Origin of the sequence: Actinopolyspora mortivallis DSM 44261, assembly GCF_000384035.1 — a bacterium.
Lineage (GTDB): Bacteria > Actinomycetota > Actinomycetes > Mycobacteriales > Pseudonocardiaceae > Actinopolyspora > Actinopolyspora mortivallis.
The window spans coordinates 3659242-3715397 of the sequence record NZ_KB913024.1 but is presented as its reverse complement, the minus strand read 5'-3'; the positions used below and the strand labels follow the sequence as shown (position 1 = coordinate 3715397).

At 69.2% G+C, this 56156-nt stretch carries 51 protein-coding genes, 4 tRNA genes and 1 other RNA gene (2 of these 56 only partly in view); 32 read left to right on the top strand and 24 right to left on the bottom strand.

The window, feature by feature from the left end:
• On the bottom strand, positions 1–837 hold the 5' portion of the coding sequence (gene hisC, locus ACTMO_RS0117390; protein ID WP_019855959.1) for a histidinol-phosphate transaminase. The gene continues 216 nt to the left of window position 1, outside the view; only the first 837 of its 1053 coding nucleotides appear in the window; the start codon lies at positions 835–837; its stop codon lies beyond the left edge, outside the window.
• A gap of 212 nt (positions 838–1049) precedes the next feature.
• On the opposite strand from hisC, the gene ACTMO_RS0117385 reads away from it, so the two are divergent.
• The 4 genes from ACTMO_RS0117385 to ACTMO_RS0117370 all read left to right on the top strand — a co-directional run bounded on the left by ACTMO_RS0117385 (position 1050) and on the right by ACTMO_RS0117370 (position 4189).
• A complete protein-coding gene (locus ACTMO_RS0117385) occupies positions 1050–1748 on the top strand; it encodes a dienelactone hydrolase family protein (protein ID WP_019855958.1) in 699 nt (232 codons plus the stop codon).
• 133 nt (positions 1749–1881) lie between these two features.
• Positions 1882–3876, top strand: a complete 1995-nt coding sequence (locus ACTMO_RS0117380) for an acetoacetate--CoA ligase (protein WP_019855957.1) — start codon at positions 1882–1884, stop codon at positions 3874–3876.
• Between the two features lie 113 nt (positions 3877–3989).
• Positions 3990–4077, top strand: a tRNA-Ser gene (locus ACTMO_RS0117375).
• 39 nt (positions 4078–4116) lie between these two features.
• A tRNA-Arg gene (locus ACTMO_RS0117370) sits at positions 4117–4189 on the top strand.
• 110 nt (positions 4190–4299) lie between these two features.
• Here the strand turns inward: ACTMO_RS0117370 and ACTMO_RS0117365 are convergent.
• Positions 4300–4488 carry a tyrosine-type recombinase/integrase gene (locus ACTMO_RS0117365; RefSeq protein ID WP_019855956.1) on the bottom strand — a complete coding sequence of 63 codons (189 nt, stop codon included), beginning with the start codon at positions 4486–4488 and terminating at the stop codon, positions 4300–4302.
• A 127-nt stretch (positions 4489–4615) separates the two neighbouring features.
• Between ACTMO_RS0117365 and ACTMO_RS0117360 the strand changes: the two genes are divergently transcribed.
• Positions 4616–4885: a barstar family protein gene (locus ACTMO_RS0117360; protein WP_211212986.1), complete on the top strand. Its 270-nt coding sequence runs from the start codon at positions 4616–4618 to the stop codon at positions 4883–4885.
• Between the two features lie 589 nt (positions 4886–5474).
• Here ACTMO_RS0117360 and ACTMO_RS0117355 read toward each other — a convergent pair.
• The 3 genes from ACTMO_RS0117355 to ACTMO_RS0117345 form a co-directional block, all read right to left on the bottom strand.
• On the bottom strand, positions 5475–5696 hold the full coding sequence (locus tag ACTMO_RS0117355) for a hypothetical protein (protein ID WP_019855954.1): 222 nt from the start codon (positions 5694–5696) through the stop codon (positions 5475–5477).
• Between the two features lie 311 nt (positions 5697–6007).
• Entirely contained in the window at positions 6008–7201 is a 1194-nt protein-coding gene (locus ACTMO_RS0117350; protein ID WP_019855953.1) for a thiolase family protein, read from the bottom strand.
• A 75-nt stretch (positions 7202–7276) separates the two neighbouring features.
• On the bottom strand, positions 7277–8254 hold the full coding sequence (locus ACTMO_RS0117345; RefSeq protein ID WP_019855952.1) for a prephenate dehydrogenase: 978 nt from the start codon (positions 8252–8254) through the stop codon (positions 7277–7279).
• Positions 8255–8391: 137 nt separating this feature from the next.
• On the opposite strand from ACTMO_RS0117345, the gene ACTMO_RS0117340 reads away from it, so the two are divergent.
• The 4 genes from ACTMO_RS0117340 (at position 8392) to ACTMO_RS0117325 (ending at position 9963) form a co-directional block, all read left to right on the top strand.
• Positions 8392–8874 (top strand): tRNA adenosine deaminase-associated protein, encoded by a 483-nt coding sequence (locus ACTMO_RS0117340; RefSeq protein ID WP_019855951.1) that lies wholly within the window; start codon positions 8392–8394, stop codon positions 8872–8874.
• Between the two features lie 89 nt (positions 8875–8963).
• A complete protein-coding gene (locus ACTMO_RS0117335) occupies positions 8964–9407 on the top strand; it encodes a deaminase (protein ID WP_033402046.1) in 444 nt (147 codons plus the stop codon).
• A gap of 66 nt (positions 9408–9473) precedes the next feature.
• Entirely contained in the window at positions 9474–9722 is a 249-nt protein-coding gene (locus ACTMO_RS0117330) for a CsbD family protein (RefSeq protein WP_019855949.1), read from the top strand.
• A gap of 156 nt (positions 9723–9878) precedes the next feature.
• Positions 9879–9963: transfer RNA gene (locus ACTMO_RS0117325), tRNA-Ser, on the top strand.
• A 211-nt stretch (positions 9964–10174) separates the two neighbouring features.
• Here the strand turns inward: ACTMO_RS0117325 and ACTMO_RS0117320 are convergent.
• Positions 10175–10260 (bottom strand) — tRNA-Ser (locus tag ACTMO_RS0117320).
• 113 nt (positions 10261–10373) lie between these two features.
• On the opposite strand from ACTMO_RS0117320, the gene ffs reads away from it, so the two are divergent.
• The 10 genes from ffs (at position 10374) to ACTMO_RS0117275 (ending at position 20542) form a co-directional block, all read left to right on the top strand.
• Positions 10374–10470, top strand: an RNA gene (gene ffs, locus ACTMO_RS22560) — signal recognition particle sRNA small type.
• Between the two features lie 98 nt (positions 10471–10568).
• Entirely contained in the window at positions 10569–12683 is a 2115-nt protein-coding gene (locus ACTMO_RS0117315) for a DNA polymerase III subunit gamma and tau (RefSeq protein WP_033402045.1), read from the top strand.
• 154 nt (positions 12684–12837) lie between these two features.
• The gene (locus tag ACTMO_RS0117310) at positions 12838–13197 is read left to right on the top strand and encodes a YbaB/EbfC family nucleoid-associated protein (RefSeq protein ID WP_019855947.1); all 360 of its coding nucleotides are present in this window, start codon (positions 12838–12840) and stop codon (positions 13195–13197) included.
• Between the two features lie 10 nt (positions 13198–13207).
• A complete protein-coding gene (gene recR / locus ACTMO_RS0117305; protein WP_019855946.1) occupies positions 13208–13804 on the top strand; it encodes a recombination mediator RecR in 597 nt (198 codons plus the stop codon).
• Positions 13801–14436, top strand: a complete 636-nt coding sequence (locus ACTMO_RS0117300) for a uridine kinase family protein (RefSeq protein ID WP_019855945.1) — start codon at positions 13801–13803, stop codon at positions 14434–14436. Before recR ends, ACTMO_RS0117300 begins: the two co-directional genes overlap by 4 nt.
• A gap of 180 nt (positions 14437–14616) precedes the next feature.
• Complete coding sequence (locus ACTMO_RS0117295; RefSeq protein WP_019855944.1) at positions 14617–16302, top strand: ABC transporter substrate-binding protein; 1686 nt, start codon at positions 14617–14619, stop codon at positions 16300–16302.
• Positions 16303–16344: 42 nt separating this feature from the next.
• Complete coding sequence (locus ACTMO_RS0117290) at positions 16345–17355, top strand: ABC transporter permease (RefSeq protein ID WP_019855943.1); 1011 nt, start codon at positions 16345–16347, stop codon at positions 17353–17355.
• 168 nt (positions 17356–17523) lie between these two features.
• Complete coding sequence (locus ACTMO_RS0117285) at positions 17524–18462, top strand: ABC transporter permease (RefSeq protein ID WP_019855942.1); 939 nt, start codon at positions 17524–17526, stop codon at positions 18460–18462.
• 6 nt (positions 18463–18468) lie between these two features.
• Positions 18469–19470 carry an ABC transporter ATP-binding protein gene (locus ACTMO_RS0117280; protein WP_019855941.1) on the top strand — a complete coding sequence of 334 codons (1002 nt, stop codon included), beginning with the start codon at positions 18469–18471 and terminating at the stop codon, positions 19468–19470.
• Positions 19463–20542, top strand: a complete 1080-nt coding sequence (locus ACTMO_RS0117275) for an ABC transporter ATP-binding protein (protein WP_084792205.1) — start codon at positions 19463–19465, stop codon at positions 20540–20542. The genes ACTMO_RS0117280 and ACTMO_RS0117275 overlap by 8 nt, the downstream gene beginning before the upstream one ends.
• Positions 20543–20553: 11 nt before the next feature.
• Here the strand turns inward: ACTMO_RS0117275 and ACTMO_RS0117270 are convergent, their stop codons facing one another.
• Both ACTMO_RS0117270 and leuA read right to left on the bottom strand, forming a co-directional pair.
• Entirely contained in the window at positions 20554–20781 is a 228-nt protein-coding gene (locus ACTMO_RS0117270; RefSeq protein WP_026449353.1) for a hypothetical protein, read from the bottom strand.
• Positions 20782–20965: 184 nt separating this feature from the next.
• Positions 20966–22792, bottom strand: coding sequence for a 2-isopropylmalate synthase (gene leuA / locus ACTMO_RS0117265; RefSeq protein WP_019855938.1), 1827 nt, complete (start codon positions 22790–22792; stop codon positions 20966–20968).
• 249 nt (positions 22793–23041) lie between these two features.
• Between leuA and ACTMO_RS0117260 the strand changes: the two genes are divergently transcribed.
• Both ACTMO_RS0117260 and ACTMO_RS0117255 read left to right on the top strand, forming a co-directional pair.
• A complete protein-coding gene (locus tag ACTMO_RS0117260) occupies positions 23042–23329 on the top strand; it encodes a hypothetical protein (protein WP_019855937.1) in 288 nt (95 codons plus the stop codon).
• A gap of 140 nt (positions 23330–23469) precedes the next feature.
• Complete coding sequence (locus tag ACTMO_RS0117255; RefSeq protein ID WP_019855936.1) at positions 23470–23862, top strand: hypothetical protein; 393 nt, start codon at positions 23470–23472, stop codon at positions 23860–23862.
• 117 nt (positions 23863–23979) lie between these two features.
• On the opposite strand, the gene ACTMO_RS0117250 is transcribed toward ACTMO_RS0117255, so the two are convergent.
• Both ACTMO_RS0117250 and ACTMO_RS0117245 read right to left on the bottom strand, forming a co-directional pair.
• Positions 23980–24567 carry a nitroreductase family protein gene (locus ACTMO_RS0117250; RefSeq protein ID WP_019855935.1) on the bottom strand — a complete coding sequence of 196 codons (588 nt, stop codon included), beginning with the start codon at positions 24565–24567 and terminating at the stop codon, positions 23980–23982.
• A 92-nt stretch (positions 24568–24659) separates the two neighbouring features.
• On the bottom strand, positions 24660–25901 hold the full coding sequence (locus ACTMO_RS0117245; RefSeq protein ID WP_245556223.1) for a hypothetical protein: 1242 nt from the start codon (positions 25899–25901) through the stop codon (positions 24660–24662).
• Between the two features lie 278 nt (positions 25902–26179).
• Between ACTMO_RS0117245 and ACTMO_RS0117235 the strand changes: the two genes are divergently transcribed.
• From ACTMO_RS0117235 to ACTMO_RS0117200, 8 genes are all read left to right on the top strand, one after another.
• On the top strand, positions 26180–27445 hold the full coding sequence (locus tag ACTMO_RS0117235; protein ID WP_026449352.1) for an aspartate kinase: 1266 nt from the start codon (positions 26180–26182) through the stop codon (positions 27443–27445).
• A gap of 1 nt (position 27446) precedes the next feature.
• Positions 27447–28547: an aspartate-semialdehyde dehydrogenase gene (locus tag ACTMO_RS0117230; RefSeq protein WP_026449351.1), complete on the top strand. Its 1101-nt coding sequence runs from the start codon at positions 27447–27449 to the stop codon at positions 28545–28547.
• A 92-nt stretch (positions 28548–28639) separates the two neighbouring features.
• Positions 28640–30133, top strand: a complete 1494-nt coding sequence (locus ACTMO_RS0117225; protein WP_019855930.1) for a gluconokinase — start codon at positions 28640–28642, stop codon at positions 30131–30133.
• Positions 30134–30349: 216 nt separating this feature from the next.
• Positions 30350–31762 (top strand): GntP family permease, encoded by a 1413-nt coding sequence (locus ACTMO_RS0117220; RefSeq protein ID WP_019855929.1) that lies wholly within the window; start codon positions 30350–30352, stop codon positions 31760–31762.
• A 115-nt stretch (positions 31763–31877) separates the two neighbouring features.
• Complete coding sequence (locus ACTMO_RS0117215; protein WP_051099115.1) at positions 31878–32333, top strand: Fur family transcriptional regulator; 456 nt, start codon at positions 31878–31880, stop codon at positions 32331–32333.
• 37 nt (positions 32334–32370) lie between these two features.
• The gene (locus ACTMO_RS0117210; protein ID WP_019855927.1) at positions 32371–33816 is read left to right on the top strand and encodes a catalase; all 1446 of its coding nucleotides are present in this window, start codon (positions 32371–32373) and stop codon (positions 33814–33816) included.
• Between the two features lie 264 nt (positions 33817–34080).
• On the top strand, positions 34081–35286 hold the full coding sequence (locus ACTMO_RS0117205) for a glycosyltransferase family 87 protein (RefSeq protein WP_169509078.1): 1206 nt from the start codon (positions 34081–34083) through the stop codon (positions 35284–35286).
• 165 nt (positions 35287–35451) lie between these two features.
• On the top strand, positions 35452–35664 hold the full coding sequence (locus ACTMO_RS0117200) for a hypothetical protein (protein WP_019855925.1): 213 nt from the start codon (positions 35452–35454) through the stop codon (positions 35662–35664).
• A gap of 185 nt (positions 35665–35849) precedes the next feature.
• On the opposite strand, the gene ACTMO_RS0117195 is transcribed toward ACTMO_RS0117200, so the two are convergent.
• From ACTMO_RS0117195 to ACTMO_RS21380, 3 genes are all read right to left on the bottom strand, one after another.
• On the bottom strand, positions 35850–37340 hold the full coding sequence (locus ACTMO_RS0117195; RefSeq protein WP_019855924.1) for a dynamin family protein: 1491 nt from the start codon (positions 37338–37340) through the stop codon (positions 35850–35852).
• Positions 37337–39148, bottom strand: a complete 1812-nt coding sequence (locus tag ACTMO_RS0117190; protein ID WP_026449349.1) for a dynamin family protein — start codon at positions 39146–39148, stop codon at positions 37337–37339. The genes ACTMO_RS0117195 and ACTMO_RS0117190 overlap by 4 nt, the downstream gene beginning before the upstream one ends.
• A gap of 311 nt (positions 39149–39459) precedes the next feature.
• A complete protein-coding gene (locus ACTMO_RS21380; RefSeq protein ID WP_051099110.1) occupies positions 39460–40419 on the bottom strand; it encodes a hypothetical protein in 960 nt (319 codons plus the stop codon).
• 302 nt (positions 40420–40721) lie between these two features.
• On the opposite strand from ACTMO_RS21380, the gene ACTMO_RS21375 reads away from it, so the two are divergent.
• From ACTMO_RS21375 to ACTMO_RS0117170, 3 genes are read left to right on the top strand one after another with little or no spacing between them, the layout of a single operon-like run.
• Positions 40722–42203, top strand: a complete 1482-nt coding sequence (locus ACTMO_RS21375; RefSeq protein ID WP_019855922.1) for an Hsp70 family protein — start codon at positions 40722–40724, stop codon at positions 42201–42203.
• 52 nt (positions 42204–42255) lie between these two features.
• Positions 42256–44826: a helix-turn-helix domain-containing protein gene (locus ACTMO_RS0117175; RefSeq protein ID WP_084792399.1), complete on the top strand. Its 2571-nt coding sequence runs from the start codon at positions 42256–42258 to the stop codon at positions 44824–44826.
• 49 nt (positions 44827–44875) lie between these two features.
• Positions 44876–45229: an MmcQ/YjbR family DNA-binding protein gene (locus ACTMO_RS0117170; RefSeq protein ID WP_019855920.1), complete on the top strand. Its 354-nt coding sequence runs from the start codon at positions 44876–44878 to the stop codon at positions 45227–45229.
• A gap of 137 nt (positions 45230–45366) precedes the next feature.
• Here the strand turns inward: ACTMO_RS0117170 and ACTMO_RS0117165 are convergent, their stop codons facing one another.
• The 11 genes from ACTMO_RS0117165 to ACTMO_RS0117115 form a co-directional block, all read right to left on the bottom strand.
• Positions 45367–46539, bottom strand: a complete 1173-nt coding sequence (locus ACTMO_RS0117165; RefSeq protein WP_019855919.1) for a 3-deoxy-7-phosphoheptulonate synthase class II — start codon at positions 46537–46539, stop codon at positions 45367–45369.
• Positions 46540–46558: 19 nt separating this feature from the next.
• A complete protein-coding gene (locus ACTMO_RS0117160) occupies positions 46559–47926 on the bottom strand; it encodes an aldehyde dehydrogenase family protein (RefSeq protein WP_019855918.1) in 1368 nt (455 codons plus the stop codon).
• Positions 47926–49425 carry a class I SAM-dependent methyltransferase gene (locus tag ACTMO_RS0117155; RefSeq protein ID WP_019855917.1) on the bottom strand — a complete coding sequence of 500 codons (1500 nt, stop codon included), beginning with the start codon at positions 49423–49425 and terminating at the stop codon, positions 47926–47928. Before ACTMO_RS0117155 ends, ACTMO_RS0117160 begins: the two co-directional genes overlap by 1 nt.
• Positions 49426–49451: 26 nt before the next feature.
• Complete coding sequence (locus ACTMO_RS0117150; RefSeq protein ID WP_019855916.1) at positions 49452–50558, bottom strand: acyl-CoA synthetase family protein; 1107 nt, start codon at positions 50556–50558, stop codon at positions 49452–49454.
• A gap of 43 nt (positions 50559–50601) precedes the next feature.
• Positions 50602–51627 carry a 3-oxoacyl-ACP synthase III family protein gene (locus ACTMO_RS0117145; RefSeq protein WP_019855915.1) on the bottom strand — a complete coding sequence of 342 codons (1026 nt, stop codon included), beginning with the start codon at positions 51625–51627 and terminating at the stop codon, positions 50602–50604.
• A gap of 2 nt (positions 51628–51629) precedes the next feature.
• Complete coding sequence (locus tag ACTMO_RS0117140) at positions 51630–51911, bottom strand: acyl carrier protein (RefSeq protein ID WP_019855914.1); 282 nt, start codon at positions 51909–51911, stop codon at positions 51630–51632.
• Positions 51904–53529 (bottom strand): amino acid adenylation domain-containing protein, encoded by a 1626-nt coding sequence (locus tag ACTMO_RS0117135; protein ID WP_019855913.1) that lies wholly within the window; start codon positions 53527–53529, stop codon positions 51904–51906. Before ACTMO_RS0117135 ends, ACTMO_RS0117140 begins: the two co-directional genes overlap by 8 nt.
• A gap of 43 nt (positions 53530–53572) precedes the next feature.
• On the bottom strand, positions 53573–54163 hold the full coding sequence (locus tag ACTMO_RS0117130; RefSeq protein WP_019855912.1) for a flavodoxin family protein: 591 nt from the start codon (positions 54161–54163) through the stop codon (positions 53573–53575).
• 221 nt (positions 54164–54384) lie between these two features.
• Positions 54385–55062: a phenazine biosynthesis FMN-dependent oxidase PhzG gene (gene phzG, locus ACTMO_RS0117125; RefSeq protein ID WP_051099108.1), complete on the bottom strand. Its 678-nt coding sequence runs from the start codon at positions 55060–55062 to the stop codon at positions 54385–54387.
• Positions 55055–55894 (bottom strand): PhzF family phenazine biosynthesis protein, encoded by an 840-nt coding sequence (locus ACTMO_RS0117120; RefSeq protein WP_019855910.1) that lies wholly within the window; start codon positions 55892–55894, stop codon positions 55055–55057. Before ACTMO_RS0117120 ends, phzG begins: the two co-directional genes overlap by 8 nt.
• On the bottom strand, positions 55887–56156 hold the 3' portion of the coding sequence (locus ACTMO_RS0117115) for a hypothetical protein (protein ID WP_019855909.1). 75 nt of this gene lie beyond the right edge of the window; 270 of the gene's 345 nt are visible here — the last part of the coding sequence; its start codon lies beyond the right edge, outside the window; the stop codon is at positions 55887–55889. Before ACTMO_RS0117115 ends, ACTMO_RS0117120 begins: the two co-directional genes overlap by 8 nt.

The window sequence follows — 56156 nt, the reverse complement described above, 5'->3', positions numbered from 1 at the left end:
CACCCTGGTGCGCTCGGAGATCACCTCGGCGCAGCGGCGTTCGAGTTCGTCCCCCGCCTCCAGGGAGGCCACAGCGGCGGCCTGGGCCACCGCGTTGACGCTGAAGGGGATGTAGACCTTGCGCAGGGCCTCGGCCACGTGGGGAGGGGCGACCGCGTAGCCCACCCGCAGACCGGCCAGCCCGTAGGCCTTGGAGAAGGTGCGCAGACAGGCCACGTTGTCCCAGCGGCGGGTGAACTCCACCCCGTCGGGGGCCTGTGGGTCGTCGACGAACTCCCGGTAGGCCTCGTCGAGCACCACGAGCACGTCGGAGGGAACCCGGGACAGGAACTCCTCCAGCTGCCGTTCGTGCAGCGTCGTCGCCGTGGGGTTGTTGGGGGTGCAGACGAACACCACCCGGGTGTTGTCGGTGATCGCGTCGGCCAGCGCGTCCGGATCCAGTTCGTGGTCCTCGGTCAGCGGTACCCGCACCTCGTTCGCGCCCGCCACCCTCGTGAGGATGGGGTAGGCCTCGAAGGAGCGCCACGGAAAGACGACCTCGTCGCCGGGGGAACACAGCGCCTGCACGATCTGCTGGCACAGTGCCACCGAACCGCAGCCGACGGCGATCCGCTCGGTGGCGACGTCCAGGTGTTTCGCCAGGGAGTCCACGAGTTCGGTCGCGCCCATGTCGGGGTAGCGGTGCACCCGGTGCGCCGCGTGCGTCACGGCCTCCACGACACTCGGAAGGGGACCCCGGGAGACCTCGTTGCTGGCCAGTTTGGTCGAACCGGGGACCGTTCTTCCCGCCACGTAGGCGGGGAGACTGTCGAGGTCGGCACGCACACGCACGCTCATCGGCCACTCCTTGATCGCTCTCGCGCCGGGCCTTTCGGCCGTGTTCCGAGCCTATCCCTTCCGCGCGGGAGGGGTTAACCACCAGGACACCGCCGTTTTCAGCGGTTTTCCCGGTTCCGGCGTCCTCGGTGGGAGCGGTGGTGGAGGGGAAGAATCACCGTTTCGGTGGTGGGCGTTGACTGCTGTTCACCCCGGCATGGTTGTCTGCCGGTATGATCGAAACCAGGACCGACACCCTCGCGCTCACCGACGGTACTCGACTGCGGCTGACCTTCGCCGAACCGGAGAACGTAGTACGTGGCGGGATCGTGGTCCTGCACGAGGACAGAGGGGTCACCGAGCGGGTGCGCATTCTGGTGGCCGCCCTGGCGGAGGAAGGGTGGCTGACCGTGGCTCCGCACCTCTATCACGAGGACACCGACCACGAGGCCGATCCCGCCGAGGAGGACGTGGACGAGCGGGTACGCGGACTGTCCGGGGAGTCGGTGCTGAACGACACCGACGCCGCTTTCGTCTGGCTCTCCGACCGAGGGGTCACCGAGGACCGTCAGGGAATCATGGGATTCGACATCGGCGGTACGGCGGCTCTGGTGGTGGCCTCGCAGCGGAGACTGGGCGCCGCGGTCACCGTGGGAGGTGACGGGATCGTCACCCCGGTGTCCACCGAGCTGCCCCCGCTGGTGGAAACCGTCGGCGAGGTCAGCTGCCCGTGGCTGGGTCTGTACGGGGAGATGGGCGGACGGATCCCCACCGAGGAGATAGAGCGGCTGCGTGCCGCCGCGTCCGGGGCGGGGGCGATCACCGACGTGGTGCGCTACCCACGGGCCGACCACCGTTTCGACGCCGACCCCGAATCGGCCGAGGAGGCTTGGAAACGGGCGCGGAACTGGTTCGATCTGCACCTGCGGTGACCGGGGTGGTCCGGCTTCCGGCGAGGTTTCGCCAGCGGCGGAACCGGCGCGTTCCTGGCTTTTTTCGCGGAACCGGCGAAACTCTCCGGGTCGGGTATAGCCCAACAGGGTGGTGGTGGGTTAGGAAGCTGTTATGACTTCAAGCACCACCCCGGAAAGCGCGCCCGAACTGCTCTGGCAGCCCTCGCCCGAATGGGCGCAGGACACCCGTATGGTCCGGTTCCGCGGCTGGCTACGGGCCCAGCGGGGATTGGAGTTCTCCGACTACCGTTCGCTGTGGCAGTGGTCGGTCCGGGACCTGGAAGGCTTCTGGTCGGCGGTGGCCGAGTTCTTCGGGGTGTCCTTCGCCGAACCCCCGTCGCGGGTGTTGACCGCGGAGACGATGCCCGGTGCTGAGTGGTTCCCCGGCGCGCGGCTCAACTACGCCGAGCACGCGCTGTCCGCCGGGCCAGGCAAGGCCGAGGACGACGTGGCGGTGCTCTTCGTCCGTGAGGACGGGCGACAGGAGCGGATCACCTTCGGCCGGTTGCGTTCCCTGGTGGCCGCAGCCAGGGCGGGGCTCGCCGAACTCGGGGTGGGACCCGGTGACCGGGTCGCCGCCCTGGCCCCGAACAGCCCCGAGACCCTGGTGGCCTTCCTCGCCACCGCCAGCCTCGGCGCGGTGTGGTCCTCCTGCTCGCCGGACTTCGGGGTACGCGCGGTGGCGGACCGCTTCGTGCAGATCGAACCGACGGTGCTGATCGCCACCAACGGCTACACCTACGGGGGGCGGGTCTTCGACGTCACCGACACCGTGGACCAGCTGCGGCAGCGACTTCCCGGCCTGGCGGCGACCGTGCTCGTCGACTACGTCACCGGTCCGAGTGCCCCGGAGGGCACGGTGGACTGGGAGGGGATGCTGGCTCGACACGCCGAGGCCGAGCTCTCCTTCGAACAGGTTCCCTTCGAACACCCGCTCTGGGTGCTGTACTCCTCCGGGACGACCGGCCTGCCGAAGGGCATCGTGCACGGCCACGGCGGGATGGTGCTGGAGCATCTCAAGGCCGTGGGACTGCACTGCGACCTCGGGCCCGGCGACGTGTTCTTCTGGTTCACCACCACCGGCTGGATGATGTGGAACTTCCTCGTCGGGGGGCTGCTCAGCGGGGCCACCGTGGTGCTGTTCGACGGGAACCCAGTGCACCCGAGCGCGGACGCGCTCTGGGAGCTGGTGGCGCGCCACCGGGTCGGCTACTTCGGCACCTCGGCGCCGTTCATCCAGACCTGCCGCAAACGCGGGCTGCGTCCCGGGCGGGACCACGACCTCTCCGGGCTGCGCACCATCGGCTCGACCGGGGCCCCGCTCACCGAGGACGGGTTCCGCTGGATCGCCGAGGAGGTGGGCGAGGACGTGCAGATCGCCAGTGTCTCCGGGGGTACCGATCTGTGCACGGCTTTCGTGGGCTCCTCCCCCGATGTTCCGGTGTGGTTGGGTGAGATCTCGTGCCCGATGCTCGGTGCGGCGGTGGCCTCCTACGACGAGCGGGGCGAGGAACTGCGTGAGCAGGTGGGGGAGCTGGTGCTGACCAAGCCGATGCCGTGCATGCCCGTGTACTTCTGGAACGATCCGGACGGGAGCCGGCTGAGGGAGGCCTACTTCGACACCTACCCCGGTGTCTGGCGGCACGGTGACTGGGTGCGGATCACCGAGCGGGGCTCGCTGGTGATCTACGGCAGGAGCGACTCGACGCTCAACCGCGGCGGGATCCGGATGGGCACCGCGGAGTTCTACCGCGTGGTCGAGGGTTTCGACGAGGTGCTGGACTCTCTGGTGGTGGATACCTCCGGGGCGGGGGAGACGGACGGGGAGCTGTTGTGCTTCCTCGTGCTGGCTGAGGACACGGAGCTGGCCGAGCTGGAGCCGAGGTTGAGGGAACGGCTGCGGGCCGAGCTGTCCCCCAGGCACGTGCCGAACCGCTTCGTGCCGGTCGAGGAGGTACCGCACACGCTGAACGGCAAGAAGCTCGAAGTGCCGGTGAAGAAGATCCTCGCCGGGGCCGACCCGGAGCGAGCCGTCAGCAGGGACGCGCTGCGCAACCCCGAGTCCCTGGACCCCTTCATCCGCATGAGCGGCGAAAGGAGGGGATGAACCGGCATGATGGGGGTGGGGTGGTGGGTTCCGCCGCCGCGAAACCCACCCCCCGTTGAAGGCCGCCGAACCGGATTGTGTATGGTTTCTGTCAGTGGCAGAGAGGAACACCCGGAGGCTTCGCCTAGTCTGGTCTATGGCGCCGCACTGCTAATGCGGTAGGGGTAACCCCCCTCCCGGGTTCGAATCCCGGAGCCTCCGCCGGGACTTCCACTGCGGTGGAAGTTCACAACTGAACAGGCGCCCGTAGCTCAACGGATAGAGCATCTGACTACGGATCAGAAGGTTTGGGGTTCGAATCCCTACGGGCGCGCTTCTGGTCGAGACAGCTTGAAACCCCCGGTATGCTGGGGGTTTTTTGCTGTTCGGTGACGGTTGTTCCGTCGGTGGCACGGGAAGCGGTTGCCGATGTGTCGCCAACTTTCACGAGCCTTCGTCGACCACCGAATTCAGGGCGTCGGCACTCGCGCGGGAAGCCTGACCGCGCCCCATGTAGTTGTTCAGCGTCATCGACGGGTGCGAGTGCCCCAACACGTCAGCGATCCGACGAGCGCTCAACCCAGCATCATCCAGTAGGGTGCCCACGGTCTTGCGGAAGGTGTGGAACGTCACCTACTTGTAGCCCGCCCGCTTCCGGGGGTTCGCTCGGTTCCTCCGCAGGCCGACCGATCCGGGGAACCAGCAGCGACATCGTCGAGTACGTCGGCAGGTACGAGTAGGACACGAAAGGATGCGGTCGATGATCGTGGATCTCTCGGATGTACGTACTGGGACGGAGCTGCATCGGAAGCTCAAGTTTTCTTTTGGTTTTCCGGACACGTACGGGATGAACCGGGATGCTTTCTGGGACGCCATAACCGGTCTCGTCGAGTTGCCCGACGAGGTCACGTTCACCGGCTGGGAGCATCTCGAGAACGCGCTGCCGCGCGACGCACGTGTCATGCGTGACATACTCAACAGGTATCTGGCTGAGCCATATCACTCCCACAAGGTGATCAGGTTCGAGTGACGAGGACGTGAGGACACCCCGGATGCCGATGCTCCCGGACGGGGTGTCCTCTTCTCGCTCGGAGGGAGACCGCTCGGCAGTGCTACGACGGTCCCGATCCGAGGGCCGGCACGCGGTTGCCGAGTCGGAGTTCCGCCTCGTGGTTCGCGGTTCTCGACGCGTCCCCGTGTCGGGACGGCTGGTATCGGGACACCCGGCACTGGGGTGGTTTCCGAGCGCTGTAGAATTCGCGCGGTTCGGAAATTCCGGGTTCGGAAAGAGTCTCCGGCCGGGGCGGTTCTGGAGGATGTCGTGGTCTCTGTGGTGATCGTGCTCGTGGCGCTGCGGAAAATCAGGTCGTTTCTGAGTGGGCGGGGCCGCGCGTCCTCCGCACGGTGAGTACCGTTTCCCTCTCGTCGCCTTTCTCCGCGACGTTCTGGTGCCGTCGAAAAAGTTTACGAAAACGCTGCCTACCGTTCGGTGTGAACTGTGTTCGTCCTTTTCGCGAAGACGCCAACCGGAAGAGTGGCGGTTCGTCGGTGGAGTACAGGGGAGTCCCGGACCCTGCCCCGCGTGTCGGCAGGGTCCGGGAGTGCCGCCGCCGATGCCGTCAGCCGATGATCCCGGCGTTGACGATGCTGGTGTCGAGCTTGGCGTCGTAGTCGGCCCACTTCCAGAACCAGAGGCCGTAGCCGTGGCCGTGGCCGTGGTGTCCGTGGCCGTACGAGCTGCCGCAGGAGGACTTGGAGGCGCACTTGTCGTGCCCCTGGTGTCCCTCGGGGGACTCGGCCGCGGCGAAACCGGCGCCGCCGAAGGCGAGCGGCAGAGCCATGGCACCGACAACAGCTGCACGCTTGAACGAACGCATGTTTGCGCCTTTCGTTTCAGTGTCTGGATTGCATGTCGACCACCCGTGTTGTCAGCCGACGACTACTTTCTACCCGAGCTCCCGCTCGTGTGCCGGACGCGACGCGGGATATTCACCTTATCGGGTGGGGCTGAACAAAGCTCTTTTCTCGGTCGTCACCGGAAAGGTGGTCCCACTTTCGTGGGGTCTGCTGTCGGAATATTCGATTCTTCGGTAAGATATCCCCAATATTCTGACTGTGAGATTCTGGGGTCGTTTTTCGGGGTCTCCCGCGCTCATTCGACCCGGGCCGCTATCGCCAGGGCCTGCCCGACCCCGATTCCGGCCACGGCCACGCCCAGTCCGCCTCCCCGGTGGTACAGGTGGCGGCAGAGGTCCACCACGGCGCGGGCGAACGAACCGCCGAACGGATGCCCGTAGGCCAGGGCACCCCCGTGCACGTTCACTCGGTCGAGCGGGATCTCGGGCAGCTGACGCAGTACGGCGAGCACCAGGGCCGCGAAGGCCTCGTTGATCTCCCACAGCACCACCTCGGAGATGCCCACCCCCAGTTTGCGCAGCAGTTTGTGCACGGCGGCCACCGGGGCCAGCGCGAACCGCTGTGGTTCCCGGGCCACCGTCACTCCGGTGAGCAGTTCCCCGAGCGGCTCCACCCCGAGGAGCTCGGCGCGGCGCCGCGACCCGAGAAGCGCCGCGACCGCTCCGTCCCCGAGCGGAGCCGAGTTCCCGGCCGTGACCGGGCCGTTGGGAGAGAAGGCCGGAGCCAGTCCCTCCAACTTCGTCATGCCGAGATCGGGACGTACCGACTCGTCCCCGCGTATCGTGGCGCCCTCCGGGGTGCGCAGCGGGACGACGAAACCGTCGTGCACTCCCGCGTCCCAGGCCGCCGCGGCACGTCGGTGCGAACGCAGCGCGTACTCGTCCAGCTCGGTGCGGCTCAGTCCCACCTCGAGCGCCGTCAGCTCGGCAGCCCTGCCCAGCGGAACGGTCCAGTGCGGGTTCATGCGCGGGTTGACCATCCGCCATCCCCGTGCGGTGGAGATCACTTCGAGCCGGTCCGGAAGGCTCCGCTCGGAACGCGGGAGCACGAAGGGGGCCCGGCTCATCCCCTCGACGCCGCCCGCGATCACCAGCTCGGCGTCCTCTCCCCGGAGGGCCCTGGTGGCCTGTAGCAGGGCTTCACCGCCCGAGCCGCACAGCCTGTTGACCGTCACCCCGGGGACGGATTCCGGCGCTCCGGCCAGCAACCCGGCCATCCGGGCCACGTTGCGGTTCTCCTCGCCCGCCCCGTTGGTGTTGCCGTAGAAGATCTCCTCCACGGCCTCCGGGTCGAGCCCCCGGCTCCTTCCCCTGCGGAGCAGCTCGGCGATCGGTTCGGCGGCCAGGTCGTCGACACGGACGCCGGACAGGCCGCCCCGGTAGCCTCCGAAGGGAGTGCGTGCGGCGTCGAGCAACAGCGCACGGGCCATGTCCCCATGATGCCGCACGAAAGAGTTGATTCCTTGGTTCTTTCGAGGGATACGAGCCCTGTCGAGACCGGAGGGCTATCCCGGAACCGGCAGCTCGGCGGTGGCCTCCGCACCGTCCAGGGAGACCACGAACCCGCCGTTCTCGCCCACCTCGCGCAGTCGCCGCACCGCGTGCTCCCCGTCCAGCGGCACCGCGTGCCGGACCCCCGCCGTGCCGTGCCGCCGCTCCAGCAGCCCCCGTGCCTGGTGCCCGGACCGGACCGTGGAGTTCAGTGAGCCCGTGGAGGCCAGGGAGCCCCTGGCCGCGCCCAACCTGCCCAGGATGTCGTCCAGCGCGTCCAGCAACGCGGCGCGGTTGCCCTCGGTCATGGACCGCACCAGCTCTGGATCACTGCCGATCACTCTGGTGGCGTCCCGGAACGAGCCCGCCGCCAGGGACAACGCCAGTGGCCCCCCGTCGGCTCCCACGGCGGCCAGCACGGCGGCCAGCACGTGGGGAAGGTGGGACACGCGGGCCACCGCGGCGTCGTGTTCTCCCGCGCTCACCGGCACCACGCGCGCCCCGCAGTCCAGCGCCAGCGCCGCCGCCTCGCGCCACGCGTCGAGCGTGGTCTCCTCGTCGGCGTTCACGGCCCACAACGCACTGTCGAACAACCCGGCACCGCCCGCGTCCCAGCCGGACCCGGCGTTGCCGGCCATCGGATGTCCCCCGGCGTAACGCGCCGAGGGAGCCAGCTCCCGCACCTGCCTGCGCACCGGTTCCGCCACGCTGACCACATCGGTCAGGTAGGTCTCCGGTGCGTGCCGGGCGACCTGCCGCAACACCCCGCCGACGGCGGGCGGCGGGGTGGCGAGGACCACCAGCGCCTCCCACTCGGCGGCCAGCCGCAGTGCCTGCTCGGTGCTCTCGACCACCTCGTAGCCCGCCGCCCTGGCGGCGGCCGCGTCCTCCTCCGAGGTGGTGGCGGCCCAGCCGGGCCTACCGGCACGTACGGCGGCCCGCAGCACGGAACCCCCGATCAGTCCGAGTCCGATCACACACACGGCGCGCATGGCCCAATACTGCCCCACGGGACACGGCCCCGGCCGCGTGGCCGTCCGGGTCGCCGCGAGCCTCCTCCGTACGGTGGGGTGACCGGGGCCACGCAATCGTGCTTTCGGGTGGAGTCCGCACGCTTTACCGTGGCGTCATGACGGGCCAGACACCGATCGCGGGTTTCGCCGTCGCCGCTGTTCGCGAGGACGGCCGGTGGCGTTGCAGCGCCCTCGACAGCTCGGTACTGACCGGGCTGGACGCGACGATAACGGCGTTGCGGGAGCTCCGTTCCACGGGAGCGGTGCTCGGTATGTGTAATGTGGACGACGAGTTCTTCGTGCTGGTTCGTCCCGTGCCCGGCGGTGTGGAGCTCGCGTTGTCCGACGCCGCGGCGGCACTGGACTACGACATAGCCGCCGACGTGCTGGATCTGCTGCGTAGCGATCCGCCGGACGAGGACGACGACGAGATCTGGCCGGAGGGCAATCTCGCCCTGTTGGCCGACATCGGCCTTCCCGAGGCCGAGTTGTTGCTGATCATGGAGGAAGTGGACCTGTATCCGGACGAGCAGCTCGAGATGATCGCTCGGCGCTGTGGTTTCGGGGAGCAGTTCTCCGGGCTGTTGGAGCGGCTGTAGTGCCCGACAACTCGCTCGAACGAGTGAAATTCGGTCGTCCGGAACGGGGAGTGGCAGGTCCCCTCGCGGGAGACCGGGACCGCTCCCTGATGACCTCCGCGCTCGAACACGCCTCCGTGGCGGTGCGCACCGGTGACGTTCCGATAGGAGCGGTGGTGGCCGATCCGGACGGGCGGCTGCTGGCCGGTGCGCCCAACCGGAGGGAGGCTCTGTCCGACCCCACGGCCCACGCCGAGATCCAGGTGCTGCGGGAGGCGGCCGCCGAGCACGGCGACGGGTGGCGGCTGTCCGGGTGCACCCTGGCGGTGACCGTCGAGCCGTGCACGATGTGCGCCGGAGCGCTGGTGCTGGCGCGGGTGGACCGGGTGGTCTTCGGAGTGTGGGAACCCCGTACCGGTGCGCTCGGCTCGCTGTGGGACGTGGTGCGGGACCGCAGGGTCAACCACCGCCCCGAAGTGGTCGGCGGGGTGCTCGCCGAGGAGTGCGCCGCCCTGCTCGAAGGGTTCTTCACCGAACATCGCGATGTGACGTGAGTCACCAAAGAGTGATTCGTGTCCACAGCTGGGTACTCCTCTGGTGGCCCGGTGAAGGAGGTCGTGATGAGTACTTTCGACAAGGTCAAACAGCAGGCCCAACAACTGGCCGGCAAGGCCAAGGAGGCGACCGGCCGGATGACCGGCAACCAGCGGGTGGAGAACGCGGGCAAACGGGACCGTCTCGAAGGAGAGGCCAAGGAACGCGGCCAGGACCTCAAGGACCGTGCCGAGGGGACGGTCCAGGAAGCTCGTGACAAGCTGCGTGGCCAGCGCGGCGACGACGACCAGCGGGGAGACCGGAAACAGGAGTGAACCGGGCGGAACCCGCGGTCGAGCCGGGCGTTCGCGCCCGGTGACGGTGTTCCGACGCCCGCGCGGCCCAACGCCGTGACGTGGTTTCGTCCGTGCTCGCCTCGACGACCGGGCCCCCTCGTTCGACTGTGAGAACCGTTCGTTACGCTGGTGTGCGGTAGCGTGTCCGAGCGGCCTAAGGAGCGCGACTCGAAATCGCGTGAGGCGAGAGCCTCCGTGGGTTCGAATCCCACCGCTACCGCACGAGGAAGACGCCGGCTGCCCACGCAGCCGGCGTTCTCGTTTCCGCACCCCCGTCCGTCGGTACGGCGAGCCGCCGCGACGTCGTGTCTCCGGGGAATCCTCTTCGTGTCCGCGCCCCGTGGCGGAACCGGGCCGTGCTTCGGACAGAACCCCCGGCCCCGGACACGGAAAAAGCCGGGTGCGGTGTCTCGCACCCGGCTTCTCACCGGCGGAGGATGCGGGATTCGAACCCGCGAGGGCTGTTAACCCAACACGAATTCCAGTCGTGCGCCTTAGGCCGCTCGGCCAATCCTCCGCGAAAAAGTGTACGCCACGCCCGGAAGACCTTCGACACCCCCCTCCTCTCGTCCGGCGGTCCGGGGTGGACGGGGGCGGGAACACGGCCCGTCGGGTCGGGCGTTACACTGGACGAGGACTCCGCGCGGCGTCCACCCTGCGAACTCCCCCAGGGCCGGAAGGCAGCAAGGGTAAGCGGGCTCTGACGGGTGCGCGGAGTCCCCTTTTTTCGTCCGGCCCGGGCTTGGCCGAAGACGTGCTCGGAACTCTCCGACGCGGCGTCTCCCTGTGACCGGCTGGCCGGTGTCGGCACGTATCGTTGCCGGTGTGGCGCTCGCGCTCTATCGCAAGTATCGACCGGCGACCTTCGGTGAGGTCGTGGGGCAGTCACATGTCACCGAACCGCTGCGGACCGCGCTGGCCGCGCGCCGGATCAACCACGCCTACCTGTTCTCCGGGCCGCGCGGTTGCGGCAAGACATCCAGCGCGCGGATCCTCGCGCGCTCGCTGAACTGCGTCGAAGGACCGACGGACGAGCCCTGTGGGCGGTGTGACTCCTGTGTCGCGCTGGGGCCGGACGGTTCGGGCAGCGTCGACGTGGTCGAGATGGACGCCGCCAGCCACGGCGGAGTGGACGACGCCAGGGAACTCCGCGACCGGGCCGCCTTCGCCCCGGCGCAGTCGCGCTATCGGATCTTCGTCATCGACGAGGCCCACATGGTCACCCAGCAGGGGTTCAACGCCCTGCTGAAGATCGTCGAGGAGCCTCCCGAGCATCTCGTCTTCGTCTTCGCCACCACCGAGCCGGACAAGGTGCTGACCACGATCCGCTCCCGCACGCACCACTACCCGTTCCGGTTGATTCCGCCGGGGGAGCTGCGGGAGCTGCTGGAGCGGATCTGCGCCGAGGAAGGCGTCACGGTGGATCCGGCGGTGTATCCGCTGGCCATCCGCGCCGGGGGTGGTTCGGCGCGGGACACGCTGAGCGTGCTCGACCAGCTGCTGGCCGGAGCTGGTGCGGAGGGGATCACCTACGAGCGTGCCGTCGCGCTGCTCGGGGCGACCGACGAGACGCTGCTCGACGCCATGGTGGAGGGGCTGGCCGCCGAGGACGCCGCCGCCGTCTACGACACGATCGACCGGGTCGTCGAGGCCGGACACGATCCGCGGCGTTTCGCCTCCGACCTGCTGGAACGCCTGCGCGACCTGATGTTGGTGCACTCGGTTCCCGACGCTGGCGAGCGAGGGCTGATCGACAGTGTGGGCGACCGGGCCGAGCGGATGGCCCGGCAGGCCGAGCGGTTGGGGGTGGCGACCCTGACCCGTTTCGCCGAGATCGTGCACGCGGGGCTGTCCGAGATGCGCGGGGCCACGGCTCCCAGACTGGTGCTGGAGCTGCTGTGCTCGCGGATGATGCTTCCCGCCGCCTCCACCTCCGAGGAGGCCCTGCTGCAAAGGCTGGAACGGGTGGAGCGGCGCATGACGGTCGCCCCGCCCGCCCGGGCGACTCCCGCCGAGGAGAACCGTGGCGCTGCCCCGGCCGCCTCCTCGGAGGAGTCCGCTCCGGCGGCTCCGACGGGGTCGAACTCCACGGCCGCCCCTCCCCCCCCGGCTCCGGCGAACCCGCCCGCGCGGGAGGAGCGGAGCGCGGAACCCGAGACGGGTGGGCAGTCCCGACCCGCAGGCACGTCCTCGGCCGAACTGCGTCAGACCTGGAACGAACTGCTGCGGGCCGTGGCCGAACGCAACCGGCCCACCCAGGCGCTGCTGCTCAACGCGAACGTGCGGGAGCTGCGGGGGGACACCCTGGTGCTCTCGATGCCCACGGAGGGGCTGCGCAAGCAGTTCGGGCGGGCCAACCGGGTCGAGCACGTCCGGGAGGCCATGCGGGAGGTGCTGGGCGGGGAGTGGTCCGTCGAGTGCCTCGTCGACGGTGAGCAGCCGGGGGAACAGCCCGCCCCCTCCGAGGGGACGGGCGCGTCCCCGACGACAGCCGGTCCCGGCCCCGCTCCCGCTCCGGAACGACCAGCACGGGCCGAACCGGAGCCCCCGGCCGCGCAGGATCCCACCACGAACGGACGGGCGGCGGAGCAGGCGGCAACGGGGCGCGGCGAGCCGGAGACCCCCACCCCCTCCGTTGCCCGGCGGGAACCGCCACCTGACGAGCCGCCGGAGCCCCCGGCACCTCCGGAGCCTCCCGAACCGCCGGAACCGCCCGAGGAGCCGGAGCCTCCCGAACCGCCGGACGTTCCCGAACCCCCGCCCGACGGACCCGCCGAGCCGCCCGGGGAAACGCCCCCCCCGGTTCGGCAGGTGCCCGCCGAGACCTCCGGGGAGGGGATGGCCGGTGTTCCGTCCGGGGCCGTGGCCCCCCGGGATCCGGAGGAGGAGGCCGTCGAGCTGTTCGCCAGCGAGCTCGGGGCGCGCCGGATCGACTGGTGACGGGCTCTCCGGCCCGCTTTCCACCGGGATCCCCGCGAGGCGGGGGTCCCGGGGTCGGGCAACACGGTGCCGGGACGGGGCGGCGACTACGCTGGGAGGAAACGAGACTTTTCGCTCGAACAGGTCGGTTCAGCCGGATCGGAGAGGAGCCACGGTGCAACCTGGTGGCCAGCAGCCGAACATGCAGGAAATCATGAAGCAGGCTCAGCAGATGCAGCAGCAGCTGATGACCGCTCAGCAGGAACTCGCCGATTCGGAGGTGACGGGAACCGCCGGTGGCGGCATGGTGACCGCCACCGTCACCGGTGCCGGGGAGTTGCAGTCCATGACCATCGACCCCAAGGTGGTCGACCCCTCGGACACCGAGACCCTCGCGGACATGGTGGTGGCCGCCGTTCGGGACGCGAACCGGGCCGCCCAGGAGTTGCAGAGCGAGAAGATGGGGCCGCTGACCAACGCGCTCGGCGGCCAGGGCGGTATGGACATGGGCGGACTCGGTCTGCCCGGGATGTGACGGGAGACGAGTGTACGAAGGGCCTGTCCAGGATCTGATCGACGAACTCGGCAGACTGCCGGGAATCGGTCCGAAGGGCGCGCAGCGCATCGCCTTCCATCTGCTGTCCGCCGAACCGGCGGACGTCACACGTCTGCAGGACGCGCTGCAACGTGTGAAGGAGGGCGTGGTCTTCTGCGAGGTCTGCGGCAACATTTCGGAGCAGACGAGATGCCGGATCTGCCGGGACACGCGGCGCGACCCGCGCGTGGTGTGCGTGGTGGAGGAGCCCAAGGACGTGCTGGCCGTCGAACGCACCCGCGAGTTCCGGGGGCGTTACCACGTGCTCGGCGGCGCGCTCGATCCGCTCTCCGGGGTGGGGCCGGACCAGCTGCGCATCCGTGATCTGGTCAACCGGATCGGCACGGACGAGATCACCGAGATCATCATCGCCACCGACCCGAACACCGAGGGCGAGGCCACGGCGACCTACCTGGTCCGGCTGTTGCAGGACTTCCCGGGGTTGAGCGTCACCCGCCTGGCCTCGGGGCTGCCGATGGGCGGTGACCTGGAGTTCGCCGACGAGCTCACCCTCGGCAGGGCGTTGTCCGGGAGACGGTCGGTGTGAGTGTCCCTCGGCGGGGGGATCTTCCGGTCGGTGGTACTTCCGCGAGCGCGTGGCGCGGCCGCGCCGACGACACCGCGGCCGAGGCGGTGGCCGGGCACGTGCTGCGCGGTTCTCCCGGGCTCGGGCCGGTGCGGCTGGTCACGATCGACGGCCCCTCCGGGTCCGGAAAGTCCACGTTCGCCGCGCGGGTGCTCGCCCGGCTGCGTGCCCGTGGGGTGGCCACGGTGCTGGTGCCCACCGACGACTTCGCCACCTGGGAAGAGCCGGTGCGGTGGTGGCCTCGGCTGCGTTCCGGGGTGCTGGAGCCGTTGAGTCGCGGACGGCCCGGCCGGTACCGGCGGGTCGAGTGGCCGGAGGGGGTTCCGGTCACGGGCGGCACCGTGGAGGTTCCCGTGCCCGACGTGCTGGTGCTGGAAGGGGTTTCCTCCGGCCGGGCGGAACTGGCCGGGCGGGTGACCACCGCGGTGTGGACGGAACTCGCCGACGCCGCAACGAGGTTGGCGCGCGCCGTGGCCCGGGACGGTGTGGACAGTCGCGCGGAGCTGCTGCGGTGGCAGGAGTTCGAACGCCACTGGTTCGAGGTCGACCGCACCGGACAGCGGGCCGATTTCGTGGTGACCCCCGCCGGGTGAGGGATTCGTCGGCAGCGTGGGCAACGCCGAACGTGTCCGGGATGCCCACCGTTTTCGCGGATTTGCCGGTTTTTTCTCCCGGTATCGTAGCGGGATCGTAATGCCCGGTTCCTGATCGCAGGACACTCGCAGGGTTACTGTCTGCATCACTCTGAGAGATACGACACACCGGAGTGAGCGATGGGTGTAGGCAGTTCGACGGGGTCCCGCCCCTCGCGATCGGGACGTGCGATCACGGCCGCCGGGTTGGCCGCCGTGCTGGCCGTCTCGCTGTCCGCGTGCGTGCAGTCCCAGCGCCAGGGGGACGGCGGGGACACCTTCGTCTTCGGGGCCGCCGGTGCTCCCGCCCTGTTCGATCCCTTCTACGCCTCCGACGGTGAGACCTTCCGGGTGACCCGGCAGATGATGGAGGGCCTCGTCGGTTTCGCGCCGGGAACCGCCGAGATCGAACCGGAGCTGGCCACGGACTGGGAGTCCTCCGAGGACGGTACGCGGTGGACGTTCCACCTGCGGGAGGGCGTCGAGTTCCACGACGGGACCCCGTTCGACGCCGAGGCGGTCTGCGCCAACTTCGAACGCTGGTACCACCAGACCGGTCCCGGGCAGAACGCGGCGCTGTCCTACTACTGGATCGAGACCTTCGGAGGGTTCGCCTCGGACGAGAGGCCCTCGCTGTACTCCTCCTGCGAAGCCCCCGAGGCGGGGACCGTGGTGCTCGAACTCACCAGACCGACCTCCAAGTTCCCGGACGCCCTGGGGCTGGACCCCTTCAGCATCCAGTCCCCCACCGCGATGGAGAAGTACGGGGCCGACGAGGTCCGCGCCCGTGGATCCAGTTTCGAGTACTCCGAATACGCCCGGAAACACCCCACGGGAACGGGTCCGTTCGAGTTCGCCTCCCACGACGAGAGCAACCAGTCCGTGGTGCTCGAACGCAACGAGGACTACTGGGGGCGGAAGGCGGGAGTGGACCGGCTCGTCTTCCAGGTGATCCCCGACGAGTCCGTGCGCAAGCAGGAACTGCTCTCCGGGGGGATCGACGGCTACGACTACCCCAACCCGGCCGATCTGGCCTCCCTGCGGGAGCAGGGCTTCGACGTCCGGGTCCGCGACCCGTTCAACATTCTCTACATGGGGATCTCGCAGCGGGACAACCCGGCGCTGCGTGACCTGCGGGTCCGTCAGGCACTGGCCCACGCCGTCGACCGACGCAACCTGGTCGAGGCCAACCTTCCCGCGGGAGCCGAGGTGGCCGAGCTGTTCTATCCGGACTCTGTGGACGGTCACGTCCCGGACACCACGAAGTACCCCCACGACCCGGAACGGGCGCGTGAACTGTTGCGGGAGGCCGGGCATCCGAACCTGGAAATCGAGTTCTGGTGGCCCACCCAGGTGACCCGGCCGTACATGCCCGATCCGCGAGGGATCTTCAACGCCATCGCCGGGGATCTCCGCGAGGCCGGGATCCGGGTGAAACCGGTCAGCAAACCGTGGAACGGCGGCTACATCTCGGACGTGAACCAGGGCCGGGCGCAGGTCTTCCTGCTCGGCTGGACCGGTGACTACAACTCCCCGGACAACTTCATCGGGACCTTCTTCGGCAGCACGAACAACCAGTTCTACACCGAACCGGCCCCCTGGGGCGGGGAGCTGGCCGACCGGCTCGAAGCAGCCGACCGGGAACCCGACCCGAAGAGCCGGGAGCGGATGTACGCCGACATCAACCGGGACCTGAAGTCGGAGTACCTGCCCGCCGTTCCGCTGGCCCACTCACCCCCGGCCATCGTCACCTCCCCGGATGTCGAGGGGCTGGTCCCGTCCCCGTTGACCGCCGAGCGGTTCTCCACGGTGCGGGTGGAGAACTGACGGGCATGGCCGTGACGCGGACCGCGACACCAGGGGGCCGGAGTGCTTCGCTACACCGTCCGACGACTCGGGCAGCTCGTGATCGTCACGCTCGTGCTGTCGCTGCTGCTGTTCGCCTGGCTGCGCGCCCTGCCGGGAGGCCCGGTGTCCGCGCTGCTGGGGGAACGGGCCACCGAGCGGTCCAGGGCCGAACTGGTCGAGCAGCTCGGGCTGAACCAGCCGCTGTACGTGCAGTACTGGAGGTTCCTGGGGCGTGCGGTCACCGGCGACTTCGGTGTCTCCACCGGGGTGCAGCCGGGGACCCCCGCCCTGGAGGTGTTCCTCCAGCGGATGCCGGCCACGATCGAACTCTCGGTGCTGGCGCTGACGATCGCGGTGCTGGTGGGCATTCCGCTGGGCTACGTCGCCGGACGTCGTCAGGGCGGTTGGTTGGACAACCTGAGCATCACCTGGTCGCTGCTGGGAGTGGCGGTTCCGGTGTTCTTCCTGGCCTTCCTGCTGAAGTACGTCTTCGCGATCGAACTGGGCCTGCTGCCCGCCTCCGGTCGTCAGGAGGCGGGGACGAACGCCACGCACGCCACGGGCTTCTACGTGCTGGACGGGCTGCTCACCCGGGAGTGGGACGCGGCGTGGAACGCCCTGCTGCACCTGCTGCTGCCCGCCGCCGCCCTGTCCACCATCCCCTTCGCGGTGATCTTCCGCATCACCCGGGCCTCGGTGCTCGACGTGCTGGAGGAGGACTACGTGCGCACGGCCCGGGCCAAGGGGCTCGGCGCGGCGGTGATCCGCACCCGGCACGTCCTGCGCAACGCGATGCTGCCCGTGGTCACCACCGTGGGGTTGCAGACGGGGGCGCTGCTGTCCGGGGCGGTGCTCACCGAGCAGGTCTTCAACATAGCCGGGATCGGACAGGCGCTCTCGCTCGGTTTCCAGCGGCAGGACTACGCGGTGCTCCAAGTGGTGATCATGGCCACGGCCATGGTCTACGTGCTGGTCAACCTCGTGGTCGACCTCGCCTACGCGGTCATCGACCCCCGGCTGCGCACCCGGTGATCCTCCGCCGAAGCCGGTGGGCACTCCGTGTGGAAAGGACGGTGGGATGATGTCGTTCCTCCGGCCGCGAGCTCGGTGGGTGCCCGGCCGTCGTGCCCCCGCCGACTCGGCATGGACCCGCCCGCCCTCCGCTCGGTGGTCCCGCCCCGGCAGCGGGGGAGGACGCTGATGCTTCCGGGAACGCGACGCGGACGACGTCTCGACGAGCTGGCCGAGTCCACCCCGACGACCACGGCCGGGGTCAGCCTCGCCGCCTCCGCGTGGCGCAGACTGCGCCGCAACCCCACCTTCCTCGTCGGGGCCGGGATCATCGCGGCCTTCGCGCTGCTGGCGCTGGTGTCCCCGCTGCTGGCGGCCCACGATCCGGCGCTGCGGCTGCTGGAGGACCAGGTGTCCCGGGCCGACAACCGCATCCCCGCGCCGCAACCGGGATTCCCGCTCGGCGGGGACCAGTACGGCAGACCGCTGCTGTCCCGGCTGCTGATCGGTTCCCAGCAGACCCTGCTGGTGGCCCTGACGGCCACGGTGCTCGGCCTCGGAGGCGGCCTGACCCTGGGGATCCTGGCCGGGGCGTTCGGAGGGTGGGTGGACACCCTGGTCATGCGGGTGGTGGATGTGCTGCTCTCGGTGCCCTCGCTGCTGCTGGCGGTGTCCATCGGCGCGCTGTTCCAGCAACAGTCCCGGTTCACCGTGATCATCGCGGTGGCCACCGTGCAGATCCCGGTGTTCGGGCGGCTGCTGCGCGGAACCATGCTCGCCCAGCGGGCCAGCGACCACGTGCTCGCGGCCAGGGCCCTCGGCGTGCCCGAACGCTCGGTGGTGTTCCGGCACATGCTGCCCAACGCCCTGGGGCCGGTGGTCGTGCAGGCCACCCTGATGCTGGCCGTGGCCATCATCGACGCCGCCGCGCTGTCCTTCCTGGGTCTGGGCTCGGCCGACACCTCCACCCCCGAGTGGGGGCAGATGCTCGGTTCGGCCCAGGACTTCTTCGACACCCATCCCCAGCTGGCCTTCTGGCCCGCCGGTTGCATCATCGTCGTCGCGCTGGGGTTCACGCTCGTCGGCGAGTCGTTGCGCGAGGCCCTCGACCCGAAGAAGCGGAGATGAGCGCCCATGGCCCTGTTGGAGGTGCGTGATCTGGCCGTGCGGTTCGTGCGCCGGGGAGAGCCGACGGTGGCGGCCGTGGACGGGGTCTCCTTCGACGTTCCCGCCGGCAGGACGGTGGGGCTGGTCGGTGAGTCCGGGTGCGGGAAGTCCGTGACCTCCCTGGCGGTGATGGGGCTGCTGCCCCGGGACGGGACCGAGGTGTCCGGATCGGTCGTGCTGGACGGCACGGAGCTGCTGGGGCTGTCCCGGCGGGAGTGGGACCGCAGGAGGGGCAGCGAGATGAGCATGGTCTTCCAGGACCCGCTGACCTCGCTCAACCCGGTGGTTCCCCTCGGGATCCAGGTGTCCGAGGTGATGGAACGTCACCGTGGCATGTCCCGCCGCGTCGCCACCCGGGAGGCGGAGTCGTTGCTGGACCGGGTGGGGATCCCCGACCCCCGTCGTCGGCTGCGGGAGTACTCCCACCAGCTCTCGGGGGGAATGCGCCAGCGGGCGCTGATCGCCATGGCGCTGGCCTGCCGACCGCGGCTGCTCATCGCCGACGAACCCACCACCGCGCTGGACGTGACCATCCAGGCCCAGATCCTGAGCCTGCTCCGCGAGCTGGTCGCCGAGACGGGGACGGCACTGGTGCTGATCACGCACGATCTCGGGGTGGTGGCGGGGATGTGCGACGAGGTGAACGTGCTCTACGCGGGGCGGATCGTGGAGTGCGCCGATCGGCACGCGCTTTTCGCCGCCCCCCGCCACCCGTACACGGCGGGGCTGCTGGAGTCGGTTCCCCGCCTGGACACCCCGCGCGGACAGCGGCTCGCCCCGATCGCCGGTTCGGTCGAGGACAACATCCCCTGGTCGGTGGGGTGCGCGTTCAGCCCGCGCTGTGCCTCGGCGCTGCCGGTGTGCTCCGAACGCTCGCCCGCCGTGGAGACGGTCGGTCCGGGGCGGCTGCTGCGCTGTCACAACCCGCTGGACACCGACGTCGGGAACACGGAGTCGTCCCATGACTGAACCCACCCCGAGCCCCGCGCGTCGACCAGAGGCCGCGCCCCCGCCCGAACACACCGGCGACGCCCTGGTGGAACTGGACGAGGTGTGCGTGCACTACCCGATCAGGCGCGGTGTGGTGTTCGACCGGACCGTGGGGTGGGTGTACGCGGTGGACGGGGTGTCGCTGCGGATCGAACGAGGCCGTACCTACGGGCTGGTCGGCGAGTCCGGCTGCGGCAAGTCCACCCTCGGCAAGGCTCTGCTCCGGCTGGAACGCCCCACCAGCGGCTCGATCCGTTTCGACGGGATCGAGCTGTCCGACATGTCCGGACGGCGACTGCGGCGTATGCGCCGCAGGATGCAGATGGTGTTCCAGGACACCCTGTCCTCGTTGGATCCGCGGCAGTCCGTGGAGTCCCTGCTGGTCGAGGCGCTGCGCGCGCACGGCCTGGACGAGGGGAGCGAGAGCACCGACCGTCTACTGCGGGAACTGCTCTCCGCCGTGGGGCTGCCCGCCGGTGCGCTGCGGGGGTATCCGCACGAGTTCTCCGGCGGCCAGCGCCAACGCATCGGCATAGCCCGGGCGCTGGCCGTGCGGCCCGAGCTGGTCGTGGCCGACGAGCCCGTGTCGGCGTTGGACGTCTCGGTGCAGGCCCAGGTGCTCAACGTGCTGCGGGATCTGCAGGAGCGGTTCGGGCTGACCTACCTGGTGATCGCGCACGACCTGGCCGTGGTGCGGCACGTCGCCGACCGCGTCGGGGTGATGTATCTGGGCGTGCTGGTGGAGGAGTCCGATTCGGACGTGCTGTACGAGCGTCCGATGCACCCCTACACCAGGGCGCTGCTCTCCGCGGTGCCGGTGCCCGACCCCGAGGTGGAGGACCGCAGGGAGCGGATCCTGCTTCCGGGGGACCTTCCCTCACCGGCGGCTCCCCCGAGCGGGTGCCGGTTCCACACCCGGTGTCCCTGGAGCAGGCCGGGGGTGTGTGACGTCGAGCGTCCGTCCCTGCGGGACGTCGGCGGAGGGCACCTGGTGGCCTGTCACTACGCGGAGTCGATCGAGCGGGGCCGATCCCCCGCGGAGTCGGGGTGAGTCGGTCCCGCTCAGGAACCGGCGGAGGCGCTGGCGGCCTCCAGCAGCTCGGAGAACTCCTCGGCCTCCTCGGGGGTGAGCACCAGGGTCTCGCCGGGGGGAAGCACCAGGCCGATCCGGTCACCCAGCACGAGAACCCGCACCTCCTCGTCCTCGGAGCCCGCGGGGGAGGTGTGGCAGGGAACGCTCCAACTCAGCCCTTCCGGGTCGAGCTGCTCGCCGCGCTCACGGGTGCCCACCGTGCGCCACCTCCGTTCGGCTCGGGTGATCTCCGTCCAGTGAACCGGTGCCCGGGCGTGCTGGCAAACCGTGTTCCCACCGTGCCGGCGGCTTTTCACCGGATCGTGATCGTCTCCCCCGCTCGCGCGGCGGGCGCGGGGAGCCGTCCGCCGTCGGTGTAAGGGGACGGCTCCCGGGCCGGGTTCAGCGATGGGCCCGGTTCACCGCCGAGACCACGGCGTTCAACGAGGCGGTGACGGTGGAGGTGTCGATCGCCGCGCCCCAGAGCACCCGCGCGGTGCCGGAGGAGTCGTCCAGGGAGCACTCCAGGTAGGCCGCGGCCTTGGCGTCGTCACCGGAGGTCATGGCGTGCTCGTGGTAGTCCAGCACCCGTACCTCGTAACCCACCGTGGCCAGCGCGTTCACGAACGCGGCGATGGGGCCGTTGCCCTTGCCGGTGACGGGGTGCTCGACGCCGTCCACCCGCACGGTCGCCTCGACCGTGGTCTCCTCGCCGGCCTCCCCGCCGATCCGCTGTCGGACCAGCTCCAGCGGCGTGGTCGAGTCCAGGTACTCCCCGGCGAAGACCTCCCACATCTCGTGGGGCTCCACCTCGCCGCCCTCGGAGTCGGTGCGCTGCTGGACCAGTTTGGACAGCTCGATCTGCAGCTTGCGCGGCAGGTCGAGCTGGTGCTCGGTCTTCATCACGTAGGCGATGCCGCCCTTGCCGGACTGCGAGTTGACCCGGATCACGGCCTCGTAGCTGCGCCCCACGTCCTTGGGGTCGATCGGCAGGTAGGGCACCTCCCACGGGTACTCGTCCTCCGGCACCCCCGCCCGCTCGGCGGCCTGGCGGTGGGCGCGCAGCCCCTTGTTGATCGCGTCCTGGTGGCTGCCGGAGAAGGCCGTGTAGACCAGCTCGCCGCCCCAGGGCTGCCTCTCGGGGACGGGAAGCTGGTTGCAGTGCTCGACCGTGCGTTTGACGTAGTCGATGTCGGAGATGTCCAACTGGGGGTCCACCCCCTGGCTGAACAGGTTCATGGCCAGCGCGACCAGGTCCACGTTGCCGGTGCGCTCACCGTTGCCGAACAGACAGCCCTCGATCCGGTCCGCTCCGGCCTGGTAGCCGAGCTCCGCGGCGGCGATGGCGGTCCCCCTGTCGTTGTGCGGGTGCAGCGACAGGATCACCGAGTCCCGACGGGACAGTGCGCGGTTCATCCACTCGATGGAGTCCGCGTAGACGTTCGGGGTGGCCATCTCCACCGTGGCCGGCAGGTTGAGGATCACCGGCCTCTCGGGGGTGGGTTCCCAGATCTCGGTGACCGCGTCGCAGACCTCCACCGCGTAGGACAGCTCGGTGCCGGTGAACGACTCGGGGGAGTACTGGAAGCGGAAGTCCGTGTCCGGCTGTTTGGCCGCGCACTCCCGCACGACCTCGGCGCCCTGCTGGGCGATCTTGGTGATCCCGGTGCGTTCCTCGCCGAACACGACCCTGCGTTGCAGGATCGAGGTCGAGTTGTACAGGTGCACGATCGCGGAGTGCGCCCCCTCCAGGGACGCGAAGGTGCGTTCGATGAGGTCCGGGCGGGCCTGGGTCAGCACCTGGATACGCACGTCCCGGGGGATGGCCTCGTCCTCGATGATCTCGCGGACGAAGTCGAAGTCGGTCTGGCTCGCTGCGGGGAACCCGACTTCGATCTCCTTGAAGCCCATCCTGATCAGCAGTTCGAACATCCGCCGCTTGCGCGCGGGCGACATCGGGTCGATCAGGGCCTGGTTGCCGTCCCGCAGGTCCACGGCCGCCCACAGGGGAGCGCGGGTGATGCGCTGGTCGGGCCAGGTGCGGTCCGACAGGGCGACGTCCTCGACCAGCTCCTGGAAGGGGCGGTAGCGGTGGAACGGCATCGAACTGCCGCGCTGGGGGTTCCACGGTGCCTGGTCCGCCGGGGCGGGGCGGGAGGGGGTACGCAGCCTGGCCCTGACGTCCTCGTGACGGCCGGTCGTCTCCGTGGTGGGATGCTGCTCGTTCATGGTCCGGCTCGCTCCTGCTCGTGCGCGGTTGCTTCCGACTGATCGACCGGCACGTTCGACCTCCGCGACGAGGGGCCGGTCTAACTGACCCCGTCGCGGCGTCGAAGCAGGAGGCGGAAAGTCACGGCGCCAGCCTAACCGCACCCCGTGTCCGACACGCAACCGGCTGTTCCGAATGCTGGAACCGGGCGGGGGATTCGGCGGGTGGAGTGATCGTCCTCGCCCCGCTTCTGCGGCAGGCTGGACGGTATGGCGTCCAACAAGACCAACTCCGGATCGGCCGTGGCCACCCTCTTCCAGGGAGCGGGGTTCCTGCTGGCCGTGCTGCTGGTGGCCCACACGGTGTTCGTGCTCTTCGACTTCCAGCCGGAGGGGCGGTTGGCGCAGTCGGTCCGGCAGGCGGCGGAACCGCTGGCGTTGTTCTTCCCCGGTCTGGTCGACGCGCCCACACCGGAGTTGCAGATCCTGCTGGACTACGGACTGGCCGCGCTGTTCTGGATGCTGCTCGGGGGACTGTTGGCCCGCGTCTTCGGGTGAGCCCCGCAAGGACCCGCTCGGCCGCTTGTGCGCCGGGGTCGAGTCCCCACCGTCCACGTTGCCGTCCCGGCGTTCCGCGAGTGCGTTCGAACCCGGCTACCTGCTGGTAATCGTGCGGTGTGTCGTGGCACACTTCCGGCATGTCCGACGAGGTGGCGGGTTCGGCGCGCACGGGACGGGCCGGACGTTCCGGGGGACACCGCCTGCGTGGCGGGTTCGAGTTCGCCGTGTTCCGCGCGCGACTGTTCGGGACACTGGCCACGGTCGTGCGGTGGGTGTGCACAGTGGCCGCCGCGTTGCTGGCCGTGCACGTGCTGCTGACGGTGGCCGGAGCCAACCCGGCCAACGCCCTGGTCCGGTTCGTCGCCGACTGGGCCGAGACCCTGGCGTTCGGCTTCCGGGACCTGTTCGTCAAACCGCGGGCGCCGAAGTTGCAGGTGTTGCTCAACCACGGCTCGGCCGCGGTGTGCTGGCTGCTCGTCTCCGCGGCGGCCGGTCGCCTGCTGCGCCTGCTCGGAGGCCGCGCCGGATGAGCACTTCCCGCCGCGCCCGGCGTGCTCGGCGTGCTCGGCGGGAAGCCGTCCGAGGGGGCGCCCGTCCCCGCTGACCCGCCGGGCCCACGGGGACGGTTCCTTCGGTCCTCTTCGGACTCAGAAGGCGGAGCTGTTCCAGCCCTCGCCGAACACGAGCTCCTCCAGGGCCACGCGTTGCCGGGGGGCGTTCTCCTTCTCGCGCAGGCGCTCGGGCAGCTCGTCGCCGTCTCCCTGGGCTCCGACGGCGATCACCACCAGCGGTTCGTAGTCCTCGGGAACACCGAAGGCCTGTCGGGCCGCGTCCCGGTCGAAACCGGCCATCTGGTGGGCGACCAGTCCTTCGGCCACCGCCTGCAGGACGAGGTTCTCCACGGCCAGCCCCAGGCCGTACTCCCCGTAGGGGAAGGGCTCGCCCTTCTCGTCGAGTTTCCGGGCCACGCCGAGCACGAGGGCTCCGGCGTTGCCCGCCCAGCCGTGGTTGCCCCGGGAGAGCGTGGCGTGCAGCTTGTCGAAGGTGGTCTCGCCACGGCGACCCGCCACGAAACGCGCGGGCTGGGTGTTGCCCCAGGAGGGGGCCCAGCGCGCGGCTTCGAACAGTGCCGTGAACTGTTTGTCGGTCACCGCCGGCTCAGGACTCAGTGCTCGCGGGCTCCAGCGTTCGGCGAGCAGGGGATGCAGCGGTACGGAGGAGTCGGCCGGTTTCACAGTTCCTCCAGAGTCGTCGGATCGTGGGGACTTCGGTCGTCCTCGCTGTTCGGGTGAACCTTCCGGTGTGGGTGCCCGTCGGCCGTGCGCCCTCAGATCGCGTAGGGCCACACGGCCAGCGCGTAGGCGCTGAACCACGAGCCGAAACAGACGAACAGCGTGGTCGAGACTATCGCCGTGAGCCCGCCCCGTCGGGCGAGACCGAGCGCGGGCGGCAGCAGCAGCGGAAAGGCGGGCAGCATCAGACGCACCTTGGAGAACATCAGTCCGTCCGAACCGAGGGCGAGGGCCAGCACGAGGGCCGCGAACACCACGAGCGGCCACGGCAGCCTCGCGTGCGGACACAGCACCAGCAGCACCACGGCGCACAGCACCAGCCAGGCCGTCAGGGTCACGAAGGTGTCCTTGTCGGTGGTCAGCGTTTCGAGCACGAACCGCGCCGTGCTGACTCCCCCGTCGAAGGAGGAGGACCAGCCGCGCTGCTGGATCTCGAAGTAGCCGTTCGGATCGCCGGTGCGTACGGCCACCCATCCGAGGTAGGCGAGGGTGCCGAGGGGAGCGAGCAGGCAGGCCACCCAGGGGGCTCGTCCGGCTCGTCCCCGCGCGAGCGCCACCACGGCGGCCGTGACCACCACGGCGATCAGTACCACCCCGGTGGGACGGATCAGCCCGGCGGCCAGGCAGCACAGTCCCGCCCACGACCAGCGGTTCTCCAGCACGCCGACCAGCGCCCACACGGACAGGGCGCAGAACAGCGCCTCGGTGTAGGGCATGATCAGCACGACCGACATCGGCGTCGCCGAGAACAGCACCACCAGCACCAGGCCGACACGTCGTGATCCGGTGACCAGTCGAGCCAGCCGGGCCAGCCCGTAGGCGCAGACCAGACCGGCGGCCAGGTTCACCAGCAGGGCGGCCCCCGGTGGATCCAGCCCCGGCAGCAGCGCCACCGCGCGGATCGAGAGGGGGAGGCCGGGGAAGAAGGCCATCGCTGTCCCCGGGTGGTGGTGGCCGTGCCCGTCCAACATCGTGGGAGAGACACCGTCGTAGCCGTTGGCGGCGATCTGGAGGTACCAGTCCGAGTCCCACGAGAACAGCACGGGCAGAAGCTGCTTGCCCTGGCTCGCGCAGAGGGCCGCCAACACCAGGAGTCCCAGAACGTGGACGGTGAGATACAGCACCGCCGGAACCGGGTCGAACCCGCGACGACGGACGGTCGCCGTCCTCTCCGCCCGCCGGGGAAGGTGGGGTCCCACCAGAGCTGTCCGCTGGTCACCGGGGGTTTCTCCGGAAGTGGACGGCGTGGGGCCGAGCGTTTCTCCCGTCGCGGACAACCGTGGACCCTTCCCTCGTCGGTGGTGAACGGCCGTGCCTGACACGCGGAAACCAGGCTAGCCACGGCAAACGGGTGTCCCCTCCGGTGGTGTTCGTTCGGTAGGCTGGGCTGACAGCGGAGCGGCCCGGCGGAAGTGCTCGGTCGCCCGGCCGCGGAGTTCGTCGGCGCGTTCGTCGTTCGCGGGGTTTCTCGGGCCGGCGGCTTCCGTCATCCCGGTGTCTGTGTGGGGCGTCCCGCACGCGGGAGATCCGCGCGGCGCGAGGAGGTTTGTTCCAGGTGGCGCTCGTCGTCCAGAAATACGGTGGTTCCTCGCTCGAGAGTGCCGATCGAATCAAACGGGTCGCCGAGCGCATCGTCGAGACCCGGAAGGCGGGCAACGACGTCGTGGTGGTGTGCTCGGCCATGGGCGACACCACCGACGAGCTGCTGGACATGGCCAGGCAGGTCAATCCGGACCCGCCCGAGCGCGAACTCGACATGCTGCTGACGGCGGGCGAGCGGATATCCAACGCGCTCGTGGCGATGGCGATCGAGTCCCTCGGCGAGCAGGCCAGGTCGTTCTCCGGTTCCCAGGCAGGGGTGATCACCACCTCGGCACACCAGAACGCGCGGATCATGGACGTGACTCCGGGCAGGGTCCGCGAGGCCCTGGACGAGGGGCGCGTGGTGATGGTCGCCGGGTTCCAGGGGGTCAGCCAGGACAGCAAGGACGTCACGACCCTCGGGCGCGGCGGTTCGGACACCACGGCCGTGGCGGTGGCCGCCGCGATGAACGCGGACGTCTGCGAGATCTACACCGACGTCGACGGGGTGTACACGGCGGACCCGCGCATCGCCACCGACGCCCGGCACCTCGACCGCATCACCTACGAGGAGATGCTCGAACTGGCCGCCACCGGGGCCAAGGTGCTGCACCTGCGCGCCGTGGAGTACGCGCGCCGGTACGCGGTGCCCCTGCACGTCCGTTCTTCGTACTCATCCAATCCCGGCACGATCGTGTCCGGCTCAGTGGAGGACCTTTCCGTGGAACAGGCCATGATCACCGGCGTGGCGCACGACCGGTCGGAAGCCAAGGTCACCGTGCGCGGCGTTCCGGACAGCAGAGGGGTGGCCGGCAGGATCTTCCGTGCCGTCGCCGACGCCGAGATCGACATCGACATGGTGTTGCAGAACGTCTCCGGTGTCGCCTCCGGACGCACCGACCTGACGTTCACCGTGGCCAAGAGCAACGGCGCCAAGGCGGTGGCCGAGCTGGAGAAGGTCCGGGGCGAGGTCGGATTCGAGGAGGTCGTCTACGACGACGACGTGGGCAAGGTGTCCCTGGTGGGCGCGGGGATGCGGTCGCATCCGGGGGTGACCGCCGTGTTCTGCGAGGCCCTGTCCGAGGCCGGGGTGAACATCGAGATCATCAACACCTCCGAGATCCGGATCTCGGTTCTGGTGCGGGAGGCCCAGCTGGAGGACGCGGTCGCGGCGCTGCATTCCGCGTTCGAACTCGGCGGGGAGGAAGAGGCCGTGGTCTACGCGGGGAGTGGTCGCTGAGATGGGTGCGGGACAGTCGGACGGTCGGCCCACCGTCGCCGTCGTCGGAGCCACCGGCGCGGTGGGATCGGTCATGATCGAGATCATGAACGCGCGGGAGTCCGTGCCGTGGGGGGAGATCAGGCTCATCGCCTCCCCGCGTTCGGCGGGCCGCACGATCACGGTGCGCGGGGTCGAGCACACGGTTCGGGCGCTGTCGCCGGAGGCCTTCGACGGCGTCGACATCGCCATGTTCGACGTGCCGGACGAGCTCTCCGCCGAGTGGGCCCCGGTGGCGGTCGAACGGGGCGCCACGGTGGTGGACAACTCCGGGGCGTTCCGGATGGACCCACAGGTTCCGCTGGTGGTGCCCGAGGTCAACGGCAGCCGGGTCACCCGGCGCCCGAAGGGGATCATCGCCAATCCCAACTGCACCACGTTGTCCATGATGGCCGCGCTCGGTCGGCTCCACGAGGAGTTCGGACTGCGCGAGCTGGTGGTCTCCTCCTACCAGGCCGCCTCGGGGTCCGGTCAGGAGGGCGTGGACAGGCTGCGTGCCGAGATCGAGGCGGTCGCGGGCAAGCAGGTCGGGGACCGGGCCGGGGACGTGGCCGAGGCGCTGGCCGCCGCCGGGCTGCCCGAGCAGTCCCCGTTCCGGGCCCCGCTGGCGTTGAACGCGGTGCCGTGGTGCGGCTCCCGCAAGGAGGACGGCTGGACCTCCGAGGAGCTGAAGGTGCGCAACGAGTCGCGCAAGATCCTGGAGCTGCCGGAGCTGAGGGTCTCGGCCACCTGCGTGCGGGTTCCCGTGGTGACCACCCACGCGCTGGCGGTGCACGCGACGTTCGGGCGTGAGGTCAGCGTGGAGCAGGCGCGTCGGTCCTTCGAGCAGGCCCCGTCGATCGTGCTGCGGGACGATCCGGACGCCCCGGAGGGGCCGGACTTCCCGACCCCGGCCGCCGTGGTCGGTGCCGAACCCACCTATGTGGGGCGAGTCCGACAGGCGATGGACTTCCCCAACACGCTGGACTTCTTCGTCTGCGGGGACAACCTGCGCAAGGGCGCCGCGCTGAACACCTACGAGATCGCCGAGACCCTGGTCAGCCACTCCTCCGTGGGTGAGTAGTCCCCTCCGCGCACTGTCCGGCCCTCCGCCGAAGGGGTGGCGTGCGTCTCGTCCACCGGGAGGAGTTCCCGTGGGCTGGATAGGTTGGGGACATGAGCGTATCCGCAACCCAGGAGGTCCTGCTCGGGCTCGACATCGGATCGACGGCCACCAAGGTGGTGGCCGCCGACCGGCACGGGACGGTGCTGCACCTGGTCGAACGCGAGAACGGGATGCGTACCACGGAGCCGGGGGAGGCCGTCCAGGACGCCGAGGCGGTACGTGAGGCCGCGCTGGCCGCGCTGGCCGAGTGCGTGGACCGGGTGCGGCGGTCCGGTTCTTCCGTGCGGGCGTTGTCGTTCAGCACCGCCATGCATTCGCTGGTCGGACTGGACGAGCGGGGTGTCCCGGTCACGCCCGCCTTCCACCTCTCCGACAGTCGCTGTGCCGAGGTGGCGCGGAAACTGCGCGGGGACCGCCAGGGCGCGGCGGCGTTGCACCGGGCGACCGGAACGCCGGTGCATCCGCAGTCGGTGATGGTCAAGCTCGCCTGGCTGGGCGAGCAGCGCCGCGAGCTCGCCTCCGGGGTGGCCCGGTGGTGCGCGCTGAAGGACGTGGTGTTCACGGCGTTGACCGGCGAGTTCGTCACGGACCAGTCGTTGGCTTCGGGCAGCGGTCTGCAACGCATGTCCACCTTGGACTGGGATGAGGAGGCCCTGGCGGTCGCCGGGGTGAGCCGGGACCGGCTGCCCCCGATCAAGGCGCCCACCGACACGCTGCCGTTGACGCCGGAGGCCGCCCGGAGGACGGGGCTGCCGACGGGACTGCCGGTGGTGCTCGGTGCCGGGGACGGCCCGTTGGGCAACCTCGGGGTCGGCGCGGTGAGCACCGGGGTGGCCGGACTCTCCCTCGGTACCAGTGGGGCCTTGCGTGTGATGCGGGAGCAGCCCGGGGTGGACGAGCGTTGCCGCACCTTCTGCTACTACCTGGCCGACGGACTGTGGGTCTCCGGCGGGGCGGTGAGCAACGGCGCCGTCGTCGGGCAGTGGGCGGCCGAGACCTTCGGCGTGGAGCTGGGGGAGCTGATGGACGAGGCGCTGCGGGTGCCCACGGGGGCTCGGGGGCTGGTCGCGTTGCCCTACCTGATGGGGGAACGCGCTCCCTGGTGGGAGCCCGGGTTGACCGGCTCGCTGGTCGGGTTGCGTCGGGTGCACGGTCGGGCCGAGATAACCCGGGCGCTGGTGGAGGGGGTGGCCCAGCAGCTCGCTCTGGTGCGGGACGCGGTGGTCGACACCGGGGCCGAGGTGCGCGCGGTGCGGGCCACGGGTGGTGGTTTCCGCAGCCGGGTGTGGGCCGAGGTCATCGCCGCCGCTCTCGGGAGGGAACTGGAACTGGCGGAGAACAGCGGTGGGTCGGCCCTGGGAGCGGTGTTCCTCGGTTGGCGGGCCCTGGGGGAGCTGGACTCCCTGGAGGAGACGGTCGACCTGGTGCACCCGAGCCGCACGGTGCCGGCCGATCCGGAAGCGGTCCGGTTCTTGCGGGAGCAGCGCGGTGGGATCGAGCGGTTGCACGAGGCGGTGCGGGACCTGGTTCCCGGTGCCGAGTGAGCCCGCTCGTGCGCGGTGCTCCTGGGTTCGTCCCGGGACCGTGACCACGGATCGTTACCAACCGGTGGAGCGCCGTGTCAACGGCGTGAACGGCATCGAAAAAAAGTATGACTGAAGCGATCCAGAGCCCTGGCGAGGTGCAGGCACGCCTTGTGAGGATCTGCCCCGTTCGGCATCCGTTCGGGTGATGCCCGGTGGTGACAAAGGGGCAGATTCGTGCAAGGAGCGCTCGCCGCGGCCGAGCAGGCCGCCAACGACTCCGCATGGGGGGCGACGGGCACCCTGGCGGTGGCCGCGGGGTCCGTCGCGGTGCTGCTGGTGCTGGTGGTCTTCGTCAAGCTCCAGCCGATGATCGCGCTGCTGGCGGTCAGCCTGGCGACGGCCCTGGTGTTGGGCATCCCGCTCGACCGGGTGATGGACACCCTCAACGAGGGACTCGGTGGGACGCTGGCCGAAGTCGCGTTGATCGTCGGTTTCGGTGCCATGTTGGGCAGGATGCTGGAGATCTCCGGCGGCGCCTCCGTGCTGGCCGACTCGTTGGTGCGTCGCTTCGGGGAACGCCGCGCGCCGCTCGCCCTCGGGGTGGCGGGGCTGTTGTTCGGCTTCCCGATCTTCCTGGACGCGGGAGTGATCATCTTCCTGCCGATCGTGTTCACGGTGGCCCGCAGGCTCGGCGGTTCGGTCCTGCGCTACGCGCTGCCCGTGGCCGGGTCCTTCGCCGTCATGCACGCCTTCGTCCCCCCACACCCGGGGCCGGTGTCCGCGGCCGGGCTCATCGGGGCGAACACGGGGTTGCTGTTGCTGGTCGGCCTGGTGGTGGGGATCCCGACCTGGTTCGTGGCGGCCTACGGATTCGGCCTGTGGAGCGGTGCGCGCAACTTCCTGGAGGTTCCCGGCAACTCCACCGCCACCGGAGAGGGGGCCGCTCCGGAGGGGAGTGTGCCGGGCACGGGTTCGGTGCTCGGGCTGCTGTTGCTGCCGTTGCTGCTGATCTTCATGAACACCGGACTGAGCGCCTTGGCCGAGGAGGGTGTGGTCGACTCCGAGGCGCGGGCGGTGCAGGTGGCCATACTCGTCGGACAGAGCCCGATCGCCCTGGCCGTGGCCGTGCTGGTCTCCTCGGTGGCCCTGGGGCTGCGGCGCGGGATGACGGGTGAGCAGATCGAGCGGGAGCTCACCTCCAGCCTGAGCACCATCGCCGCGGTCATCCTGATCACCGGCGCCGGTGGCATGTTCGGGGCGGTGCTCGCCGAGGCCGGGGTCGGCAAGGCGCTGGCCGCCGCGCTCAACGGCGCGGGGATCCCGATCATCGTGGCGGCCTTCCTGATCGCCGTCGTGATGCGCGTGGCGCAGGGTTCGGCGACCGTGGCACTGACCACGGCCGCCGGTTTCATCGCTCCCGCGGTCTCGGCGGCCTCCGGGCTGTCGGCGGTCGACCTCTGCCTGATCGTCATCGCGATCGCCTCGGGATCGACGGTGCTCTCGCACGTCAACGACTCGGGATTCTGGTTGATCGGTCGGCTGCTGGGCATGGACGTGCCCACCACCCTGCGGACCTGGACGGTGATGGAGACGTTGATCGGCGTGGTCGGTTTCCTCATCTCGTGGGGGATCTACCTCGTGCTGTGAGTCCGGCGGCGTTCCGTCGGGAGCTCTGTCGGGGGATTCCTCGTCACACGTGTCGGGGAAGACCGGCGTATTTTCTTGACTTATTCCAATCTGCGCGTGGCATACTGTCCGTGTTATGGCATCCAGGACGACATCCGGCGGTCAGGTCGCGGAAGACGGCACGCGGGAACGGCTGCGCGCGGTGGGGCTCCGGGCCACCGCCCCCCGCGTGGCCGTGCTCGACTGGCTGTCGAGCAATCCGCACTCGACCGCCGAGCAGGTGGCTGGTGCCGTACGGAGGGACATCGGCTCGGTGTCCACCCAAGCCGTCTACGACGTGCTGCACGCGTGCACCGCGGCCGGGTTGTTACGCAGGATCGAGCCCGCCGGTCATCCGGCACGGTTCGAGTCCCGTACGGCGGACAACCACCACCACCTGGTGTGTCGCGACTGCGGACGGACCGAGGACGTGGACTGTGTCCACGGTTCGGCACCGTGCCTGACTCCTTCGACCACGGCAGGATACTCCGTGGACGAAGCCGAGATCGTTTTTTGGGGATACTGCCCCGACTGCAGGTCCGCCGAACAGTGACCGGCGGACATCTCAACCACCACGAGGAGGGACGATCGTGAGTTCGCCACGGCCCACGACGACCAACGCCGGCATCCCGGTGGCCAGCGACGACCACTCGCTGACCGCGGGAAGCAACGGCCCGATCCTGCTGCAGGATCACTACCTGATCGAGAAGAACGCGCAGTTCAACCGCGAGCGGGTGCCCGAACGCGTGGTGCACGCCAAGGGCGGTGGCGCTTTCGGCTTCTTCGAGACCACCGAGGACGTCAGCCAGTACACCAAGGCCGCGCTGTTCCAGCCCGGCGCCAAGACCGAGGCGCTGATCCGCTTCTCCTCGGTCGCCGGTGAGCTGGGTTCCCCCGACACCTGGCGCGACCCGCGCGGCACGGCCATCAAGTTCTACACCTCCGAGGGCAACTACGACCTCGTCGGTAACAACACTCCGGTGTTCTTCATCCGGGACGCGATCAAGTTCCCCGACTTCATCCGCTCCCAGAAGCGCCGGGCGGACAACCACCTGCGGGACCACGACATGCAGTGGGACTTCTGGACCCACTGCCCCGAGTCGGCCCACCAGGTGACCTGGCTGATGGGTGACCGGGGTATCCCGAAGACCTGGCGGAACATGAACCTCTACGGTTCGCACACCTTCATGTGGGAAAACGCCAAGGGCGAGAAGTTCTGGGTGAAGTACCACTTCAAGACCGACCAGGGCCACGACTTCCTCACCCAGGAGGAGGCCGACCGGCTGGCCGGTGAGGACGCCGACCACCACATCCGTGACCTGTGGACGAGCATCAAGTCCGGCAACAACCCGAGCTGGACGCTGTACGTGCAGGTCATGCCGATCGAGGAGGCTCCGGACTACCGGTTCAACCCGTTCGACCTGACCAAGGTGTGGCCGCACGGCGACTACCCGCTGATCAAGGTCGGCCGGTTCGTGCTCAACCGCAATCCGGAGAACTACTTCGCCCAGATCGAGCAGGCCGCCTTCGAGCCGTCCAACATGGTTCCCGGCATCGGCCCGTCGCCGGACAAGATGCTGCAGGGCAGGCTGTTCTCCTACCCGGACGCCCACCGCTACCGCATCGGTCCGAACTACATGGACCTGCCGGTCAACCGGCCCACCGCCCAGGTGAACTCCTACGCCAAGGACGGCCCGATGCGCTACAGCTACGGGCAGGACCCGGTGTACGCGCCGAACTCCTACGGCGGCCCGCACGCCGACACCGCCCAGGGCACCGAGCACTCCGCCCAGGGCATCGAGGAGGAGGTCGTCCGCTCGGCCTACCAGCTGCACGCCGAGGACGACGACTTCGGCCAGGCCGGAACCCTGGTCCGCGAGGTCTTCAGCGACGAGCAGCGGCAGCGCTTCGTGAACAACGTCGCCGGGCACCTGTCCAAGGGCGTCAGCCAGCCCATCCTGGAGCGTGCGCTGCAGTACTGGCGCAACGTGGACAAGGACACCGGCGACAAGATCGCCGAGAGGGTTCAGAACTGAGCCTTCCCCGGTGCGGCCACCGCGTGGCCGCGGGCTGACTGTGGTTCCCACCACCGACCGGGTCCGACGGTGCCCACACCGTCGGACCCGGTTTTTCGTGGTCGGGCTCGCATCGGTTTCTCGGTAGTCGCCAGCGCTATACCGGAGGTTGGGGTAGATTGACCGCTGATGAGAAGTGATCACATGCCTTCCGGTCATGCCCCTCCGGGACCGCCTCAGTCCTCTGGAAGGAGGGCGAAGGGAACGGGGCGGAGTAATTCTTGGTTGGCCGTTTCACTGGGATTGATCGCGCTGTCCGTAGTAGCGCTCGGCTGGGAGCTCTGGACGCGTGTTTCGGTACAGGAGTTCTGGCCGGACCACGATGTGTATCGCAGAGCTGTGGATGCCTGGCTGCACGGTGAGAACGTCATGCCCTCCAGCTCTCCGATCACGAACGAAGACCCGCTTCCCTGGGTTTATCCTCCGTTTGCGCTGTTGACGTTGGCTCCGTTGGCCGTGTTACCGCTCAAAGTAGACATAACTTTGCTGTATCTGCTGAACACGGCGGCCCTGGTTGTCACTTTTCATCTCGTTCTTCGGCGCGTCTGGGGCAGTGGTGACCGACTGTTTTGTTTCGCGTTGTCGTTGGTTCTCGCCAGGGCTTCTCTTTTTCTTGGGCCGGTGTCCGGATGTTTCGCGCAGGGGCAGATCAACATCGTATTGATGGGAATGGTGGTCGCGGACTGCCTTACGCGTAATCCACGTTGGCCACGGGGAATGTTGATCGGACTGGCCGCTGCGGTGAAGATTATTCCCGGAGCTTTCGTGCTGCTCTTCCTGATGCGGAAAAATTTCCGCGCGGCTGGAACGGCGGTAGCGACAGGGGCGCTGGCGACCCTGGCTGGTTTCGTGATAGCTTTCGAAGCCTCCGTCAAGTACTGGTTCACGCAGGGTCCAGCAGCCTCTGCCTTCGGTTCTCCGTTGCGGAGTAACCAGACAGTACTGGCTGTTCTGAACCGTACTGATCTTCCTGCGGGGTTACAGATCTCGTTGTGGCTGCTCGCCTGTGTGGTGTTGGGGGGAGTGACCGTCTACTGTGTTCGTAACTCTTCTGACACGTTGTCCGTGATGACGATCGGATTGGTCGCCCTTCTGATATCACCGACGTCCTGGTCCAATCACTGGGTTTGGCTCGCTCCCACGGTCCTTTTCATGGTTGTGTATGGTCTGAAAAATTACAGCAAATTGTGGCTGTCCCTTTCTGTTCTGTCGGTTTCCGTTATCTTCTGGTCACCGTTCGGAAGATTGCCGCTGGATCGGGATTTGATGTTGAACCTTTCTCCTGTCGACCAGTTTCGTGCGGCTTCTTTCGTGGTTCTCGGATTCCTGGTGGTCGCGTTGGCGACTTTTTCGGCCATGTGTCACCCGTTTTCTCGCCAGGAGGACTGGGATGACGTAGGACAAGGGGATTCACTTTCCTCCGTGAGGTGAGTCCGCAGACGTTGCGACAGTCGTGTTTGCCGCTGAGTTGTTTCCTGGAGGGGATGGGTCCACAGCGTGGTGGACCTTCTGCACGCGTTGTCTCCGGTTCGATCCGAGGGGCCCGCCGAATGTACCATATCTCTCTGTAACAGAGATTACAGTTGGCCGGAAAAAGTGAGCGAGTCCGCCGTCGCCATTGCTGTGTTCGGACAGGCAGATCTCGCCGACGACGCACTGCACCGTACCGTCTCCGTTGTCAGCGGCCATCGCTGCGCCGGGAAAAGCGATGAGACCGGCGGCCGAGACACCGAGCACTGCCAGAGCCTTCTTCATTGTTCTCTCCTCGATTCGAACGTCCGCTACGAACGTTTTATCGTGTTCTTCTGAAGAACTTATGCGACGGAACACGGTTGTCGACATGTACGAAGGTGCAGTTTTCGCTGCACCTTGGTCGCACGCCAGCGTGTGAGCAGGGTTGCGCCACCGCGCGGTACTCGACACGGAGTCCGCCTGACCCCCTCGTCGTCCGGGCCTTCCGGACCGGAGGCCGGGGCGGGAGAGTGAGGGAGGAGTTACTGGCCGCCGGTCAGGGTGAGCAGCAGCCGTTCGCAACTGCGCTGGACGGTACGCACGGCCTGCCGGTGCGCACGGTCGAAGAGCGGGTCGGCCGCCAACGCGCGCCAGCGCCGAGCGAGAGCACCGGCCCGTTCGACCAGTTCGCGGGGCTGGGCCTGGGGCGGTGCTCCCAACCGCACGCCGGGATGGGGGCCGCGCGCGCCCAGCACCTGTTCGGCCTCCTGACGCAGCGGGTGCGGCAGCCGCAGCTGCCCGGACCACAGCCCGGACAGCACCCGCAGCTCGTCCCACTCGTGGGCGTTGGCCAGCAGCCGGTCCAACTCCCCCCGCAGCTGCCTGCTGCCCGGACGGGGATGGGCCCGCAACACCATGTCCACGGCCATCAGCACCGAACGGGCCCGCAACGCCTCCTGCCGTTCCACGAACTGCAGGTGCACCGCCTCCTGCAGCACGCCGATGCGACTCTCCTCCAGCAGCGCGTCCCGCAGCCTGGTGGGTTCGTCGACTCCCCGGGCGAGCAGGTCCAGCGCACGACGCAGCCCGAACAGGCCGAGCTCGTTCAGCAGGGTCTGTCTGGTGCCGGAGTCCACGCCCTCGGGTTCGGTGGCCTTGGTGAACCTCTCGGCCGACAGCAGCTGGTCCTCGATCCGTGTTCCGTCGAGCGTGGCCAGCCCGCGCAGCGCCTCGAAGCGCTGTCGGTCCAGCGCGCTCGCCCCCTGCGCGCACAGCCCCGCGACGGGGATGACGTGTTGGGTGAAGGAACGGATCTTGGGGTCCTGTCGGTAACGCGCCGCCCTCCGCTCGGCGGTCTCCAGGGCGTCCTCGTCCCCGGCGGCCACCTCGTCGGCGCGGGACAGCGCGAGCACCGTGTTGATCGGTGCCCGCCGCGCGACGCGCAGCTCGTGCACCGAGTGCAGGAACTGCACGTCCGTCTGCTGGGGCTGGCGCGTCAGGTAGAGCACCGCGTCGGCCTCGGAGAGGATCTGGGCCAGCGCCGACCTGCCGGTCTCCTGCACCGCCGTGGAGGCCACTCCCGGCGTCTCGATGAGCGTGATCGCCTGGAGACCGGGCGAGGGGGTCTCGATCACCAGCCGGGCGACCTCGTCCGGTCTCCAACGTTGCAGGTCGCGGATGGTCGCCGGATCCAGCTTGCCCCGACAGACGTGCTGCTGGGTCCCGTGCGGGGTGTGCACCGTGATCCGGGGTTCGTCCCCGTAGCGGAACACGGTGTTGACCTGGGTGCGCTCCTCGGTGTCACTGGGGGCGATCTCGGCGCCGACCAGCGCGTTGACCAGGGTGGACTTGCCCGACTTCACCCTTCCGGTCACGGCCATGCGCAGCGGTTCGGAGAGCCGCTCCAGGCGGGTGCGCAACCAGCCCGCGGTGCGGGGGTCGTCGCGGTAGAAGGTCATCGTACGGAGCAGCAGTGCCCTGGCCTGCCCCAGCAGGCCCGTGGGCGGTGGCTCGGCGTCACTCGGTGCGTTCATGCGGCTGTGATGCGGTTGGAGGTCAACGTGGCGGCCTTCTTGCGCAGCGCGTTGAGTTCCTCGAGTTTCTTCTTGATCTCCCTGGCGCGGGCGTCCCGGTCCACGGCGCTCTGCTCGGCCGAGCGCTTGGTGTCCTGGATGGACCGGCTGATGCTGATCTGGGCCTGTTCGGTGATGCGGTTGCAGTGGTCGTGCAGCGTCTGGTGCATGTGGCGGATGGCGTCCCTGGCCTCCTTGTTGACCTGGAAGACCACGTGTTCGACATAGCGCTGTACGGAGGTGCGGGCCTCGGCCTGTCTGCGTTTCAGCCGGGCGTCCTTCTCCTCGTTCAGGCTCTTGCTGCCCAACAGCAGCCCCGCCGAGATGGAGACCACGTTCATCAACGGCAGTCCCGCCATGCTCGTCATCAGCCCGAACATCAGCACGCCGCCGTAGGAGCCGCGCAGTCCGGTCAGGAACTGGTCCTTGCGCGGGTAGTCGGCGTTCTTCGGGGGTTTGGGGTCGGGAACCCGGGGCAGGGGGTCGGGCACGGGGATGGGGTCGCTGGCGGGCAGGGTGCGCACGTGCTCGCGCAGCAGTTCGTCGCAGACCTGCTCGGTGATCCGCTCCCGGCGCCGGTCGAGCCACTCGAAGGTCTCCGCGATCGCCCGGGAGAGGTTCCGCCGCAGCCAGTCCTCGAAGTCCTCCCAGGTGGTGCCGGGGTCCACCTCGTCCAGCGTCTCGTTGGCCTGGTGCAGCACGGCCCAGCTGCGTTCCCGGAAGTCGTACTCGATGTCGGAGTACAACTCCTGGACGGCGTCGGAGAGCGTCTTCTGCCAGCGCCCGGAGAGCCGTTTCAGGTCCTCGGCGCGGCGTTGGGCCGCCTCCAGTTCGAGCAGGGTCTCGGTGGCCGTGCGTGGGCTCTGGTTGTTCAGCTCCTCGCGCAGGGAGGTGGTGATCCGGTCGATGGCCTCGGTGACGTTGTGGGCCACCAGCCTGCGGGTGAGTTGTTCGTGCGCGCTGGCCATCTCCTTGCGGAGATAGTCCAACAGGGGGGGAAAGCCCGACTCGGTGTTGAGTTCCTGGCTCTTCTCCCGCATGGCCCGGGCCCGGATCCGGGAGGAGACGGGGAAGATCTTGCCCGCCACTCCCGCGTTGGCCATGTGCTTGCGGTTGATCTCGACGATGCGCCGCCAGTCCGGGACGAAGTCGATCTTGGGTTGGACCAGTGCGACGTTCGGGCACATCGAGGTGACCCGGCGCAGGAAGTTCAGCTCGTTGGTGGTCAGTTCCTGGGTGGCGTCGGAGACCATGAGAAGGGCGTCGGCCTCGGCCACGGCCTCCTCGGTGACGGTGCCCAGGGAGCTGACCACGCCGCCGACGGCGGGGGTGTCCATGAGGGCCAGTCCGTTCTCCAGCAGCGCACGGGGCAGTCCCACCTCGGCGCGGCTGAGGGAGTAGCCGTCCCGCAGCGCGTTGTCCAGCTCCTCGTGCAGGCGCTCGATCGACACGGGCCAGCGGTCCCCGCCCACGGCGCTCTGCGGGGTCTCCTGGCCGACGAGCTGCGCCGAGGGCTCTGAGGAGTGTCGTACGACAGTGGGAACCGTGGTGCTCACGTGCTCGCCCGTGGCGCAGACCGGCGCGTTGACGAGCGAGTTGACGAGTTCGCTCTTGCCCTGTTCGGGCTCGCCGACGACGAGGACGAGCTGGGCCGGATCGAGTACTCTGCTGCGGATCTGGCGCAACCGGTTGCTCAGGTCCGTCCGTTGTGCCTCGACGCACTCGGCCTCCGCGCGGTCGATGAGTTCCACGAGTGCCGTTTCGATCACGGTGGGATTGTGCACGGCTACACGATCGGAGGAAAAATCGGACAGGGCCGGACGCGGAGAGTCCGGAATCCGTCCGTGCGCACCGTACCGACATCGGACGCGTGGAGGAAGTGACTACTCCGGGTGGAGGAGGCCGGGGAAAAGAGTTCGACGCCGCGAGGCTGCCTCTCGCGGCGTCGAACCGATCGCCGGGTTCCGCGGAGAGAGGGGCACACGGAACCCGGCGATCCGAACCGGCTCAGGTCAGAGCGCATGTGGGAAGTGCCGAACTTCCCGGAAACCGTTCCGAGCGGGTCAGGCGGTTCCGGGAGTCAGAGCAGGTCCAGCGGCAGGTCGCTGGTCACGTCGCCGACCAGGCCGCTGTCGGCCGAGCCCTCGGCGGAGCTCTCGCCGCTCAGACCGGCGTGCAGGTCGCCGGTCACGTCGCCGGCGACCGGGACGTCGGCGGTGACGTTGCTGACCGCGCCGGTCACGTCGCCGACCGTGTCGTCGAGGCCGCCGGTCACGTCACCCGCGGCGCCCAGCGTGGTGCCCACGCTGCCGACGGCCACGTCCACACCGGTGTCCACGGTGCCGTTGACGGTGCCCAGGGCGCCGTCAACCGTGTTGTTGACGGTGTCGCCCACGGTGTCCACGGAGTTGTCGACCGTGTTGCCGGCGACGTCGACGGAGTTGCCCACCACGCCGACGGCGTTGTTGGCGGCGTTCACCTCGTTGCCGCTGAGCACGTCGTGCACGTTGAGCAGGTTGTGCGAGTCGGTGTGCTCGACACTGCCGTCCACGTCGACGTTGGTCTCCTGGCTCTGCTGCTGGTTCTGCTCCAGCTGGTTGTCGACGTCGCCTTCGGAGGAGTACTCGGCGGAGGGGGAGTTGTCCACGCTCATGGTTTCCGTCGCTTCCTGTTGCTCGTTGTTCTGTCCGGGATCGAGCTGGCTGATCGCGACGTGTTGGGTGCTCGCCGTGAACGTGTCGATGCTGGGCTGGGCCGTTCGTGCGTGCTCCGTCACGAACTCGGCCGGGGCGTAGTCCAGCATGAACGAGGAGGCGTAGAGCATCTGCGCCGCGTTCAGTCCCCCCAGTCCGGCGCCTTCCAGCGTGCCGTGCGGATCGGCGTCGAACGCCGACCGTGTCTCCGGGTTGCCGACGAGTCGGGTCAGGAACTCCTGAAGCGTCGGCTGGCCCGGGACCGCTGTCTGTTGGGCGACCGGTTCCGGGGTCGGGAACTCGGAATCACCCCGCCCGTGACCCTGATCCGGCTGTGTGTTCGGCATCACTGGCGTTCTCCTGAACTCAAGCCGTGGGTGGTCCTTCTCCCGGGCGAGGTGATCGATCCCCGCGTTCCTTGTTCATCAAGGTACGGCTGGGGCGGCGCTTGCCCATCGGGAGCCACTCCTAGTTATTGCTGAACCTATTAGGGGACTCTGATTTGTCACCCTTTAGGGGATCAATGGGACGGGTCACATCTTTGCGTAATTGAGTCCACGCTAGGTTGGAGCGGCGGGCTTTCCGGACGAACCCCGCTAGGCCGCTTGGCGGTACGACAAGTGTGGACGGCTGATCCGGAAGGGATGGCATGCCTTACGTTCTCGGGGTTCATCTGGGGACCACCACGACCTCGGCCGCTGTGATGGGCAGGAACGGTGGTCGATGGACCACCCCGGTGCCGTTCCCGCTCGGGACGACGCGTCCCGAGGTGCCGAGCCTCGTCCGCCGATCACCGGACGGTGGGTACCTGGTGGGCGAGGCCGCCGCCCAGCGGGCGGAGGCTCCGGAATGGACGTGTTCCCACTTCGTCACCAGCCTGGGTGAGGACGCTCCGTTGCTGCTGGGAGGCGAATTCGTCCCCGCCCAGCGCCTGGTGGCCACGGTGGTCGAATGGGTGGCCGACCAGGTGACCCACCGCCACGGGTACCCCCCCGAACACATCGTCGTCGCGCACAACTGTTGGTGGGGACCGCACCGTACCCACCTGGTGTACCGGGCACTGGCGGAACTGGGGATCACCGACGTCACCCTGCTGCCGGAGACCCTGGCGGTGGCCGTGGACTACGTGTCGAAGCAGACGGTCGCCGACGGGGGCACCATCGCGGTCGGCAACACCGGGGCAAGCGGCTCCGGTGTCGCCGTGCTGCGCAGACACGAACAGTCGACCTCGGCGGACCTGTCGGCGCGCGGGCCGGGATCCGGGCTCGAACCGCTGGGGCCCACCGTGGAGGCGGAGACGCCCGCCGGCGCGGAACTGGACGAGCTGGTCCTCGAACGGGTGCGCACCGAGTTCGCTGACTCCTTCGCCCGGCTGGATCCGGCCGACCCCGGACACCGTGCCGCGGCCGCGCGCCTGCGGGCCGAGTGCACCAGGGCCCGGGAGGAACTCTCCCATCGTGAACTCACACGGTTCAGTGTCCCTCTTCCGGACGAGCCGGGCGAGTTCGAACTGACCCGGGGCGGCTACGAGCGGATGGCGCGAGCCCACCTGGAATGGCTGCCGGAGATGCTGGTCCAGACGGTACAGTCCGTCTCGCTGGCCCCGGAGGACCTGGAGGCGGTGGTCCTGGCCGGCGGTCCCGCGCGCACGCCGCTGCTGCGCGAACTGGTCCGGCAACGCCTCCACGAGCGGGTGCCGGCTCCGGACACCTCCGGACCACCGGTCAGGGTGGACGCATCCCCCGAACTGGTGGCCGCGCGAGGGGCGGCCTTCCGGGCCGCCGAGGTGCTGTCCGCGGCCACCGACAGGGCCGCGGCCGGAGCGGAGACGAGCGTACTGATGCGGGTGCGGGACCCGGGCGAGGACAACCCGGTCACGGAGAATGAGTACGGTGTGGACAGTACGGAGGCGGTGATCGGGAATGCCTCGGCCGATCCCACCGTGCCCCCACCACGTCCCCCGGTGGAGGTCGAACCCATGTCCGTCGAACCGACGCCGACCAAGAAGTCCTTCAAGATCCTGAAACTCACGCTCGCGGCGTTACTGATCGCTTTCGGACTCGTCATGACGTTCGTGCAGGGTTTCGGTGGCCAGTCCGCGGGCCCCGGAATCGTGCAACAGGCCAAGTGATCGCCGGTACCGGCATCGTCCACCGAACACCGCACACCGATTGGGACCGCTCGTGAACCAACCCAGCGCCACACGGCCCGCACCGGAGGCGGGGTCCGCACCACAACCCTGGCAGGTCGTCCAACCGCGCGCTGCGACGGGAATCCGGGAGGAGATCGCGGCCAGCCCGTCCAAACCGGTGGTCGCCGTGATACGCGGCCCGGGCGGCTACGGCAAGACCGCGCTGCTGGCCGAACTCGCCCGGATCTACCGCGAGGCCGGGCTGACGGTGCACCACGAGGTCGACGCCCTCCGGCGCTCCGAGGAAGGACAGCCGGGTGCGCTGCTGGTCGACGACGCCCACCTGTTGGACGAGGCGAGGCTGCGCGAACTCGCGGAGCTGGTCGACGGCGGTGCGCCCCGCGTGGTGCTGGCCTGCCGCCCTTGGCCGTGCCCCGAACCGCTGGCCGAGCTGGTCGCGCTGGTGGGGCGGCGGCGCCCGGTGGTCTCGCTGGAGGAACTGAACCTCGACGAGGTCGCCGCGCGGCTGCGCGAGGTCTCCGGAACACCCCACGACCCCGACACCGTCGAACGGGTGCGGGCGTTCACCGGAGGGGTTCCCGCACTCGTGAGTCGGCTGCTGGAGTCCGTCTCCGGCGAGGAACTCCTCCGCGCGGAGGGGATCCGGCTGCCGCGGCGGGCACTGGACCGTTTCGAGGAGGAGCTGGAGGAACTGGGTGAGCTGGCCCGGCGGTGTCTGACCGTGCTCGCCCTCGGCGGCCCCATCCATCCGGTGCTGCTGGGAACCGTCCTCGACGTGGACTCCACGGTGGTCTCCCGCGCCACGGAGGAGCTGCGTGCCGCCGGTCTGGTGGACGCCGGCGACGCGGCGCATCCGTTCGTCCGGGAGGCGGTGCTGGCGCTCACCTCCTGGCAGCGCCGGCTGGAGGTGCTGCGTGTGCTGGTGCGTATCCAGCTCGACCGGGGGGCGGAGGTGGCCGGGTTGCTGCGTCCGCTGCTCGAAGCCGGCTCGGCCCTGCCCACCGACCCCGTGCTCGCCTCCGGGTTCGAGGCCGCTGGGGCGGAGTCGCTTCCGGAGTCCCCGGAGCTGGCGGTGCGGATGTTCGACGCGGCCGTGGGGGCCGGATCCCCGGCGCTGTCGGTGGCCGCGCGACGTGCCCGGGCGGCGGCGATGACCGGAAGGCTGGACGAGGCGGTGCGCACCGCGGACCGGGTGATCGTGGACGAGTCGGCCCCGGACCGGGATACGGCGATCCGGGTCTCGGCCACCGTGCTCGCCCACCGAGGGCTGCCGGAACGTTCCGCGGAACTGTGCCGGTGGTCGGCGCGGCATCTCCCGTGGGCCGGGGACGCGGCCTACGCCGTGGTGGGGCTGGTGGACACCGGCAGGATCTCCGAGGCCGAACAGCTGCTGGCCTCGGCCGCGGAGGGACCACCCACCTCGGTCTCGGGCGCGGGCGAGCAACTGGCCCGGGGGATCCACGAGTCGGTGACGGGCTCCGCCCCCGAGGCCCTGTCCACACTGGTCCGTGCGGCCTCGTTGGCCGAGCCGGTGGGCGCGGAGCTGCTGGTGCCGGACACACCGGCGGCGGTGGCTGCCACCGTGGCCCTGCACTGCGGCGAGTTCGACGTGGCCGAGTCCGTGTTGGAGCGGGCGGTGCGCGCGGACGTGGGAGGACCGCTGGCCCGCACCCGGCACCGGCTGTTGGCGGCCTGGGTGCCGCTGCTCAGGGGGGACACGATCGCGGCCAGGAACGCGCTGGGCGAGGCCGTGGAGGATCCGGCGGAGCTGCCCGTCCGGGACCGGCTGACGGCCACCGCGCTGGATGCGGGCATCGCCAGCAGGGACAACGACATGGAAGCACTGCGTCGGGCCGTGTCCGGGGCGCGCCGGGCCGTGGCCGAGCACCCCGCCGACCTGTTCGCCCTGCTCCCGCTGAGCGAGCTGGTGGTGGCCGGGGCACGGTTGCGGGACCGGGAGTGGCTGGGGCCACCGCTGCGGGAGACGCGCGAGCTGCTGGCCGCCCTGGGAGAGCCCGCCCTCTGGGCCGCCCCGTTGTCCTGGCGCCGTCTCCAGGCCGCCGTGGTGCTGGGTGACCGGGAGAGCGCGGCGGAGCAGGTCACGGCCCTGCGCGGTCTGGCCGCCGGTGGGCAGCTGGCCGCCGTGCTGTCCACGGCCGCCGAGGTGTGGCTGCGGCTGCTCGACGGCGAGGTCGACGAGGGGGCCGTCCGACAGGCGGCCCACGCGCTGTACGGAGCCGGCCTGGCCTGGGACGGGGCGGGGCTGGCCGGGCAGGCCGCGATCCGCACGAAGGATCGCGGCACCATGCTGGCGCTGCTGGAGTGCGCCCGCTCGTTACAGGGCAAGACACCGCGTCCTTACCGGCACCCGGCGGACACCGGGGGTGTGGGTCCCTCGGGTCAGGAGCGGGAGCTGCTCAGTGAGCGGGAACGCGAGGTGGCCGAACTGGTGCTCGGCGGGATGACCTACAAGCAGGTGGGGCAGCGGCTGTTCATCTCGGCCAAGACCGTGGAGCACCACATCGGCAGGATCAAGCAGCGGCTGGACTGTTCCACCAGGGAGGAACTGCTCGCCCGGCTGCGTTCGCTGCTGGCCGACTGACCGGCCGGGCGCGGGTTCGTGCGGAGTCGTGGCACCGAACGGAGCGGTCATGATCAGTATCGACGCGCTGCGGGACTTCGTTCTCGCGTTGCCCGATGTGGAGGAACGCCGTACGTGGGGCAAACCCACGTTCAGAGTGCGTGGCAGGATGTTCGTGACCCTGGACCCGGCGGCTCCGGCCGCGACGTGCAAGGCTTCGCACGAGGAGCAGGCCGCGCTGCTCGCCTCCGATCCCGAGACGTTCGCGTTCCCCGCCTATGTGGGCCACCACGGGTGGATCCGTGTGCGCCTCGACCGGGTGACCGCCGAGGAGATGCGGGAACTGGCCACGGAGGCCTGGCGGCGCACCGCACCGAAACGGTTGGTGCGGAGGTTCGACGGTTCCACCGGCAGCGACAGCTGACCTCGCGGGGAAGCGGGGGCCGCGCACCGGCGGACTCCCGTCGACGTCCGACCGGGGGACGGGAGGCCACGGAACCCGGCCCGGGAACCGACACGTTCCCGTGAACCCGGGCCGGTGCGGGAGCCGTCGTCGACGGGTCAGTTCCTTGTCCACAGGTCGGCGGCCAGCCGTGCCAACTCCAGGGACTGACCCCGGTTCAGCCGGGGGTCGCAGGCGCTCGTGTAGCGCTCTCCGAGAGTCTCGGAGGTGACCGGGTCGAAACCACCCACACACTCGGTGACGTGACTGCCGGTCATTTCCAGGTGCAGACCACCGGGATGCGTGCCGAGCGCGCGGTGGATCCGTACGAAGGCGTGGACCTCGGCCGCGATGTCGGAGATCCAGCGGGTCTTGAGTCCGTTGTCGGCGGTCCTGGTGTTGCCGTGCATCGGATCACACACCCACAACACGGGGGATCCGGAGGAGGCCACCTTCTCCACGAGTTCCGGCAGCACCTCCGTGACGCCTTCGGCCCCCATGCGGGTGATGAAGGTGAGTCGTCCGGGGCGGTGCCCGGGGTCGAGCAGCTCGACGAGCCCGAGCAGCTGGTCGGCGGTGGCGGTCGGGCCGACCTTGACGCCGATCGGGTTGTCGACTCCCGCGGCGAACTCCACGTGGGCCCCGTCGAGTTGTCTGGTGCGTTCCCCGATCCACAGCATGTGACCGGAGCCCGAGTACCTGCGGCCCGTCTCGGGGTCGACGCGGACGAGCGCGTTCTCGTAGTCGAGCAGCAGCGCCTCGTGGCTGACGTGGCACGCCCCGTCCGGGATGCGCTCCAGAACGGCCGCGGACTCGTCGTAGACGGTCCGCATCCGCCACGGGTCGGGGGCGCGGTCCCGTTCGTTGAACTCCGGACCGTTCACCGCGTCCCCTCGGTAGGAGGGCAGTTCCACCTCGCCGCGTGTTTCCGTGGAACGGGAACGCGGTTTGGCGTACTGCCCCGCCATCCGCCCGACGGGAACGATCGGCAGACCCGTCCCGTACGAGAGGGCCCTTCCCATCCGACGCAGGGTGCCGACGTTGTTCTCCACCTCGTCCAGGGCCTGTTCCCCGAACGTCTCGGCGCAGTGCCCGCCCTGTAACAGCAGGGCCTGACCCGCGGCCGCCCTGCCGAGCATCTCGCGGAGCCGGTCGACCTCGCGTGGTTGGACCAGGGGCGGCTGCTTCTCCAGGTCCCCGATGACACGGTGGAGGGTCACCGGGTCGATCCAGGCCGGCTGTTGGGCGGCCGTGCGGCTGGTGTGACGACTTCTCGTGGGGGCAGTCAGCATGGCGTGCCTCCTCTCGGAACTAGTGACGGATGACGGATTTGCTGCGCATGAGGAACTCGGCGAGGTAGCCGTCGTGCGGGAGCCCCTGTTCCTTGAGACAGGTGGGGTGACCGCCTCCCACGTAGACGTTGCCGATGCTCGGCTCCGCCAGGAGACGGCTCACCAGCCGCTCGTCGGTGGTGATCGCGGCGAGGACCAGGCTGTCGCGTAGCGGTGTGGTTCCCGCGTCGCGGTCCCACGGGAGGATCCACGCGCAGGGAAAGGGCAGTTCGACCCCGGCCCGGGAGTCCTTCGGCTCGTCCAACTGGTGGACAGCGGGACGAAGCACGGCGCTACCGTCGCCCAGATCCTCGGCGACCCCCGTTCCCCCGAGCCACGAACCGGCTCCTTCGGCGGTGCGGGTCAGGTGGGTTTCGATCGCGCGTGCCCGCGCGAGGGGCTGGACCGGTAACACCGCCTTCTCGTCGGTGGGGGGCAGCGAGGGGAACGCGGCGAGCCGTTCGGCGAGGGCCGAGGCGAGTCCGGTGGGGTCCCCCTCGACGAAGATCGAGGTCGTGTTGACGCAGCCGGTCCCCCCGTGCCCGCTGACCGAGTCGACGATCATGTCCAGGTGCTCCCGCCAGTCCTGTTCGGCGGTGATCAGGATCTTCGAGCGTCCCGGTCCCTGTGTCCGCACGTGCGGCTCGTTGCCGTATCCGCGCACCACCTCGTCACCGCCGTAGACCAGGCTCAGGTCGCTTCCCCGCACGAGGGCCTCGGACTGCTCCTGCGGAGTCGGCAGCAGCGTCACCTGGTCCTCCGCGAAACCGGCGGCGCGCAGGGCCGTGACGAGTCGGTGGGCGGTGAAGGGTTCCCGACGGGAGGGGCGGACCGCGACGCGGTATCCCAGGGCCAGGGCCTCCGGCCAGATGCTGTGGGTGCCGGGATGGTTGCCGGCGCTGTGCACGGTGAACACCTCGCCGCGCCGGGCCCACACTCCGCTTCCCCGGCGGGTGCGCGGATCCAGCCAGTCGTCCACGGCTCCTCGGGGCAGCGCGTTCCGGACGCTGTGGTGCACTTCGGAAAGACGAGTGGCCAGCGCCGTGCTCGCCGCGCGCACGACGGAGACGGGGATCCCGCCCGCTCGGCTGACCGTCTCCTCGTGGTCCCGCAGGGGACGGCCGTCGAGTTCGGAGGTGGCGAAGAGTTCGGCCGCGCGCCGCAGCGCGGTGATCCGCTCCTCGGGTGGGTGCGGCTGCGCCGCGCGCATGGTCGCGAGCGTGTGTTGCACGAACACCGGGGGGACCAGGCTCAGTTCGGCGAGTTCCTCCCCGGTCACGTCCGGGACGGTGGTGCGTTTCCGTGCCCGGTACGGTCCTGTCGTGCCGAGCGCGTCGAGATATCGCATCAGCGTGCTCCTCGGGAGGAGGTGAGTCCCCTGTTCAGGGCACTGTGGTCCGGGCTGCCGTCGGCGCGGAGGGGGATCGCCTCCAGCACGGTGATTCCCTCCGGCACCTCGTGCTCCGGCAGCCGCTCCCCCAACCAGGAACGCAGGCGCTGCACGAGGGCCTCGTTACGTCGGGTCACGGCCGGGACCTCGGTGTGTGGTGGACTGGTGTGGGCCGTGCGGTACGTTCCCGTCGTTTTCTGATCGGGGGCGGTGAACACCGCCTCGAAGAGTTCCGGGTCCTCCGGGCTCGGGGCGAGCCGGACCCGTCGGCCGCACTCGGTGGCGAGCCCCTCGATCGTGTGCGGGTCCACGGTGGGATGGGAACCGTCCAGCAGGCGGGTGGCGCGGGCGACGTCTCCCTCGGTCACCGCCCGCCACGCCGCCGCCTCACCGGCCAACCGCGCGTTGGGAAGGCCGGTGACCCTCAGCGGTGGGGTCTCGGTTCGCACTCTCCTCCGCAGTTCCGCCGTGTCGGTGAGATCCTCTCCCCAGCGCACGGTGGGGCAGTCCGTGACGTCGGTGGTCTCCCCGCCCGGTTCCGGGCCCTTGCCCAGCACGACGTCGTAACGGTGTCGGGAGAGTTCGTTGTGGTAGTCGCCCCGTTTGAGCCACACCTCGGCCGTGGTGATCTCGGGTTCCGAGTCCTTCAGGGCGAGGAAGTAGTCCGGGTGGACGAAGAGTTCCTCCTCCCTGGACAGGGACTTGCGGGCGGAACGCAGGACGGCGTTCGCGTCCGTGGCGGTGCCGCGCCGGAGCGCGACGGCGGTGTGCAGGTATTCGGGGGTGCGCCGGTCCCTGATGTCGCCGAGGAAGAGGGATCCTCCCGGGGCCAACAGGCCCAGGGCGCCGCGGATGACCTCGGTGAGGTAGGCACCGTCCGGGAAGAGCTGCACCACCGAGTTGACGACCACGGTGTCGAAGTGTTCGGCGGGCAGTCCCTCGGTGCTGTCGGCCGCCTGGCTGCGGAGAACCACCCGCTTCGCGAGCGCGGGGTCCCGTTCCACGTGGCGACTCACGTCCTCGACGGCGGCGGGGGAGAGGTCCGTTCCCCAGTAGGACTCGCATTCGGCGGCCAGCTGGGACAGCAGCAGTCCGTTGCCGACACCGATCTCCAGGACCCGTCGGGGTCGGAGAGCACGGATGCGCTCGACGGTGGTGGAACGCCACAGTCTCATCTGTTCCGGGTCGATGGGGCGACGGTCGTAGCTGCTGACCCATCCCGCGAAGTTGTCGCCGAAGGCACTCGTGGGGGAGTTCGTGTAGAGCCGGTCGTAGATCTGCTGCCACTCGTCGACCCGTTTGTCCTGTCCGTGCTCCTCACCTCCGGCACCGCGGGGAACCACGTAGGCCGTTCTGCGGGGCCCGCCGTCGGTGGGGGAGCCCGGTTCGGTGGTGACGAGGGCCTGGGCGACCCGCTCGTGCTGGACGAGCAGGTTTCCGATCTCCTCGGGGTCCATGGTCGTCTCCTCGGGGGGCGTGGGAGTCAGTAGACGCCTTCGACGACGGTCTCGTTCTCGAAGGTCTCCAGGGGGCGGATGTCCGCGACCGAGTCGCCTACGCCCCCTTCGGGGGGCTCGATCCGCAGCGCGGAGTCCCGTTCCAGGTTGTTGGGAAGCAGGAAGGACTTGCTGACGTGGTGGACGAGGACCTGACCACGCTCTCCACGGGGCACCGGCCGGAGGTCGGTCGGGTCGACCACCGAGAAGGTCACATGCGGGCTGGGTGGGTCGAACACGCAGGGTGAGTCCTCGGGCAGCCCCGGACGTTCCCCCGCCATGCCCAGGATCATGGTGCTGCCGTAGTTGCCGCACATGACGGTGTCCGGAAAGATCTCGGTGCGGTAGAGGTGGCGGGAGTCCGGATCCAGTTCCGTACCGCCCCACCTGATGGCCCGGACCTTCTCGTTGATGAGTCCTACGAGTGGTTCGCGCTGGACGGCACGCTCCATCAGGGACGGGGTTATGTTGAGGACACCGACGTCCTGGGAGCGCAGCACGAACTCCACCTGGTCGAGAACGTGTTCGGCGTAGGCCCCGGCGTTGTTCGTCTCCGCCCGGGTGAGGAGCTTTTTCACCCAGCGTGGGTCGAGGTCGACCGAGAAACCGTGGGTTCCGTGCGTGGCGGCGGAGCGGCGGAAGAACTCGCCGACGATGTGGGGACCGGTGGGCACCACACCCAACCAGTTCGCCCCGCGGGGGAAGCCGTGGGCGTCCAGGTTCGCGTTGCTGGTGGTGAGCATGCGTTCCATCCAGTCCCGCAGGAGCACCACGCGTTTGGGGGCACCGGTGGTGCCGCCGCTCTCGAAGACGCCGACCACGTCGGGGTGGGCACCGTATCCCCGTGGAATCAGGTCCTCGACGCGAACGTCGCGCAGTTCCGCGGCCACGTTCGGGAAGTGGACGAGATCGGCGTGCGTCCTGATGTCCGTCAGCGGGTCGAAGTCCAGCGTTCGGGCACGTTCCAGCCAGTACGGCGAGCCGGTTTCCGGGCTGAAATGCCACCGCATCGCGGCGCGGACGAACTCGTCGGGATCCGGTTGTCCCCCGTCCGGGGGCTCGAGAACACGCGCAGGATCGGTCTGTGTGATCATTTCGGTTCTCCGTTCTTCGGCGGGTGGTTCGGGCGGGCCCGTCCTAGACCCGCAGGAGCGTGGCGCTCCACCGTTCGGTGGAGATGCCGCAGAGCACCACGATGTCGCCGGAGGAGAGTTCGCCCCGCTCCAGCAGCTGGCCGAACGAGACGAGCTGGTCGGCCGCCCCCATGTGCCCGTGGTCGGGCGCCAGCTCCGCGTTGGTGTGTTCCAACGGGATGCCCAGCGGTTCCGCTACGGCGTTGATGCTCGTGGCGCTGTCGTTGAGGTAGATGAGATGGGTGAGGTCCTCCCGTCCGAGGCCCGCGCGCGCACAGGCGTGGTCGATCACTTCGACGAGCCGCCGGTAACGGTTCCGTAGGAACCGTTGCAGCGTGGCCGGGTCGTCGCCGAACCGCGCGCGTATCGCCTCGTGGCCGCCGGGGGCGGTGCGGCTCGACCATCCTTGCGGGGGTAACGGGTTGACGGTGCCCCCGAAGTCGACACGGAGCAGGTCACAGTTCTCCGGCTCGGTGAACTGTTCGGTGGCCAGCCAGCGGTTGGAGCTTCGCCCGCGTTCGATCACCACGGCCGCCGCCGCGTCACTGAGAACCGCGTTGACCACGTTCATACGGTTACGGTGGAACTCGCTGACCCGGTTCACGGCGATGAACAGCACCCTGTTGATCTCGGGCTGCATGGTCATGGACGCCGCCACGTAGTACAGCCCGTGCACTCCCGCGCCACAGCCCTCCTGCAGGAACAGGGTCTGGGTGCGTTCGACTCCCAGGCAACGGGCGAGGGCCGCGGCCTCGTCCCGATACGAGTACTCCGGCAGGTCCGAACTGGCCAGGACGACGAGATCCAGCTCCGCCGCCGTGGTGCCGGACCGCTCCAGTGCCCGCCGGGAGGCCTCCGTGGCGAGCTGGGTCGCGTGTGTGTCGTCCGGAGCGCGGTGGAAGGTACGAAACCCCCAGTTGATCACCCTTTCCGGATTGTCGACGTAGTCCCCGGCACTCGTCGCCACGTCCCGGTCCTCGCCGAAGGCGAAACCGAAACTCGATATTCCCAGATTGACTGTCGGAGACATTCCTACACTCTCCCGTCCGGATTAGACGGGGCGGCCGAGACTTTCGTCGCCAGATCCTCGGCCGCCGTGGCGAGGTCGTTCTCGAAGAGGGTCATGATGTCGTACTCGACTCCGAAACGTTCCGCCGCGTAGCGGCACAGGCGCAGCGCGAGGATCGAGTGACCTCCCAGGTCGAGGAAGTTGTCCCGGGCTGTCACCTCCGGTTCCTCCAGTATTTCCGCGGCCCATTCGACCGTCAGACGTGTGATTTCTTCGGTGTGGTGTGAGGTTCGTGGCTCACTCATTCTCGGATTCCTTCTCGGTTTCCCAACGGTGGATCACCGTGTCCCGGTCGAGCTTTCCGTTGAGGGTTCGGGGAAATTCGGACATCCTCCGGTAGGAGGCCGGCCACATGTAGGAGGGCAGGCACTTCTTGACGTGCTCGCGCAGCGTCCGTGTGGAAACCGCTCCCTCCGCCGTGTAGGCGCACACCAGACGGCTGTCCTCGGGGCCGTACTCGCGGACCCACACCACGGCGTCGGTGACCGACTCGTGGGAGCGCACCGCCGCCTCGATGTCGGTGAGCTCGATGCGGTGACCGCGCAGTTTGACCTGTAGGTCCTCCCGGCCGTGGTAGACGAGCCCGCCGTCCTCGCGCGGACTGACCACGTCACCGGAGCGGTAGTAGCGGTACTCGCCGCCGTCGCGGGGTGAGCGCATGACCCGGAACCGTTCCGCGTTGAGTTCCGGACGGTTGAGGTAGCCGTGGCTGACCTGGGGGCCGGCCAACCACAACACCCCCTGCTCTCCGGTGGCGGCCTCCCGGCCTTCCGGAGTGATCACCCGGTGGTCGAACCCCGGCAGCACACGACCGATGACCGAGGTGGTGTCGTTGACGTCCTCCCAACCCAGCTCGTGGAACGTGGAGTGCACGGTGGTCTCGGTGATGCCGTACATGTTGACCAGCGCTGGGCGGTCCAGGCCGAAACGTCGCGCCCAGGGGAGCAGGGCGCTCGGCACGAGTTTCTCCCCGGCGAAGACGACGTAGCGCAGTTCCGGCAGGTCCGCCTCGGAGCGGAGGGCGGCCGTGGAGAACGTTCCGAAGGCCGTGGGTGTCTGGGTCAGCACCGATATCCCCCGTTCCCGCACGGCCCGCAGGCATTCCTCGGGACTGCGGGTGGTCCGGTACGGGATGATCACCAGGGTGCCGGAGGTGTGGAAGGCTCCCCATATCTCCCAGACGGACACGTCGAAGGCGATGGAGTGGAAGAGCAGCCAACGCTCCCCCACGGAGAACGCGAACTTCTCGGCGGCTCCGGAGAGCAGTGCCGTCACCGCACCGTGGTGGATCGGAACCCCTTTCGGGGTGCCCGTGGTGCCGGAGGTGTAGACGACATAGGCGGTGTCCTCGGGGGAGGGTGGGGCCTCCTCCGTGTCCGAGGGTGCCGGGCCCTGCCGCAGTTCCGTCACCCGTGCCTCGTCGACGACGAGCAGGTCCCGTTCCTCCGCGCAACCGTCCGAGGTGCCCACCAGGGCCACGGCCCGGCTGTCCTCGACGATGAAGGCGTTCCGTGACGGGGGGTTGCGAACGTCCAGGGGGACGTAGCACGCCCCGACCCGCAGTATCGCCAACATGGCGGCGATCGCCTCCGCCCCGGGAGACATCCGCAGCGCGACCCGGTCTCCGTGTCCTATGCCGTGTGCGCGCAGCGTGGCGCCGAGCGCGCGGGACCAGGAGTCGAGTCGCCGGTAGGAGAGGGACTCCTCCTCGGTGACCACCGCGATCCCGGATCCGTAGCGTGCCACGGCACGCGCGAACGTCTCGACGAGCGTTCCGGGCCCGGCCGGGTCGTGGGGCTCCCCCGGACGGGGGTCACTGCCGCTCGCTCGGTGTGCCCGTGTGGGGGCAGCCGAACCGTTCATCCGTGCACCTCCCTGTGTCGGTGTCGGTCGGGAACAGACGTGCTCATGCGGTTTTGAGGCTTCCTGCGACACGCACGACCCTTTCCGCCTGCACCCGCGCGGCGTTCCGTGTGGCGTCGTCGATCCTTTTTCCGCCTCCGCCGGTGCAGTGGGCGGTCCCGTAGGGATTTCCGTCGGTGAATTTCGCGGGATCCGTGTAACCGGGTGGGACGATGATTCCGCCGAAGTGGTGCAGTGAGGTGGTCAGCGTCAGCAGTGTGGACTCCTGACCGCCGTGGGGACTGCTCGTCGCGGTGAAGACGCTGTAGACCCTGTCGGCCAACCGCTGTTTCCGCCACGCGTCCCCGAGCGAGTCGAGGAACGACTTGAGCTGGAAGGAGACGTTGCCGAACCGGGTGGGAGACCCCAACAGCACCGCGTCGGCCCAGAGCACGTCGGCGGGCTCGGCCGGGGATTCCGCGTGTTCGCGGTCCCGGACGGTTTCCGCCGTGGCCGGGGGCGCCGAGCTGCCCTCGACGGCGCGTAACCGGACCTCCGCTCCGTGCTTCTCCGCCGTGTCGGCGATCTCGGCGGCGATCTCGGCGACCGTTCCGGTGGCTGAGTGGTAGATCACCGATACTCTGACCTCGTGCATGACGATGAACTCTCCTGACGACCTGCCGCTGGGTGGCTGTTCGTGTCCTTTCACCGCCCGGGTTCCGGTCTTTTTCGGAAAAGGAGGGGAGAAAGAACGGGAATTTTTCGTGCGCGTTCACGGACGTGTTCACGGCCGCCGCGTCGTTTCCTGACGAAAGGAAGGGGAACGGTGGTTCGGCCGGGAACGGTTCGCCCGTCCCGGGAACGTGTCCGTGTCCTTCAGGGCTGGAGTCTTTCGTGTTCCCAGACCGTGCCCTCGCGCGTGTACCGCAGTCTGCGGTGCAACCGATCCGGGCGGGCGCACCAGAACTCCACCTCCTCGGGAACGAGGAGAAAGCCGGTGAACCGTGGGGGACGGGGCAACGAGGTACCGGGTTCGGCCAGTCGCCTGGCCTCGGCGCGCAGGGCCGTCGCGTTCTCCAAGGGCTCGCTCTGCCGGGAGGCCGCGCTCATCGGATGCAGTGCTACGGGACGTTCGGCCCACAGCGCGTCGCACTCGGCCTCGTCCAACCTCCGGACGGAACCGGCCAGGCTGATCTGTTGGGCCGTCTCACGCCAGTAGAACAACCCGCAGGCCCGTGGGTTCTCCGCGATGTCCCGGCTCTTCCTGCTGGTGGTGTGGGTGGTGAACACCAGACCGCGCTCGCTCAGCTCGCCGACCGTGACGATCCGGTTGGAGGGGCGGCCGTGTTCGTCGGCGGTGGCCAGTGCCAGCGAACGCGGCTCCCGTACCCCCAGCCGTGTCGCCGTGTCGAGCCAGTGACGCACCAGACCGAGAGGTTCCTCGGGGGGTGTGTCGTACTCGGGGAACCCGAGTTCCGTGTGACCGGTCAGGGACTCGAACTCGCTGGAGCGTTCCACGGCCTCGGCAGCGGCCGTCCCGGATCTCTCAGACATAGAACCGCCCCCGTGCCACCGGAACGCCGTGGCCTCCGACGTAGACGGCTTCGAGCCGTTGGTCCGTGCCCTCGGCGGCGGCCAGCATCAACGAGGACCGTCCCATCTCGACGCCCTGCAGGATCTCGATCTCCTGGTCGTAGGAGGCGAGTCCGTGACGTGCCAGATGCACGGCCAGCGGTCCGGCGGCCGATCCGGTCGCCGCGTCCTCGACCACGCCGTAGGCGGGGGAGAACATGCGGCTGCGCCATCGCTTCCCCGAGCCGGCGAAACAGTTGACGGCGAGATCGGGGAAAGCCGCCAGCGCCCTGTGGTCGGGCCGTAGTGCCGAGAGTTCGGTGATGCTGTCCAGTCCGACGAAGGCGTGCCGCGGCCCGTTCCGGTACACCTCCACCGGCACCGTGGAGGAGCTCGTCCCGAGGGCGGCGCAGAGCTCGGCGGCGTGTTCGTACGGATCCCGGACGGGGACGGGTTGGCGCATCCGCACGGACAGCGCCTCGTCGGTTCCGTCGGAGGTCACCCGGCATGGGATGACCCCCATCGCCGTTTCCAGCCGCAACTGTTGCCGGTGGGTCGTCGAGGCGAGGGCCACCGCCGTGCCGAGCATCGGATGTCCGGCGAAGGGCAGTTCGTTCACGGGGGTGAAGATGCGTATGCGCGCGTCGGCGTCCCCTTCGGGAGGAAGGACGAAGGTGACCTCGGACAGGTTCATTTCCTTGGCGATGCACTGCATCGACCGGCTGCTCAGATCGGAGCTCTCGAAGAAGACGGCTACCGGATTCCCCCGTAACGGTGTCCGGGAGAAAGCGTCCACGACCATGTACTCACGCATCGGCGGTCCTTTCCTGAGGTGCGGATCCGGCGGACGAAAGGATCGGACAGGGGCCCGGAACCAGGGACTCGACGTCGAAGGCGAAGCGATGTGTGGGGGCGAAGCCGATCAGTTCGGCAGCCCGGTTGGGGGGAAGTTCCGTGTTGTCGGGCCGCTCGTGCTCCCAGAGCATGACCGCTCCCCAGCGGTTCCTCTCCCGGTCGGCGATCCAGAACTTCACCACGAGTCCCGGCGTTTCTTTCCAGGGGCCCACCGTGGGCTC

What these genes read in the sequence shown, in the direction of transcription:
- ACTMO_RS0117385 (WP_019855958.1), top strand. Translation starts at nt 1,050, where the DNA reads ATGATCGAAACCAGGACCGACACCCTCGCGCTCACCGACGGTACTCGA.
- ACTMO_RS0117380 (WP_019855957.1), top strand. Translation starts at nt 1,882, where the DNA reads ATGACTTCAAGCACCACCCCGGAAAGCGCGCCCGAACTGCTCTGGCAG.
- ACTMO_RS0117360 (WP_211212986.1), top strand. Translation starts at nt 4,616, where the DNA reads ATGATCGTGGATCTCTCGGATGTACGTACTGGGACGGAGCTGCATCGG.
- ACTMO_RS0117355 (WP_019855954.1), bottom strand. Translation starts at nt 5,696, where the DNA reads ATGGCTCTGCCGCTCGCCTTCGGCGGCGCCGGTTTCGCCGCGGCCGAG.
- ACTMO_RS0117350 (WP_019855953.1), bottom strand. Translation starts at nt 7,201, where the DNA reads ATGGCCCGTGCGCTGTTGCTCGACGCCGCACGCACTCCCTTCGGAGGC.
- ACTMO_RS0117345 (WP_019855952.1), bottom strand. Translation starts at nt 8,254, where the DNA reads ATGCGCGCCGTGTGTGTGATCGGACTCGGACTGATCGGGGGTTCCGTG.
- ACTMO_RS0117340 (WP_019855951.1), top strand. Translation starts at nt 8,392, where the DNA reads ATGACGGGCCAGACACCGATCGCGGGTTTCGCCGTCGCCGCTGTTCGC.
- ACTMO_RS0117335 (WP_033402046.1), top strand. Translation starts at nt 8,964, where the DNA reads ATGACCTCCGCGCTCGAACACGCCTCCGTGGCGGTGCGCACCGGTGAC.
- ACTMO_RS0117330 (WP_019855949.1), top strand. Translation starts at nt 9,474, where the DNA reads ATGAGTACTTTCGACAAGGTCAAACAGCAGGCCCAACAACTGGCCGGC.
- ACTMO_RS0117295 (WP_019855944.1), top strand. Translation starts at nt 14,617, where the DNA reads ATGGGTGTAGGCAGTTCGACGGGGTCCCGCCCCTCGCGATCGGGACGT.
- ACTMO_RS0117285 (WP_019855942.1), top strand. Translation starts at nt 17,524, where the DNA reads ATGCTTCCGGGAACGCGACGCGGACGACGTCTCGACGAGCTGGCCGAG.
- ACTMO_RS0117280 (WP_019855941.1), top strand. Translation starts at nt 18,469, where the DNA reads ATGGCCCTGTTGGAGGTGCGTGATCTGGCCGTGCGGTTCGTGCGCCGG.
- ACTMO_RS0117275 (WP_084792205.1), top strand. Translation starts at nt 19,463, where the DNA reads ATGACTGAACCCACCCCGAGCCCCGCGCGTCGACCAGAGGCCGCGCCC.
- leuA (WP_019855938.1), bottom strand. Translation starts at nt 22,792, where the DNA reads ATGAACGAGCAGCATCCCACCACGGAGACGACCGGCCGTCACGAGGAC.
- ACTMO_RS0117260 (WP_019855937.1), top strand. Translation starts at nt 23,042, where the DNA reads ATGGCGTCCAACAAGACCAACTCCGGATCGGCCGTGGCCACCCTCTTC.
- ACTMO_RS0117255 (WP_019855936.1), top strand. Translation starts at nt 23,470, where the DNA reads ATGTCCGACGAGGTGGCGGGTTCGGCGCGCACGGGACGGGCCGGACGT.
- ACTMO_RS0117230 (WP_026449351.1), top strand. Translation starts at nt 27,447, where the DNA reads ATGGGTGCGGGACAGTCGGACGGTCGGCCCACCGTCGCCGTCGTCGGA.
- ACTMO_RS0117225 (WP_019855930.1), top strand. Translation starts at nt 28,640, where the DNA reads ATGAGCGTATCCGCAACCCAGGAGGTCCTGCTCGGGCTCGACATCGGA.
- ACTMO_RS0117215 (WP_051099115.1), top strand. Translation starts at nt 31,878, where the DNA reads ATGGCATCCAGGACGACATCCGGCGGTCAGGTCGCGGAAGACGGCACG.
- ACTMO_RS0117195 (WP_019855924.1), bottom strand. Translation starts at nt 37,340, where the DNA reads ATGAACGCACCGAGTGACGCCGAGCCACCGCCCACGGGCCTGCTGGGG.
- ACTMO_RS21380 (WP_051099110.1), bottom strand. Translation starts at nt 40,419, where the DNA reads ATGCCGAACACACAGCCGGATCAGGGTCACGGGCGGGGTGATTCCGAG.
- ACTMO_RS21375 (WP_019855922.1), top strand. Translation starts at nt 40,722, where the DNA reads ATGCCTTACGTTCTCGGGGTTCATCTGGGGACCACCACGACCTCGGCC.
- ACTMO_RS0117170 (WP_019855920.1), top strand. Translation starts at nt 44,876, where the DNA reads ATGATCAGTATCGACGCGCTGCGGGACTTCGTTCTCGCGTTGCCCGAT.
- ACTMO_RS0117165 (WP_019855919.1), bottom strand. Translation starts at nt 46,539, where the DNA reads ATGCTGACTGCCCCCACGAGAAGTCGTCACACCAGCCGCACGGCCGCC.
- ACTMO_RS0117160 (WP_019855918.1), bottom strand. Translation starts at nt 47,926, where the DNA reads ATGCGATATCTCGACGCGCTCGGCACGACAGGACCGTACCGGGCACGG.
- ACTMO_RS0117155 (WP_019855917.1), bottom strand. Translation starts at nt 49,425, where the DNA reads ATGGACCCCGAGGAGATCGGAAACCTGCTCGTCCAGCACGAGCGGGTC.
- ACTMO_RS0117150 (WP_019855916.1), bottom strand. Translation starts at nt 50,558, where the DNA reads ATGATCACACAGACCGATCCTGCGCGTGTTCTCGAGCCCCCGGACGGG.
- ACTMO_RS0117145 (WP_019855915.1), bottom strand. Translation starts at nt 51,627, where the DNA reads ATGTCTCCGACAGTCAATCTGGGAATATCGAGTTTCGGTTTCGCCTTC.
- ACTMO_RS0117140 (WP_019855914.1), bottom strand. Translation starts at nt 51,911, where the DNA reads ATGAGTGAGCCACGAACCTCACACCACACCGAAGAAATCACACGTCTG.
- ACTMO_RS0117135 (WP_019855913.1), bottom strand. Translation starts at nt 53,529, where the DNA reads ATGAACGGTTCGGCTGCCCCCACACGGGCACACCGAGCGAGCGGCAGT.
- ACTMO_RS0117130 (WP_019855912.1), bottom strand. Translation starts at nt 54,163, where the DNA reads ATGCACGAGGTCAGAGTATCGGTGATCTACCACTCAGCCACCGGAACG.
- phzG (WP_051099108.1), bottom strand. Translation starts at nt 55,062, where the DNA reads ATGTCTGAGAGATCCGGGACGGCCGCTGCCGAGGCCGTGGAACGCTCC.
- ACTMO_RS0117120 (WP_019855910.1), bottom strand. Translation starts at nt 55,894, where the DNA reads ATGCGTGAGTACATGGTCGTGGACGCTTTCTCCCGGACACCGTTACGG.